A 55,473-nucleotide genomic window follows, 5' to 3' on the forward strand; every position below is an offset into this window, starting at 1 on the left:
GGGGCGGCCGGCCCCGCCCCCCCCCCCCCCCCCCCCCCCCCACCCCAAGGCCGGGCCGGTGCGAGGCCGCCGCCGCCATGGAGGCGGCCGTCCGGTAACGAGTCGGCATCCTCCGTGCGAAGGGCCATTGACACTCCGCTGACGGGGCCCGTACGGTCCTGTCCCAAGCGACTGGAAAGTTTCCTAACAGTTCGCCGCTGGCCCGACCGGAATCACGGTCGCCCCGAGGAGGAGGATCGTCGCGTGACCAGAAGCCACACCAAGATCCCCCTCGCCGGCACCCCCAGTCTGCTGCGGGCCATCAACGACCGCGCCGCACTCGAACTGCTGCTGGCGAACGGACCGCTCTCCCGCACCCAGATCGGCACTCTCACCGGGCTCTCCAAGCCGACCGCCTCCCAGCTGCTGGCCCGGCTGGAAGCGGCCGGGCTGGTGCTGCCGGTGGGCACCACGGCCGGCGGCCCGGGCCCCAACGCGCAGTTGTACCAGGTGAATCCCGCCGCCGGATACGTCGCCGGACTGGACGTCACCAACAGCCACGTCCGGGTCGCGGTCGCCGACATCAGCGGCACCACCCTCTCCGAGCACGTCGTCCCCACCAAGGGCTGGCAGGCCGCCGCGACCGTGCCCCGGGTGGCCGCCGCGGTCGCCGAGGCGGTCCGCGCCGCCGGGCTCGCCGAGGGCGCGCTGCACACCGTGGTGATCGGCGTCGGCGGCGCGCCCGACCCGGTCACCGGCAAGCTGCGCTACGCCTCGCACCTGCCCGGCTGGCACGCGCCCCGGCTGGTCGAGGGGCTGGCCGAGGCGATCGGCGCGCCGGTGACGATCGAGAACGACGTGAACCTCGCCGCCGTCGCCGAGCAGTCCTCCGGCGCGGCCGGGGGCTTCGAGGACTTCGTGCTGCTGTGGGCGGGCGAGGGCACCGGTGCCGCGATCGTGATCGCCGGCCGGCTGCACCGCGGCTTCACCGGCGGCGCCGGGGAGGTCGGCTACATGCCGGTGCCCGGCTCGCCGGTCCGGGACGTCCGCCGGCGCAACTCCGGCGGGTTCCAGGAACTCGTCGGCGCCCCCGCCGTCCGGGCCCTGGCCAAGGAGCACGGGATCGCCGCGCCGACCGCCGAGGAGGCGGTCGCCCGGGCCCTCGCCACCCCGGGCGCGGGAGACGCCTTCCTCACCGAACTGGCCGCCCGGCTGGCCGTCGGCCTGGCCGTGATCGTCGCCGTCGTCGACCCCCGGCTGGTGGTGGTCTCCGGCGGGGTCCCGACCGCCGGCGGCGAGCGGCTGCGGGCCCTGGTCGAGGAGGAGCTGGCCAGGATCTCGCCCGCCCGGCCCGAGGTCCGGAGCAGCACGCTGACCGGCTCGCCCGTCCTGATCGGCGCGCTGGCCCGCGCGCTGGCCGCCGCCCGTGAGGCGGTCTTCTCCACCCACTGACGTCCTACGCCCTACGCCCGACGCCCAGTCTGCACCGCTCGCCCCTGCACCCACCTCTCCCCATCCCCAACGCGGGACCCGAGGCAATGACGCCTGCCCGCGGCACCCCCAGGAGGACCTCGAAGTGCAATCCACCACCTCCCCCGCCCGCAGAAGCCGCCGGACGCTCGCCGCCGTCACCGGCAGCGCCGTCCTCGCCCTGCTCGCCACCGCCTGCACCGGCAGCAGCGACGGCGACGGCAGCGACGACTCGGCCAGTGGCAAGGACGTCACGATCACCTTCTGGCACGGCTGGAGCCAGGACTCCGAGGTGAAGGCGATCAACGACAACATCGCCGCCTTCGAGAAGGCCCACCCCAACATCCACGTCAAGGCCGTCGGCAACATCGCCGACGACAAGGTCAACCAGGCCCTGCGGGCCGGCGGCGACGACGCCCCCGACGTGGTCTCCTCCTTCACCACCAACAACGTCGGCATGTTCTGTTCGACCAAGGCCTTCGTCGACCTCAAGCCGCTGCTGGCCAAGGACAACATCGACGCCGCCAAGACCTTCCCGGCCGCGATGCTCAACTACACGCAGTTCCAGGGCAACCAGTGCTCCCTGCCGCTGCTCGGCGACGCCTTCGGCCTGTACTACAACAAGAAGGCCTTCGCCGACGCGGGCATCACCAACCCGCCGAAGACCTTCACCGAGTTCGCCGAGGTCGCCAACAAGCTCACCGTCCCCGAGGGCGACGGCTACAAGCAGCTCGGCTTCATGCCGCTCTACCACGGCTACGAGTCGACCACCGAGCACTTCCTCGGCCAGTACGGCCCCACCTACTTCGACCCCGCCGGCAAGTCCACCGTCGCCACCGACCCGAAGGTCGCCGCGATGATGAAGTGGCAGAAGAGCATGGTCGACAAGCTCGGCGGCTACGACAAGCTGGACAAGTTCCGGGCCACCTTCGGCGAGGAGTTCAGCGCCAAGAACCCGTTCCACACCGGCCAGGTCGCGATGGCCATCGACGGCGAGTGGCGCACCGCCTCGCTCGCCACCGACAAGCCGGACTTCGAGTGGGCCACCGCCCCGTTCCCGGTGCCGGACGACCAGCAGGACACCTACGGCCGCGGCTACCAGACCGGCACCATCGTCGGCATCGCCAGCACCAGCAAGAAGCAGGCCGCGGCCTGGGAGTTCGTGAAGTTCCTGACCACCGACACCGACGCGGTCGTCTCCTTCGCCAACGCGATCCACAACGTGCCGAGCACCTTCGCCGCCCTGGAGTCGCCGAAGCTGGTCGCCGACGAGAACTTCAAGACCTTCGTGAACATCGCCAAGCACGCCAGCTCCGGCACCACGCCGGCCGTGGTCAACGGCGGCGGCTACCTGGTCTCCGTGCAGAACCTCGGCTACGACTACGAGTCCGGCAAGCAGACCGACCTCACGGCCGGCCTCACCGCCACCGCCAAGGAGATCGACGCCGCCATCGCCCAGGCCAAGTAGCGCGCACCCCGCACGCCCGGCCCGTCCTCGGAGCTCCCATGTCACTCGCGTCCGCCACCCGCAAGGGGGCCGGAGCGACCGCCCCGGCGGCGCCTCCCGTGCAGCAGCAGCTGCGCCGGAAGCGCCGCCGGGCGGCGGCCCGCACCCTCGCCTTCCTCTCCCCCTGGCTGATCGGCTTCAGCGTCTTCTTCCTGTACCCGCTGATCTCGACGATCTACTTCTCGTTCACCAAGTACAACGGCTTCGGCTCGCCCACCTTCACCGGCCTGAAGAACTGGGACTACGTCTTCAACGACCTCCCGGCGTTCTGGCAGGGCCTGCGCAACACCCTGTGGCTGGTCGTCGTCATGGTGAGCCTGCGGGTGGCGTTCGGTCTCGGCATCGGGCTGCTGATCACCAAGATCAAGTCCGGGGCCGGCTTCTTCCGGACCGCCTTCTACCTGCCGTACCTGGCCCCGCCGGTGGCCGCCACCGTCGCCTTCGCCTTCCTGCTCAACCCCGGCACCGGCCCGGTGAACCACTTCCTCGGCGAGATCGGGCTGCCGCAGCCCGGCTGGTTCGCCGACCCGGACTGGTCGAAGCCCGCGCTCACCCTGCTCGCCATGTGGGGCGTCGGCGACCTGATGGTCATCTTCATGGCGTCCCTGCTGGACGTCCCGAGGGAGCAGTACGAGGCCGCCGAGCTCGACGGGGCCGGCCCGTTCCAGCGGTTCCGCTACGTCACCCTGCCGAACATCTCGCCGATCATCATGTTCGCGGTGGTCACCGGCGTCATCCAGACCATGCAGTACTACACGCAGGCCTTCGTCGCCGGGAAGGTCGCCGCCGGCAACGCGGGCAACTCCGGCCAGCAGTTCGAGCCCGGCTACCCGAACGGCTCCACCTGGACCCTGCCGCAGATGGTCTACAACCTCGGCTTCCAGCGCTTCAACTACGGCGCGGCGTGCGTCGTCGCCCTGGTGCTGTTCGTCATCTCGATGGCCGTGACCTCGGTGCTGATGCGCCGCAAGTCCGGCTTCATGGCCAGCGACGACTAGCGGCCCAGTGAGGACACGATCATGACTCTCAGCTCGACCCTCCCCTCCGAGGCACCCGGGAAGCGGACCGGCCGGGGCGTCGCCCGCGGCCCCGTCACCGCCGCCGAGCGGATCGCCCGCCGGCGCGCGCTGCTCAACTGGGTGGCCGTCCACTCGCTGGCGATCGCCGCCGGCCTCTTCTTCCTGCTGCCGTTCGTCTTCGTCTTCCTCACCTCGGTGATGACCGACAGCCAGGCACTCACCACCGACTACTGGCCCACCTCGTGGAACTGGGGCAACTACGGCAAGGTCTGGAACACCCCCGGCTTCCTCACCTGGTGGCGCAACACCCTGCTCTACGCGCTCGCCGGCACCCTGCTGACCGTCGTCTCCAGCCTGCCGGTCGCCTACGCCCTCGCGAAGTTCCGCTTCCGCGGCCGCAACCTGGCGATGATGGCGGTCATCTCGATGATGATGCTGCCGCCGCAGGTCACCATCATCCCGATGTACCTGTTCTGGGCCAAGCAGTTGGGCCTCGGCGGCTCGCTCTGGCCGCTGATCATCCCGATGGCCTTCGGCGACGCCTTCTCGATCTTCCTGCTGCGGCAGTTCCTGCTGACCATCCCCAAGGAGTACATCGAGGCGGCCCGGATCGACGGCTGCGGCGAACTGCGCACCCTGCTGCGGGTGGTGCTGCCGATGGCCAAGCCGGCCATCGCCGCCGTCGCGCTGTTCCAGTTCTTCTACTGCTGGAACGACTACTTCGGCCCGCAGATCTACGCCAGCAGCAACCACGACGCCTGGACCCTCTCCTACGGCCTGGAGTCCTTCAAGGGCGCCCACCACACCAACTGGAACCTCACCATGGCCGCCACCCTGCTGGTGATGGCTCCGGTGATCATCCTCTTCTTCTTCGCACAGAAGGCCTTCATCGAAGGCGTGACACTGACAGGGGTCAAGGGCTGATGTCCGCACTCAAACTGGCCATCGTCGGCGGCGGTTCGACGTACACCCCGGAGCTGATCGACGGCTTCGCCCGGCTCCGCGACACCCTGCCGATCGGCGAACTCGTCCTCGTCGACCCCGCCGCCGACCGGCTGGAGCTGATCGGCGGGCTGGCCCGGCGGATCTTCGCCAAGCAGGGCCACGGCGCGGTCGTCACCACGACCACCGACATCGAGGCCGGCGTCGCGGACGCCGACGCGGTGCTGCTGCAGCTGCGGGTCGGCGGACAGGCCGCCCGCAACCAGGACGAGACCTGGCCGCTGGAGTGCGGCTGCGTCGGCCAGGAGACCACCGGCGCGGGCGGCCTCGCCAAGGCGCTGCGCACCGTCCCGGTGGTGCTCGACATCGCCGAGAAGGTCCGGCGCGCCAACCCGGACGCCTGGATCGTCGACTTCACCAACCCGGTCGGCATCGTCACCCGCGCGCTGCGCGAGGCCGGCCACAAGGCCGTCGGCCTGTGCAACGTCGCGATCGGCTTCCAGCGCCGCTTCGCCAAGCACCTCGGTGTCGACCCGGAGCTGGTCCGGCTCGACCACGTCGGCCTCAACCACCTCAGCTGGGAGCGCGGCGTCACCCTGCTGGACGCGCCCGGCGCGGCCGGCGGCCGGGAGGTGCTGCCGGAGCTGCTGGCCGGTTTCGGCAAGGAGATCGCCGACGACATCCGGCTGCCCCGGCGGGTGGTCGAGCGGCTCGGCGTCGTGCCCTCCTACTACCTGCGCTACTTCTACCAGCACGACCTGGTGGTGGAGGAGCTGAAGGTCAAGGGCTCCCGGGCCGCCGAGGTCGCCGAGATCGAGCGGCAGCTGCTGGAGCTGTACGCCGACCCGGCCCTCGACACCAAGCCGGAGCTGCTCGACCGGCGCGGCGGCGCGTTCTACTCCGAGGCGGCGGTGCAGCTCATCGCCGCGCTGCTCGGCACCGGCGGCGGCACCTCGGTGCAGGTGGTGAACACCCGCAACGACGGAGTGCTGCCGTTCCTGCCCGACGACGCCGTGATCGAGGTGCCGGCCGAGGTCGACGCGGCGGGCGTGCGCCCGCTCCCGCAGCGCCCGCTCGAGCCGCTGTACGCCGGCCTGGTCGCCGCCGTCACCTCGTACGAGCACCTGGCCCTGGACGCCGCCCTGCGCGGCGGTCGCGACCGGGTCTTCGACGCACTGCTCGCCCACCCGCTGGTCGGCCAGATCGAACTCGCCGACCGGCTCACGGACCGGCTGCTCGCCCACAACCGCGAGCACCTCGCCTGGGCCTGACCCGCCCGGCCTCCGCGCCGGTCCCGTCCGGCGCCGGACCGGGCCGCCGGTCCCCCGGCCCGCACCCCGTGGGGGGAGTGCGGGCCGGGCCACCGGCGGCCCGGCGGACGGCGCCCGGCGGACGCCGGCAGGAGAAGCCATCCCCGGCCGGGAAAGACCCCCGGCCGGGCCACGTACGACGAGCCGCGGGGACCCGATGACCCACCAGCCCGAACCACACCTGACCGGCGTCCTCGCCATCGACGCCGGCAACTCCAAGACCGACGTCGCCCTCGTCGGCGCCGACGGCCGTGTCCTCGGCTCCGCCCGGGGCGGCGGCTTCACACCGCAGAAGACCGGTAGCGCCGCCGCCGTGGCCGGCCTCGCCCCGCTGGTCGAGGAGGCCGCCGCGGCCGCCGGGCTGACCGGCTGGACCGGCCCGCTGACCAGCCACGTCAGCGCCTGCCTGGCCAACGCCGACCTCCCGGTCGAGGAGGAGGGCCTGCGCGTGGCCCTGGAGTCCCACCCCTGGGGCGTCAGCAACACCGTGGTCAACGACACCTTCGGCCTGCTGCGGGCCGGCACCGACGGCCCGCGCGGGGTCGCCGTCGTCTGCGGCGCCGGCATCAACTGCGTCGGACTGTTGCCGGACGGCCGCACCGCCCGCTTCCCCGCCCTGGGCGAACTCACCGGTGACTGGGGCGGCGGCTCCGGCCTGGCCGTCAGCAGCATGTGGCACGCCGTCCGCGCCGAGGACGGGCGCGGCGCGCCGACCGCGCTCGCGTCCGCGATCGCCGAGCACTTCGGCCTGCCCAGCGCCGTCGCCGTCGCCGAGGCCGTCCACCTCGGGCACCTGCCGTTCGCCCGGCTGCACGAGATCGTGCGGGTGCTGTTCGCGGTCGCCAGGGAGGGCGACCGGGCCGCGCTGGAGCTGATCGACCGGCAGGCCGACGAGATCACCCGGCTCGCGCTGGTCGCCCTCCGCCGCCTCGACCTGCTGGACACACCGACCCCGGTGGTGCTCGGCGGCGGAGTGCTGGCCGCCCGGCAGTCGCTGCTGCTGGACAACGTGACGGCCCGGCTGGCGCGGGAGGCGCCGCTCGCCGAGCCCCGGGTCGTCGTCGCGCCGCCGGTGCTGGGCGCGGTCCTGCTCGGCCTGGACCACCTGCGGGCCGGACCGCAGGCGCAGGAGCAGGCGCGGCGGGCCTACGACCCGGCGCACTCGGTGGCCGCGTAGCCGCCGGGCGGCACCTCCGCCCCGCGCTCCCGCCCTGCGCTCCCGCCCTGCACTCCCGCTCGCCCTCGGCTCGCCTCCGGCGCGCTGTGTCCTCGGCGTCCTCGGTCCTCCGCGTCCTGTGTCCTCGACGCCCTGAGCCTCGGCACCCTCTGTCCTCCGCCCCCGCCGGGCCCGCACGCCCGGCGGGGGCGGTCGTGCGTCCGGGACGGGAACGGCGGGTGGCGGAACCGGTGGAGCGGAACCGGTGGGACGGATTCCACGTGTACGCGGGTGTCTCGTCCGGTCCCGTTCCTGGAAGACTCATCCCCATGACCGCGCCCCGTCGCCTCCTCCTCGCCGTGCTGCTCTGCTGCGCCGTCACCACCGGCCTCTCCGCCTGCACCCCGATCGACGAGGACCCGACGCTGGCGATGTCCTCGGACGAGGTCGGCGACGCCGAGGACGCCGGGGACGCCGACGACCTCGAGGACGCCGGGGAGGACGGGTACCCGGACCTCGAGGAGTACTGGGCGGCCCCCGAGGCCGGGGCCGACCTCGACCTCGCCGCCTCCCCCACCGCCCCCTCCCCCACGGCTTGCGCGACCGGGGCCGGGCACCGGGTGGTCCAGGTCCTCGACGTCCGGGACGGCCGGCTGAGCGTCCGCCCGGTGCCGCCCGGCTGCCACCCGGACGCCGAACCGGCCGACCTCGCCCTGGCGGCGCACGCCACCGCCACCCTGATCGACCTCCCGCACGACGACCCGGCCAAGGAGGTCCAGTTGCCCGTCCTCCTCGACCACCTCGACACCTGTCTGTCCGAGGGCGAGCCCGAGCCCCCGTACGCCTGTTACGGCGACACCTACGACCTGGTCGTGGACGCCCGCGGCCGGATCACCCGGATCCGGGAGCTGCGGGCGGCCTCCTGAGCCGTCTCGCACGGGCGGCGGGACCGGCCGCTCCGACGGCGGGGCTTGACCTCAGGTGCGGTTGAGGTTGTCGGATGGGGGGCGTGACCCGGACGCCCGGTCCGCCCGAGCGGCGGGTGACGGATCGCGACCGGTCGGAGCCGCGCGGTCGATGCCCATTCAGCGGCGTGGTCCGGGACCGGTCCCCGGGGGCCGCCTCCGATCCTGCGATCGTGCCAGGAGGCGGCCCCCGCTAGGGTTCCCCGGCCCGAGCGGTGCGCCGCATCCGGTCCGCCACATCCGGTCTGCCGAATCCGGTCGACAGGAGCGGCGCGGGTGGCCCAGAGTCAGGACACATGACCGACCTCGCCGGACTCCCGCCGCTCCCCGCCCGCTACCGGTCCGGACCGGCGGCCGTCACCGACGCCCCCGCCGTCGCCCGGCTGGTCGCCGCCTGCGAGCGCGACCTGCTCGGCCGTACCGAGAGCACGCCGGGCGAGGTCGCCGCCGACCTCGCGCACCCCGGCCTCGACCCCGCCCGGGACGCCCTGCTGGTGCGGGACGGCCGCGGCGAGGTGGCCGGCTGGGCGTGGGTGCGCGGCGGACGGCGGAGCCGGGTGGACGTCCACCCCGGGCACCGGGGCGCCGGGTTGGGCGGGTGGCTGCTCGACTGGACCGAGGACCGGGCCCGGCGGGCGGGCGGGGAACGGCTCGCGCAGGCCGTGGAGGACGGCGACCGGGCCGCCGTGGGGCTGCTGCGCTCGCGCGGCTACCTGCCGTTCGTCTCCCAGTGGCAGCTGGGGATCGCCCTGCCCGCCGCTCCGTTGACGGCCGCGCCGCCGTCGGGAGTCTCCGTGCGGCCGTTCCGCCCGGGCGACGAGCGGGCGGCGCACCGGGTGACCGAGGACGCGTTCGACGAGTGGCAGGTGCGGCGCAGTCCCTACGAGGAGTGGTCACTGCGGACGGTCGGGCACGACTCGTTCGCGCCCGCGCTCTCCCGGGTGGCCTTCGCCGGCGGGGAGATGGTGGGCGCGGCGCTGGCCCTGGACGTGCCGGAGTCCGGCGAGGGCCTCGTCGAGCGGCTGGCCGTCCGCCGGGACCACCGGCACCGGGGGATCGCCCGGCTGCTGCTCGGCGAGGTGTTCGGCGCGGTCCACCGGCACGGCCGGGAGCGGTGCACCCTGTGGACGCACTCGGAGACCGGCGCGCTGCCGCTGTACGAGCGGTTGGGGATGACGGTCCGGCGCACCTCGTCGATGTACGGCAAGGCCCTCGGAGCCTAGGCCGCCGCCCCGGCCCCGCCCGAACGGCGGGGCCGGGGCGGCGGCGCGGTGCTCAGGCCGTGCCGCGGCGGCGGCGCCGGAGCCGGCCGAGGGCGGCGGCGCCGCCCGCGAGCGCGAGGGCCACGATCGAACCGCCCGCGAGCAGGGGCGTGCGGGAGGGCGGCTCGGCCGCAGGGCCGTCCGGCCCGTAGCCGCTGGACATGCCCCGGGTGTCGTACTCGGAACCGGCCAGCTTGTCGGCGTAGCGGGCCTTGACCAGCTTCTGGTAGTCGGCCAGCGGCACCGCCGACCGGCCGTCGAGCCCGGCCCTGGCCTGGTCGTTGAGCGGCTCCACGGTGGTGAGCGTCAGCCGGTACCAGCCGCGGATCTGCGGCTCGGTGAAGACCAGGGAGCCCGGGGTCGCGCTGCCCGCGTACCCGGCGTCGGTGTCGCCGTCCCGTACGCCCGCCAGGTGCCAGCCGCCGCCCTCGGTCGGGGCGAGCAGCACGGTGGCGGTGCGGTCGTTGACGGCGGCGCCGAGCGAGGAGACCAGGTGGCTCAGCCTGACCGCCTCGGTGGGGACCGGCAGCGCCGTGCCCGCGACGAAGTCCGGGGTGATCTCGTGCACCGCGAGCGGGTCCTTGAGCGTGAACGCGGGCAGGCCCGCGCACGGTTCGGCCGTGTCGGGGACCGTGACCACGGCGTCCGACCCGGTGTCGGGGCCGGCCCCGGGCAGCGGGGTGGCGAGGAAGCGGCAGACGGCGTCGTGGACGCCGGCCGACCGCACCGCGTCCAGGGCGGCCTGGTAGTCGGGGATGTCGACGGCCCGGGCCGGGCCGGCGGCGGACAGCAGCACGGTAGCCCCCAGCGCCAGGACGAGGGGCAGCCGGGCGAACCGGGTGGCCTTCCGGCCGACGGGCTCGGTTCGGTCACTCATGGGTCGTCCTCCTTCTCTGTCTTCTCGGTCTAGCGGGAGATGCCGGTACGGGAGTGGGTCCACTGGAACGAGCTGTTGTTGACGTAGTCGGCGTAGTTCCACCACGTGTAGGTGGTGGTGTCCGGCCACGGGTCGCCGACGGCGATGGTGTTGTTCGAGGTGTCGAAGCCGTAGACGACGTTCATGTGGCCGCCGCCGGACTTCCAGCCGATCCGGGCGCCGATCGGCCGGGCGGCCTTGACGTCGGTGGTGACCTCGGCGAACGACGCCGCGCGAACGAGACCGGTACCGGGCTTGGCCAGGCCCAGGCTGGACCAGGCGTTGGCCATGTCCTCGAGCCTGGCGGGCTGGTTGTCGCAGCTCGGCCCGCCGCTGTACTGGGAGGCCCGGGCACAGAAGTCCGCCTGGGTGGTGCCGTATCCCTGGAACTTGGCGATGGTGAGCCCGGAGGCCGACCAGCACCACTGGGTCTTCTCCTGCTTCAGCATGGTGATCTGGTCGTAGGCGGACTCCGCCCGGGCCGTACCGCCTGCGGCCAGGAGGACCGCCGAGACCGCGAGTGCCAATGCCGGCCCGGTGGCCGTGTATCCGAATCTGCTCATTGCCTGCCTTCCCATGGGGCGTGGGGTGCCCAGCCACATGAGAGCGCGGACCGCCGCCGTTCTCCGGAGGACTCGTGGAAAGCAGGGCCGAACGGGTTGTTAGCCATATGAGAGGGGGATGGCTTGAAATATTCGTGGCCGGAGGACCCTTGGCGCGCCCGGTTCCACTGCACCGCCCCGTGGCGGGCGGCGACTCCCCGTTCGGATGAACGTGCCTTGCAGTGCTGGCCGTTCACGGACGGCCACTGCTACCAATTGCCAGGTACTCGAACCATGGCGAGAGTGCACCGCCCAGCCGTGCGCGAGCCGTACGGCCTCCAGTGAGAACGGAACCCGCCTAATGGCAACCGCCCTCCGCAAGACGCTCGCCCTCGCCACCCTGGCGCTGACGGCCTCCCTCCTGCCCACCGGTACGGCGGGAGCCGCCGACGTGGCACGCCCGGCCACGCGCACGCCCGGCGTCTACTGTCTCGCCAACATCTGGAACAAGCCGGACGCCTCCACCAAGGCGTGCGACGCCAACGACCAGGGCCAGCACTGGGCCGTCACGGGTCAGCAGATCGCCCTCGCCAACGCCCGGGCCTACTGCCTCGCCAACACCTGGAACAAGCCGGACGTCTCCGTGAAGCCGTGCGCCTCCGGCGACCAGGGCCAGTACTGGACCGTGAACAGTGACCAGATCGCGCTGACCTTGGCGCCCGCCTACTGCCTCGCCAACACCTGGGGCACCCCGACCGTCTCCGTGAAGCCGTGCGACAAGTCCGACCGGGGCCAGCACTGGGTGGTCTTCGGCGACCAGATCAGCCTCTCGCAGGTCTGACCCGCCCAAGCCTCCCGCTCCGCGGCCCGGCCGCGGAGCGGGAGGTCGGCACGGCCGACTTTCCGTGCGGCACCGGACCGCCCGACTCGACGGCTGTTCAGGCCGATCCTGCCGCCTCAGCGGTCCATGCCCAACCGGGCCGCGATCGAGCCCGGCAGCGGGTACGGGCGCTCGGGCGGAAGGAGGCGCTGGGCCTGGGCCGCCCGGCCGCCCTGGACGAGGGCGGCGATCTTCCGGGCCTGCGGGGTGAGGTCGGTGATGCCGGTGATCCACTCCTCGGCGAAGGTCCGGATCAGGGTGCGGCCCACGCCCACCTGGATGCTGTAGTGGTTGAGCGCGGCGCCCCGCAGCGAGCGCTCCGGATCCCACTGGACGTGCACCTCGGCGCGGGCGAGCTCCGCCGGGTCTGCGGTGGTCAGGACCGCGCGGCGCAGGGCCTCCTCCCAGCCGGCGCGGGTGATCCGGACGGCGAGGACGCGTTCCTGGCCGGGCTTGCGCGCCCAGTTGCTGCGGTGCATCAACCAGGCGAAGGAGGGCTTGATCCAGGTCATCCGGCCGAAGGAGAAGGGCGGCACGAACCGCTGGGCGGCGAGCGCGGGTTCGGCGACGGCGGGGGCGTACGCCTGGTAGAGGGTGATGGTGGCGGCGTCGAAGTCGGCCCGGATCCCGCGCTGCTGGTGCATGGCGTCCGACTCTGCCAGCGGCACGGCGGCCTGAGCGAGCGGTTTTCGTCCGTGCCGGGGCCGATGTCCGACGTGGCGGCACCGCCGGACGGGAGGCCGTCCGGCGGTGTCGGGCCGCGCCGGGCCGGGGCGCGCCCGGTCAGCCCGCGGTGGCGCGCGGGGCGGTCGGGTGGCCGAAGCGGAACAGCGGGTCGGCGGTGTCGAAGGGGACGTCCTCCCGGGCGGCGTCGACGGCCGCGTCGGAGCGCGGGAGGTCGAAGGGGAGGGTGCCGGTCATCGGGGTGCGGCCGAGGACGGCGTCCAGGACGAGGTCGTCGGCGGCGCCGAACTCGCCTACCAGCAGGGCCGCGTGGGGTGCCAGCGGGGTGAGGACGGCGGGGCGCTCCAGCTGGGTGACGAGGGCCGTGGGCAGTGTCCGGGCCAGCTCCGCCAGCCGGGCCGCCTCGGCCGGCTCGAACTCCAGCGAACCGGAGTGGAAGGCCCGCTCCAGCAGCCCTTCGCGCTTCTCGTAGGGCGTGGCGAGGCGGAGCACCGCGAGGTCGGCGTCCTCGGGCCGGTCGACGACGGTGCCGTAGCGGGCGGCCACGGCCGGGTCGATGCCCTCGACGTAGAGGCGGGTGCCGGTGAGCGGGCGGCCGGTGAGCGGTTGGCCGGACAGGTGGACCAGGGAGCGGGCCTGGAGTTCGCGGCCCAGCGCGCGGCCCTCGGGCGCGCCGACCAGTGCGACGGCGGCCTCGACGTCCACGTACGGGTCGTCGAACAGTCCGAGGCGGAACTTGTCGCGCAGGATGCGGCGGACGGACTCGTCGAGGCGCGCCTCGGTGACGGCGCCGGAGCGGAGCACGCCGAGGATCAGTTCCGGGTCGGTCTCGCCGCCGAGCTGGTCGGCCCCGGCGTGCAGGGTCAGCGCCACCTGCTCCGGCACGGACAGCTCCTCGACGCCCCAGTGGCGCGGCGGCAGGCTGACGACGCCGGGGACGTCCATGCCGGTGATGGCGTTGAAGTCGGTGCAGACCACACCGTCGAAGCCGTACTTCCCGCGCAGCAGACCGGTGATGACGTCGTGGTTGAAGTTGGCGCCGACCTCGGCCAGCCCGCTGCCGGAGGGGATCGCGTAGGCGGGCATGATCTGCGCGGTGCCGGCCTCGAACGCGGCCTCGAAGGGGCGCAGGTGCCGGTCGAGCGCGCCGCCCGGGTAGACCAGCCGCCGGCCGGCCGCGAAGTGCGCGTCCTCGCCCTTGGACTGCGGGCCGCCGCCGGGGAAGTGCTTGGTCATGCAGGCGACGCTGTCCGGGCCGACCGGTCCGCCCTGGAGGCCGCGGATGTAGGCGGCGATGATCCGGGAGGCCCGGTCCGGGTCCTCGCCGAAGGTGCCGCTGATCCGGGCCCAGCGCGGTTCGGTGGCGAGGTCGGCCATCGGGTGGATGGCGACCCGGATGCCGACGGCCCGCAGTTCGCGGCCGATCAGCGCGGCGTACTCCTCGACGAGTCCCGGGTCGTCGGTGGCGGCCAGCCCGATCGGCTCCGGGCCGGTGGAGAAGCCGCCGCCGGTGAAGGCGGTGGCCGGGTTGGCGGTGAAGCCGTGCCGGGGGTCGGAGGCGAGGGTGACGGGGATGCCGAGGCGGGCGGCGGCGGCGAGGTCCTGGACGTGGTTGTTCCATTCGGCCATGGCGCGGGCGTCGGGGACGGCCATCATGGCGAAGGCGGTGAGGCCGCGCTCGGCGATGAGGTGCTCGCCGGAGGGGAAGGGGCCCTGGTTGCCGGGGAACATCCGGCCGTGGAGCATCAGGGCGGCCTTCTCCGGCGGCGTCATCCGGGCCAGGAGGTCCTCGACGCGCTCCTCGACGGGCAGCCGAGGGTCCTCGTAGGGCTCCATGGTGCCGTTGTGGTTGAGGTCGCGGAACGGTGTGCCGTCGGTGTGGTGCAGCAGGGTCCTCATGCCGTCACCCCGGCGGGCGCCTGAGCAGCGGCGGACGCCGCCAGCCCGGCGGCGGACGCGGTCGGCCCGGCGGCGGCCTTGGCGCGGAAGGCCGCGACGGTCCCGGCGTCCACGCCGCAGTGGGCGAGCAGGCCCTCGGTGCCGCCGTAGCGGCTGCCGACCAGCTCCAGGAAGGCCGCCATCGCTCCGGCCGGGGCCTCCAGCAGCGGGCGGGGGACGACCAGGGTGCCGTTCTCGTAGTCGTTCAGCACGGCCCGGTTCCGCTCGGCCAGGCCCTCGAAGATCTGGGTCAGCGCCGCGCCGGTGCGGGCGTAGTCGGCGACGACCTCCTCGGCGGGCACGCCGAGCAGGTCCAGCAGCAAGGCGGTCAGGAAGCCGGTGCGGTCCTTGCCTGCGGCGCAGTGCAGCAGCACGCCGCCGGGGCGGGCGGCGGCCTCGACCGCGAGCTTGACGGCCCCGGGGGCGGACTCGGCCATCAGCAGGTAGAAGGCGCCGAGGTCGGCGTCGGTGGTCATCTCCCGCATGGCCGCGGCCAGTTCCCCGCCGGCGGGCTGGATGCGGGCGGCGACCACCTCGACGCCGTCGGCCGCCGAGACCGCCCAGTCGTCGTCCCGGGCCTCGGCCTCGCCGCGCAGGTCGACGATGGTGCGGATGCCGGCGGTGCGCAGCTGGGCGGAGATGCCCGCGTTGTCGCGGGGGAACGGCTGGGCGGAGCGGTGGAGGACGCCGGGGCGGATCCACCGGCCGGCGGGGTCGGCGAGGGTGGCGGGGTCGCGGAAGTTGACCAGGGTCATGGTGGGGGGCCTCTCGGTGGGGGGTCGGTCAAGGAAGGGGGTCGGTCAAGGAAGGGGGTCGGTCAGAGGGAGCGGGGCGGTCAGGGGGAGGGGAAGTCACGATGGGCTGGACATCTAGACGTCTAGATGTCTACCTGGCGGATCGGGACCAGGGCAAGCGGCGCCGGGGTGAACTTCCGGACAACCCCGGACGGAAGCCGCCCGCCGGCTCCGTAGGATCGGGCGCGTGGCAACGCACCGAAGCGACACCCCGCTGTACCGCCGGCTGGCCCGGCAGCTCCAGGAGCGCATCGCCGCCGGGACGTACCCGGCGGGCTCCCGGCTGCCCAGCGAGTCGGAGCTGAGCGCCGACTTCGGCGTCAACCGGCTGACCGTCCGGCAGGCGGTGGCGGAGCTGGAGCGGGCCGCGGTGCTGGAGATCCGCCGGGGCGTGGGGACCTTCGTCCGCCCGCCGGCGGTGCGGGTCTCGATCACCGTCGACCCGCGCAGCCAGCGGTTCGACCTCGGCAGCGTCCACCGCGCCCTGCCCCTGGGGACCGGACTGCCGGACGACGCCGACCTGCCGGCCGGGACCGGGAGCACCGTCGAGGGCGACGGCGAGGCCGTGGTGGCGGCGCCGGCCGTCGGCGGCTCCGCCGAGGACGACGAGGCCGCCCGGCAACTGGGCCGCGCCATCGGGGAGTTGTCCCGGGTGGACACGGTGATCCGGATCGGCGGCCGTCCTCGGGTGGCGAACAGCTACTGGGTGCCGACCCGGCCGCTGCCGGCCGAACTGCTGCGGCCGGGACGGCCGGGGAACATGGTGCCCGCCCTGGCCGGGGCGGCCGGCGTGGAGCTGGAGTACGACTGGCGGGCGTTCGGCGCGATCGGCGCGGACCTCGCGGACGCGGAGCTGCTCGGAGTGCCGCCGGGCACCCCGCTGCTGGTCCGCGAGGGCGTCAGCTGCACGCCGGACGGCACGCCCGCGCTGTACGTGCGGCGGCGGATCGACGGCAGCAGCGCGCGGTTCGTGCTGCACTACCGCGAGCCCGGCGGGGCGGACGACGCGGGCGGGTCCGGGCCCGCCCGGTAGCCGGGCGCGCTCACCCGGCAGACCCGGACACCGACCCGGCTTCCGACCCCGACCCCGACCCCGGCCCCGCGAGCGGACCGAGCAGTTGCCGGAACGCCACCGCCCAGTCCGCCAGCGGCCGCCCCTCCTCGCCGTCGACGACATGCCGCCGGGTCATCCCCGCCAGCAGCGCCGCCAGGGCCTGCGGCCGCAGGTCGGCGACCACGTCCACGCCCAGCCGGGCGGCCGCGATCGCCGCCGCCCGCTGCGAGAACGTGTCGATCATGATCAGCGCGAAGTCGTGCACGCTGCGGATCCCGATGAACCGGCGCCGCAGCGCCCGGCGCCGCACGGTGTGCTCGGCCGGTTCCTCCAACTGCCCGTCGGTGGTGGCCCCGGCGTGCTCGAAGGCCTCCCAGATCCCGAGCCCGGGCGGCGCGGCGGCGAAGGCGTCCAGGACCGCGAGCCCGAAGTCCATGCCGAAGAGCAGGGCCTCCTTGCACTCGTAGTACCGGAAGAAGGTGCGGTGGGCGACGTCCGCGCGCCGGCAGATCTGGTCCACCGTGGTGCTCTCGAAGCCCTGCTCCTCGAAGAGGTCGAGCCCCGCCGTACGGATCGCCTGCCGGGTCCGCGCGCGCTTGCGGTCGCGCAGTCCGGGCTCCGCCGCGGTGTCCGTCCCCTGCCCCTGCATCCTGCTCGCTCCTCGTCAACTGGCTTGCCGCAAGCGGCCTTGGTCGTACGGAATCACGCCGGGAGCGGCCGCTCAAGCCCAGCGCGAAGTCGTCGTCAGCTCGTCATGTGAAGTTTGCAGAACTGCCAATTGGCAGTTGTGCCACTTCCAAAAGCTGGGCACATACGGCGACCGGTCCGGCCCGGACCGCCCGTTCTCCCCCGCTTTTCCCTCGCCCTCCCCTCGCCTCCCCGCCTTCCCCACTCCCCCCGCCCCCACCGAACCCCACGAGGAACCATGAAGCGGCACACGCACGTCCTGGCATCCGCGGTCTGCACGGCGGCCCTCGCCCTCACCGCCGTCGCCTGCTCCACCTCCGACGACACCCTCTCCGGCGGCGCCGCGACCGGCTCCACGCCCAAGGACGACGGACCCGCCGTCGACGGCGGCACCCTGCGCATCGGCCTCGACCGGCCGTTCACCAAGCTCGACCCGGCCGACAGCGGGCTCACCTCGATGCCGATGATGATCCTGGCCAACGCGCTCTACGACCCGCTGATGGCCAACGCCGACAACGGCGCCGTCCAGCCCCACCTGGCCAAGTCCTTCACCCCGAACGCCGACGCCACCGCCTGGACGCTGGAGCTGCCCGAAGGCGTCACCTTCAGCGACGGCAGGCCGCTGGACGCGCAGTCCGTCGTCGACCACGTCGACCGGCTCGCCAAGCCCGAGGCCAAGTGCGCCTGCGCCGTCGACGCCGCCACCATCGGCGCCATGACGGTGAACTCCCCGACCTCCGTCGGCTTCGCCCTCAAGGCCCCGAACGCCGCCTTCCCCAACCTGTTCACCCGCTCCCTCGGCTACATCTCCGAGGCGCCCGCCGGCCCCGACACCCCCGCCGTCGGTTCCGGCCCGTACACGGTGGAGAGCGTGCAGCCCGGCGTCTCCGCCACCCTGGTGCGCAACCCCGCCTACCGGGGCCCCAAGGGCCACGCCGACAAGCTCGTCTACAAGGTGCTGCCGGACACCGACAGCCGCTACCAGTCGCTGCGCTCCGGCGACGCCGACCTCGTCTGGACCGAGACCCCCGCGCAGTACAAGCAGGCCGCCGGCGACGGGCTGCGCGCCGCGACCGGCCCCGGCTCGACCTCCACCGTGCTGTTCAACACCAAGGCCGCCCCCTTCGACGACCCGAAGGTCCGCAAGGCGCTCCAGTACGCCGTGGACCGGGCCGCCGTCGAGCGGGTCGTCCACCTCGACCAGGGCAAGGTCGCGGACGGCCCGATCAGCTCCACCTCCCCCTACCGGGGCACCGCCGACACCGGCTACCCCGCGCACGACGCCGCCCGGGCCAAGGCGCTGCTGGCCGAGGCCGGCCACGCCGACCTCGCCTTCGACTACCTGGTCGACAGCCGGCCCGAGGGCCAGCAGCGGGCCACCGTGCTCCAGCAGATGTTCGCCGAGGCGGGCGTCCGGATGACCATCAAGCCGCTGGACCCGGCGGGCCTCGGCACCGCGATGTACCAGCGCCAGTTCCAGGTGATGGACTTCGTCACCAGCATGTTCGGCGACACCGACACCGCCCTGACCAGCCTCTTCCTGTCCAACTCCCCCTACAACTTCACCGGCTGGAACAACCCGGCGGCGGCGCGGGCGATCACCGCCGGGCACGGCACCGTCGACCCGGCCCAGCGGGCCCGCGCCTACCAGGAGGCCGCGCGGGAGATCGTCGCGGACGCCCCGATGCTCTTCCTGACCGAGAACCCGGTCGGCTTCCTGGCCACCGCCAAGCTCGGCGGACTGCCCGACGTCTCGAAGCGGACCGTGGTCAGCGTCTCCCCCGCGGTGCTGTGGGTGAAGAAGTGACGCCCGCCCTGGCGCCCGCACCCACCACTCCGGCACCCGCACCCGCACCCGCACCGGCACCGGCAGCCGCCCTGGCCCCCGCCCTACGGACCGCGGGGCGCGCCGCCGGACGGGCCGGACGGGCCGCCTCGGTCCTGCTGCTGGTCACCGTCGCGGCGCTCGCCCTGCCCCACCTGATGCCCGGCTCCCCCGCCCTCGCCGCGCTCGGCCCCACCGCCACGCCCGAACAGGTCGCCGCGTACGAGGCCCGGCTCGGCCTGGACGACAACGTGCTCGCCGCCGCCTGGCGCTGGCTCGGCGACGCCCTGCACGGCGACCTCGGACACTCGCTGTCCACCGGCGCCGCCGTCACCGCCGAACTCTCCGACCGGATCCCGGTCACCCTCGAACTCTTCGTCGCCGCCCAGCTGGTGGCGCTCGGCCTGGCCCTGCCGGTCGCCCTGTACTCGGCCTGGCGGCCGGGCGGGGCGGTCGACCGGATCGCCACCGCCGGCGCGTTCGTCTGGCTCGCCGTACCCGGCTTCGTACTCGGCCTGGTGCTGATCTGGCTCACCGCCGTCCAGCTGCGGATCCTGCCCGCCACCGGCTGGACGCCGTTCACCGAGGACCCGTTCGACAACCTGCGCCATCTGGTGCTGCCCGCGCTCACCCTCGGCCTCACCGAGGCGGCCGTGTTCACCCGCACCCTGCGCGGCCAGCTGATCGACACCCTCGACCAGACCTACGTCGCCGCCGCCCGCAGCCGCGGCATGGGCACGGTGCGGCTGCTGCTGCGGCGCGCCCTGCGGCCCTCCTCGCTGCCGCTGGTCACCCTGGTCGGGATCGGCATCGGGATGTCGCTCGGCGGCTCGGTGCTGGTCGAGTCGCTGTTCGCGGTGCCGGGCGTCGGCACCCTGGCGGCCACGGCGATCGCCGGCCGCGACTTCCCGGTGGTGCAGGCCGTGGTGGTGGTCAGCGCCGTCGGCGTGGTGGCGGCCACCCTCGCCGTGGACCTGCTGTACCGCACGATCGACCCGAGGATCGCCGATGAGCGTCACTGACACCGCCCTTCCCGAAACAGCCGAAGCAGCCGAAGCGGTCCAAGGAGCCGAAGCGGCCCAAGCAACCGGAGCAGCCCAAGCAGCCGAAGCCACCGGCGCGGTCCGCCGGTCGCCCTTCCGCCGCCCGGCCCCCGGGGTCCTGGCCGCCGGGGCCTGGCTGGCGCTGGTCGCGCTCGCCGCCCTGCTGGTCCCGCTGCTGCCCGGCTTCGACCCGCTGCACGGCGACTTCGCCCACCCCTCCGCCGCCCCCGGCCCCGGCCACTGGCTGGGCACCGACGCCGCCGGGCGGGACGTCCTGCAACGGACCGTGGCCGGCGCCCGCGCCTCCTTCGCCGTCGCCGGGCTCACCATCGCGGTCGGCCTGCTCGGCGGCGGGACGCTCGGCCTGGCGGCGGGCTGGTTCCGGGGCCCGGTGGACAAGGTGATCGGCTTCGCCACCGACCTGCTGATGTCGGTGCCCTCGCTGATCCTGGTGATGATCACGGTCGCGCTGCGCGGCCCGGGCCTGACCGTGATCGGCACCCTGATCGGCCTGTTCACCGTGCCGCACTTCACCCGGATGGTGCGCGCCGTCGTCCTGTCGCTCAGCGAACGCGGCTTCGTCCAGGCCGCCCGGATGATCGGCACCGCGCCGCTGCGCATCCTGCGCCGCGAGGTGGTCCCGCACGTCGCTCCGGCCGCGCTCACCTTCGCGTTCACCGCTACCACGGTCGCGATCGTCGCCGAGGGCTCGCTCAGCTTCCTCGGCTTCGGCCTCCGCCCGCCGGAGCCGTCCTGGGGCGGCATCATCGCCGAGGGCCGGACCACCCTCGGCAGCGCGCCGTGGATCTCGCTCGCCCCCGCGGCGGTGCTCTGCCTGACCGTCCTCGCCCTCAACTACCTGGGCGAGCAGCTGCGTTCGAAGGGAGGCCGGGGATGACCGGCCCGGTCCTGGAAGTCCGCTCGCTGGACACCACCCTGCACACCCCCGACGGCCGGACCCTGCACATCCTGCACGGCATCGACCTCAGCATCGACGCCGGGGAGTGCCTCGGCGTGGTCGGCGAGTCCGGCTCCGGCAAGTCCGTACTGGCCCGCACCGTGCTCGGCGTCCACCCCCGCACCACCCGGACCACCGCCACCGGGCGGATCCTGCTCCACGGCGAGGACCTTCTCACCGCCGCCCCGCGCCGGCGCGCCGAACTCCTCGGCACCGGCGTGGCCATGGTCCACCAGGACCCGATGACCTCGCTCAACCCGGTGGTCCGGATCGCCGACCAGGTCACCGAGTCGCTGACCAACCGCCGCCGGATGCGCCGCCGGGAACGGCTGCGCACCGCCGCCGAACTGCTCGCCGCCGTCGACGTGCCCGATCCGGCCCGGCGCGCCCGCGCCTACCCGCACGAACTGTCCGGCGGTCTCCGGCAGCGGGTCGGCATCGCCGCCGCGCTGGCCGGCTCCCCCGCCCTGCTGCTCGCCGACGAGCCCACCACCGCGCTCGACGTCACCGTCCAGCGCACCGTCCTCGACCTGCTCGACCGGCACCGCGGGACCCGCGGCCTCGCCACCCTGCTCATCACCCACGACATCGGCCTGCTGTACGGCCGGGCCCGGCGGATCGCCGTCATGTACGGCGGACGGATCGTCGAGACCGGCCCCACCGAGGCCGTCACCGAGGCACCCGCCCACCCGTACACCGCCGCGCTGCTGCGCTCGGTGCCGAGGGTCACCGGGCCGCTGCGCCGCGTCCTGCCCGCCGTGGCCGGCTCGCCGCCGGACCTCTCCCGACCGGCCGTCGGCTGCCCGTTCGCGCCGCGCTGCGAGCGCGCCGAGGCGGTCTGCTCGACGGACGCGCCCCCGCTCCACCGGGTCGGCGACGGTCACACGGCCGCCTGCCACTTCCCGCTCACCGCGCTGCCCGGGCCGGCGTCCACGTCTGTGCCCAAGGCCCAGGAGACCGTATGACCCCCGTCATGACCCCCGTCGCCCCCGCCCCCGAACCGTCCCCCGTCGTGCTGCGGGCCACCGGGCTGTCGGTGGTCCACCGCACCCGCTCGGGCCCGCTGCACGCCGTCAGCGAGGTCGACCTGACCCTGCGCGAACGCCGCACCCTCGCGCTGGTCGGCGAGTCCGGCTCCGGCAAGAGCAGCATCGCCAAGGCCCTGCTCCGGCTGCCCCCGCCCACCGCCGGCACCGTCACCGTCGACGGCACCGACCTGGCCGCCCTCGCCCCCCGCGCGCTGCGGGCCCTGCGGCCCCGGCTGCAGATGGTGTTCCAGGACCCGGTCTCCTCGCTCAACCCGCGCCGCACCGTCCGCGACCTCGTCGCCGAACCGCTCGACGCCCACCCGGACCCGAAGGTGGACCGCGCCACCGCGGTCGAGCGCCAGCTGGAGGCGGTCGGACTGCCGCTCGCCCTGTTCGGCGACCGCCGGCCCGGCCAGCTCTCCGGCGGCCAGGCCCAGCGGGTCGCGATCGCCCGGGCGCTGGCGGCCGAACCCCGGGTCCTGATCGCCGACGAGGCGGTGTCCGCGCTCGACGTCTCGGCCCAGGCCACCGTGCTCAACCTGCTGCGCCGGCTCACCGGGGAACGGGGGCTGGCGAGCCTGTTCATCTCGCACGACCTCGGTGTGGTCCGCGCGGTCAGCGACGACGTCGCGGTGCTCCAGCTCGGCCGGCTCTGCGAGCAGGGCCCCACCGAGGAGGTGCTCGCCGCCCCCGCCCACCCCTACACGGCGGCGCTGCTCGCCGCCGTCCCCGAACCCGGCCGGCCGCTCGGCGACACCGGGCTGGTCCCCGCCGACCCGCCCTCGCCGCTGGACCCGCCGTCCGGCTGCCGGTTCCGCACCCGCTGCCCGTTCGCCGACGAGCGGTGCGCGCGCGAGGTGCCGGAGCTGCGCGAGGTGGCGCCGGGGCGGACCGTCGCCTGCCACCGGCCGCTGCTGCCGGTCCCGGTGGCGCACGACGGAGCGGTCGCCGCCCGGCCGACCCGATAACATGCCCGGGCTGGGTGGCCGGCCGGCCGGCCCACGGCCCGCCGGTCCGGCCGACCGGCGGCAGGCCGATCGGCCGACCGGTCGGCCCGCCGGACGGCCGCACCACACCCACGGGCCGGGGCGGACACGACACCATGACGGCGGCCAACGGAACCGGCACCCCCGACCCCCCCGACATCCCCGGCAAGCTCGCCGGCCACTGCCTCGCCCTGTTCACCGAGGTCTCCCGCACCGGCCGCCTGCTCCGCCGCACCGAGCTGGAACGGCTGCGCGACCTCGGCGAACGCGCCGCCGAAGCCGGCCACGGACTGCGCGACCTCGTCGGCGTCTGCCTCGGCGCCACCCGCGCGTCCTGGCAGACCTTCCCCGGCCTCACCGCCGCCACCACCGCCGAAGTCCGGCGCACCGGCGACGCCGTGCTCGCCGCCACCCAGGCCGCGCTGGGCGCCGTCGCCGAAGGCCACGAACGCGCCCAGCGGATGGCCGTGCGCCAGGAGGAGGCCAACCGGCGGGAACTCGTCAACGACCTGCTGCACGGCCGCACCGACCTCGGCCGGCTCGCCGAACGCGCCGAACGCTTCGGCCTGCGGCTCGCCGCCGGGTACACCGTCGCGGTCGCCGTCGGCGCGGAGCCCTACCTGGAGGGCGCGCCCACACCGCACCGGGTCCTGCGCGAACTGACCGGCCGCTACGACGACCGCACCCTGCTGCTGGCCGTCCGCGACGGGCGGCTGGTCTGCATCGCCTCCGACGGCGAACAGGCCGTCCTCACCGCCTTCACCGACCTCGCCCTGCGGCCCGGCCCCGGCTACCCGCCGGCCCTGCGGGTGGCCACCGGCCGCCGGTACGGCGGCACCGGCGGCATCGTCCGCAGCTACGAGGAGGCGCTCGCCACGCTGGAGTACGCGGAGCGGCTCGGCCTGCCCGCGGCCCGGCTGCGGGCCGAGGAGCTGCTGGTCTTCCCGGTGCTGATGCGGGACCGGGAGGCCATGGCCGACCTGGTGCGGACCGTGCTCGGTCCGCTCACCGCCGCGCGCGGCGGCGCCCGTCCGCTGCTGGAGACCATCACCGTGCAGGCGGAGGCCGGGTACGTGAACGCGGAGACCGCCCGGCGGCTCGGGCTGAGCGTGCGGGCTCTCGGCTACCGGCTGGAACGCATCCGCGACCTCACCGGCTACGACCCGGCGGAGGCCCTGCACCGCTACACCCTGGAGACCGCCGTGATGGGCGCGCGACTGCTCGACTGGCCCGACCAGCCGTTGTGATTCCCTCCGTTCGGACGTTTCGGACGGCCCCGCGTTGCCTGCGGTTTCCGGATATTTTCGGGGTGTCAAAGCATCGTCAAGATTGCCGGATCCTGGCAGTGTGCGGACACCTGCCCGCCTGACAGGATCGCTGCGGCGCACGGGGAACCGGCGCTGTAGGAAGAGTCTGGGGGGCGGGGCGGTTGCGGGGGAATTTCAGAGCCGCGCCGGGCTTCCAGACTCTGGTGGTGACTGCTGAGCACTGGATGCTGGCCCTGCTCAGCGGCCTTGGCGCCGACGTCGTGTCCGGGGGACACGACGTCGGCCACGCCACCAGGACCCGGAACGGGGGGTGCGGCGCCGATCCCCACGTCGACGCCGTGCCCGGGGTTCTCCCCGACAACCTTCCGGGCGACCTGCTCGCTTCCGAACCCTTCCCCCTGGTCGGCCGCTCCTGCTTCGTCCTCCCGGGCGACGCCACCGCCACCGGCGGCTGGGCCGAGGTCGCCACGGACGACGGCTCGCCGCTCCTCATCGCGGTCCGCACCCCGCCCGGCGACCCCACCGTCCCGGCCGGCCGCACCGCCCTCCTCCACGCCCACGACCCGGCGACCGACACCTACCTGATCACCCTGCTGGACCTGGGCAGCCTCTTCAGCTGACGGGCGTTCCGCCGATGATCGGACTTGTTCGCTGCTCGTCGGCCCCTGAGCGGCGTCCCGTGACCGTCGCCGCCCTCCGGTCAGCGGCGGGCCGCCGCCAGGAGGGCGGGGACGGTGGGGAGTTTGACGCGGGGGCGGCCGGTGGCCTCGCCGCGGGCGCGTTCGGCGCGGTCGATGGCGCGGAGGTGGCGCAGGCCGAGGGCGTCGGGGCGGCGGGTGCGGACCAGGCGGTCGAAGGTCCTGCGGTCGCCGGCCGGGTGGGGCAGGGTGCCCGCGACGGCGTCGTCCAGGAGGGCGTGCACGGTCTCCTCGGCGCAGGCGCGGTTGGCGCCGATGCCGCCGGTGGGGCCGCGCTTGGCCCAGCCGACGAGGTAGGTGCCGGGCAGCGGTCGGCCGGTCGCCGGGTCCAGGACCCGGCCGCCCCGGTGCGGGACGCTCGCGGTGGCCTCGTCGAAGGGCAGTCCGGGGAGCGGAACGCCGCGGTGGCCGATGGAGCGGACCACCAGGGCGGCGCGCAGCGGTTCGTCGTCGCCGGTCAGGCGGACGGCCTCGACCCGTTCGCCGCCGAGGAGTTCGACGGGCGCGGCCTCGAAGCGCAGGACGATCCGGCGGCCCGGTCGGGGTGCGGCGGCGCCGTCCAGGCGTTCCAGCGGGAGGCCGGCCAGCAGGGCCGCGCCGGAGCCCTCGGGCGCGGCGGCGAGGGCCGCGCGGACCTCCGGCCGGTCGTCCACGGCGACCTCGACGCCCGGGAGCCGGGTGAGGGCGAGGAACTCGGGGGCGGTCCAGGCGGCGTGCTCGGGCCCGCGCCGGGCGGTCAGGACGACCTCACGGAGCGGGCTGCGGCGCAACGCGGCGAGGGCGTGGTCGGCGATGTCGGTGGCGGCGAGCCGGTCGGGGTCGGTGAGCAGGATCCGGGCGATGTCGAGAGCGACGTTGCCGTTGCCGATCACCACGGCCCGTTCGGCGCCGGGGCCGGTCCCGGCGCCGAGGGCGACCGCGTCGGCGGGCACGGTCGGTTCGGCGTTGTACCAGCGGACGAAGGTGGTGGCGGGCAGGCTGCCGGGGAGGTCCTCGCCGGCCACGCCGAGCCGGCGGTCGGCGGCGGCCCCGACCGCGTACACCACCGCGTGGTGGTGGGCGGCGAGTTCGGCGTGGTCAAGGTCGGTGCCGACCTCGACGTTGAGGTGGACCCGCAGCCGGGGGTCGTGGAAGACGGAGGCGAAGCTCTCGGCGATCCGCTTGGTCGACTGGTGGTCGGGGGCGACGCCGTGCCGCAGCAGTCCGCCGGTCACGGGCAGCCGGTCGAGCATGGTGACCTCGGCGCCGGTGGTGCGCAGCAGGGCCTGCGCGGTGTAGCTCGCGGACGGCCCGGTGCCGACGACGGCGACCCGCAACGGGCCGGTGCCGAGGTCGAGGCCGGTGGGCAGGCTGCGCGGGAAGACGGGCGCGCCCCAGGCGTGGTCGGTGGGGTGGTCGCGGTACCAGTCGCGGTTGAGGTCGCCGTAGACGGCGTCGGGGCCCGTGAGCCGGTCGACCGGGAAGATCGCGTCGACCGGGCAGGCGTCGGCGCAGGCGCCGCAGTCGATGCAGGCGGCCGGGTCGATGTAGAGCAGGTCGGTGCGGCCGAAGTCGGGCTCGTCGGGGGTGGGGTGGATGCAGTTGACCGGGCAGACGGACACGCAGGAGGCGTCGTTGCAGCAGGTCCGGGTGATCGCGTAGGCCATGGCGGGGCGGGGTTCCTCGCTGGGTGGGGTCGGCGTGCGGGGCGCTCGGAGCGTGTTCGGCGTGCGGGGTACGGGGCGCGGGGTACGGCGCGCGGCGCTCAGAGCATGTGGATGCGGCGGTAGAGCTTGGTCGACGGGCCGGTGAGCAGGCCGTTCTCGGCGAGGAAGGCCATCAGGTGGCGACTGCTGGTGCGCATCATGGCGCGGCGGTGCTCGCTGGCGCGGACCTCGGCGAGGGCGCGGGCGACGTCCAGGCCGGCCGCCTTGTACACGGACGGGTGAACCATGCTGGTGACGATGACGTAGGCGCCGGCGGCGATGCCGAAGGCGGCGTTGCGGCGGCGCAGGGCGCCGGCCCCGCGCAGCCGCTCGCGGATCTCCTGACGGGCGAACTTCATGTGCCGGGACTCCTCGACCACATGGATCCGGGACGTCCCGCGGACGATGTCGAGGACGTTCTCGCCGCGCATCCAGTCGCGCTGCATGACGTCCAGCACCTCTTCGGCCACCAGGATGCCGCCGTAGGCGAGTTCGCCCCGGGCGAGGGCCTTGTAGGCGCGCCCGGCCTGGGCGACCAGCTGGTTCGGCTTGTACTGGGGGACGCCCATCTTCTCGCAGGCCCGGGCGAACATGATCGAGTGGCGGCACTCGTCGGCGATCTCGGTGAGCGCGAAGCGGAACTCGGCGCTGGCCGGGTCCTTGAGGTACTGGTCGCGCAGCACCATCTGCTGGAGGATCATCTCGAACCAGATGCCGGTGGTCATGATCGAGCCGACTTCGTGGCGGGTCAGGACGACCCGCTGCTCCTCGGTCATCCCGGCCCAGAGCGCGGTGCCGTAGAGGGTGCTCCACTCCGGGTTGAGCCCGTAGTGACCGGGCTCCAGCGGGGCGTCCCAGTCGATCTCGGTGGCCGGGTCGTAGGAGAGGGTCGCGGCCGACTCGAGCAGCCGCTCGGACACGTTGTCGTTGGCGGCGGAGTGGGTCCGTCCGTGGCCGCCGGGGGTGAGGGTGGGGATGCGTTGCGCCGAGTGAGCCATGGCTGCCTCCGTCAGGTGCGTGGCCTGCGCGGGGACTCGCCACCGCGGCGGGGCCCGCGCTTATTGACGGAGATTACAATAAGAGCGGACGCCCGAGAACCCCCCGTGCGCCGCCTCCCGTTCGCTGCCTCCCGCGCCGGGGCCGTCGGCGGGAACTGGCGGCGGGAACTGGCGGGCTCGGCGGGCCGGAGGATGATGGAGAGGTCGCGGCAGTGACCCCGCGCCGGAGAGGAGCGGACCGGATGAGCACGCCGGACGCCCTGCACCGCGGCCGATCCCCCTTCGTCGACAACGCCGTCGGAGCCCTGCTCGACGCGGACGGCCGCATCGTCCGCTGGACCCCGGAGGCGGCCCGGCTCCTGGGCATCGACGCCCGGCAGGTCCACGGCCGGCCGGCGCGCGAGCTGCTCGACGACCCCGCGGCGTGGCCGGCGATGTCCGAGCTCACCGAGCGGCAGCGGGCCGAGGGCTGGTCCGGCGAGGCGGTGTTCCGCTCCGGCCGGGGCGAACGGCTCGCGCTCTCCTTCCAGATCCTGCCCCTGGACGCCCCGGCGGCTTCCGAGGCCCCCGAGTCCCCCGAGTCCCCGGACGGCTCCGGCGCGGCCCGCTACCTGGTGCTCGCCGCCCCCACCCCGCAGATCGCCCGCTGGCGCCAGGACCAGGCGTTCACCAGCGAGCTGTTCCTCCAGGACCGGGTCGGCCTGGCCGTCTTCGACGAGCGGCTGCGCCTCGTCCGCACCAACACCCACCTGCTCCCCTACAGCGGCCTCCCCCCGGACCTGCGCGGCCGGCGCCTCGGCGACTTCCTCCAGCCGCGGGACGCGGCGGCCGTCGAACGCGGACTGCGCGACGTGCTGCGCACCGGCCGGCCGCTGATCGCCGCGGAGGAGGTCGTCCGCACCATCGAGGACCCGGCCGGCGGCGCGGTGATGGCCATCTCGGCGTTCCGGCTGCAGGCCACGGACGGGCAGGTGATCGGGGTCACCGCACTGTTCACCGACGTCACCGAACTGCACCGTTCGGGTGAACGGCTCGCCCTGCTGCACCGGGCCACGGCCGCCGTCGGCGGCTCGCTGTCGGTCGGCGGGACGGCGGAGGAGCTGGCCGCCGTCCTCGCGCCGCCCGCCGGCGACCGGACCGAGCCGGGCAGCCCCGACCAGGGCAGCGCGGGCCCGGGCACCGCAGGCCCGAGCACCGCAGGCCCGGGCGCCGCGCCCGTGCCGGGCCTCGCCGACCTCGCGGTGGTGGACGTCGCCGAGGCCGTGTTCACCGGCGGGGAGCCCGTCCCCGGGCGGGACGGGCGGGTGCTGCTGCGCCGCGCCGCCGTCGCGGTGTCGGCCCCGCCCGGCGAGCCCGCGCCGGGGCCGGGCGGCCCGGTCGCCCCGCCACCGCCACCGCCGGTCGGGGCCGCCGTGCACGCCCACCCCGACGAGCAGAGCGTGCACACCGACTTCCCCGCCTCGATGGCCGTCCCGCTCCGGGCCGGCGGCCGGCTGCTCGGCCGGGTGTCCGTCCACCGCGCCCCCAACCGGCCGCCGTACCTGCCGGCCGATCTGGAGCTGCTGCGCGAGATCGCCGACCGGGCGGCGCTCGCCCTGGACAACGCCCGCCGCTACGCGCGCGAGCACCGGGCCGCCGTCGGCCTCCAGCGCAGCCTGCTGCCGCCCTCGCAGGCCGAGACCACCGCCGCCTCCACCACCAGCGTCTACCTGCCCACCGACACGGCGAGCGGGATCGGGGGCGACTGGTTCGACGTGATCCCGCTGTCCTCCGCCCGGGTGGCGCTGGTCGCGGGCGACGTGGTCGGGCACGGCCTCGCCGCCAGCGCCACCATGGGGCGGCTGCGGACGGCGGTGCGGACGCTGGCCGACCTCGACCTGGAGCCGGACGAACTGCTCGCCCACCTGGACGACCTGGTGGCCCAGCTGATGGTGGAGGCGGAACGGCCGGACGAGGACGAGGACGAGGACCGGGCGGCGGACGGGGCGGCGTACGGGGAGGCGTACGGGGAGGCGGACGGCCCCGGCGCGGCCTCCCGGCCCCCGGTGGACCACTGGTGGTGGCCGGACGGGACCGGGGACGGCACGGACGAGCAGACCGTGCCGTTCGGCGCCACCTGCGTCTACGCGGTGTACGACCCGGTGTCGCGGCGCTGCGCGATGGCCTCCGCCGGGCATCCGCCGCCCGCCGTCGCGGCGCCGGACGGCCGGGTGACGTACGTGCCGCTCCGGCCCGGACCGCCGCTCGGCGTGACCGGCCTGCCGTTCGAGGTGACCGAGGTCGAGCTGGAGCCCGGCAGCCTGCTCGCGCTCTACACCGACGGACTGCTGCTGGGCTACGCCGACGACCTGGAGGCGGGCATGGACGCGCTGTCGCACCGGCTGGCCGCCGCGGCCTCCCCGCCGGACGGCGCCGTCACCCCGGCCGGGGCCTCGCTGCGGCAGCTCGGCCGGGACCTGGTCGCCGGCCTGCCGGCCCACCGCCTCACCGACGACGTCACCCTGCTGCTGGCCCGCACCCGCGCGGTCCCGGCGGCGGACACCGCCGGCTGGACCCTGGAGGCGGACCCGGCGGGGGTCGCCCGGGTCCGCGAGGCCGCCACCGAGCAACTGCGGCGATGGGGGCTGGAGGAACTGGAGTTCACCACCGAGCTGGTGCTCAGCGAGCTGGTCACCAACGCCATCCGGTACGCGGGCGGTCCGGTCGGCGTCCGGCTGATCCGGGCCGAGCGCCTCACCTGCGAGGTCTCCGACCCCAGCGCCACCCAGCCCCGGATGCGCCGCGCCCACCTCACCGACGAGGGCGGACGGGGCCTCTACCTGGTCGCCCAGCTCACCACCCGCTGGGGCAGCCGCTCCACCCGCCAGGGCAAGACCATCTGGGCGGAGCAGGAACTCCCGCCGGGCTGAGGCCGGGACACGCCCGCGTTCCGACCAATCCGGGGGGATCGCGCCCCTCCACCGGTGTGATTGGTGCTCTGATCTGCTGACTCATCCACCAAGGAGAGACATGCGTACTCGCACCGCCCTCGCCGCCGGCGTCCTGGCCGTGGCCGCCCTGCTGGCCGGCGCCGGCACCGCTTCCGCCGACTCCGTCGCCGAGGGTCTGGCCTTCGGTTCCCCGGGCGTGCTTTCCGGCAACCAGATCCAGATCCCGGTCCACATCCCGGTCAACATCTGCGGCAACTCGATCGGCGTCATCAGCGCGCTGAGCCCGGCGTTCGGCAACACCTGCGTCAACGCCTGATCCGCGGGCCGCACGCACCACGACGCGGGTCCGTCCCTCCGGGGGACGGACCCGCGTCCGCGTGCTGCCGGGGGCGCGGCTACCGGCGGCTCAGGCCCTTGTCGATCGCGGTGATCAGCTCGCCGTTCGGGGTGTCCCCGTCCAGCGACCAGATCATGGCCCCGCCGAGGCCCTCGCGGCGCACGTACTCGGCCTTGGTGCGCAGCACCGCGGCGTCGTCGTACGTCCAGAGCGTGGTGCCGTCGAACAGCCAGGCGTGGCCGTTGCGCTGACCCCGGTACAGCTTGTAGGTGCCGGAGTCGGCGAGCTTCCTCAGCGCCTTGTAGTCCTCGGTGCCGGCCGTCCAGGTCGCCGGGGCGGGCCCGGCGGCCGGCTGTCCGAGACCGTTGCCGCCGCCCGTGACGCCCGTCCAGCCCTGGCCGTAGAAGGGCAGGCCGGTGACCAACTTGCGGGCCGGGGCGCCGCGCCGCAGCCAGGCGTCGACGGTCCCGTCCAGGCTGAAGTCGTCACGCGCGTACAGCGCCGACTGCTGGGCGGTGGTCTTCTCGCCGGAGACGTGGAAGTCGTAGCCCTGGAGGTTGACGAAGTCGAAGTCCCGGATGATCTTCGAGACCTCGAAGCCCGCGTCGATCTTGGCGGGCGCGGTGGGCGCGTAGGCGCTCAGCTCGAAGTGCTTGCGGCCCTTCAGCGTCCGGGCGTAGGCGTCCGCCTGGGTGCGGAACTCGTGGACCAGCTTGGTGAAGTTCTGCTTGTCCTCCGGGCGGATCCCGTTGCCGGGGGCGCCCTCGGAGCCCGGCCACTCCCAGTCGAGGTCGATGCCGTCGAAGATCCCGGCCGCCGCGCCCGCGCCGCCCCGGGCACCGTCCGCGGGCAGGTTGCCCTTGAGGTAGAGGTCGATGCAGGAGGACACCAGCGCCTTGCGGCCCGCCTCGGTACTGGCGGCGTCCGAGAAGTGCGCCGAGCCGCTCCAACCACCCAGCGAGATCATGACCTTGAGGCCGGGGTGCTTCGCCTTGAGCTCGCGCAGCTGGTTGAAGTTGCCGGCCAGGGCCTGAGTGTCGGTGTCGGCGGCGCCGTCCACCGACTCCTCCGCGCCGACCGGCCGGACGTAGTCGGCCCACGCGTCGGAGCCCGGGCCGCCGATCTGGCAGGTGCCGGCCGGACCGACGTTGCCGAAGGCGTAGTTGATGTGGCTCAGCTTGCCGGCCGTGCCGCTGGTCTCCAGGTCCTTGACGTGGAAGTTGCGGGCGTAGATGCCCCACTGGATGAAGTACCCGACCCGCTTGTAGGCGGTCCCGCCGTGGCGCGCGGAGTCGGCCGCCCCGTCGAGGTCGGCGGCAGCGGCCGCCGGGGCGAGCGGGGCCAGCAGCGCCAGAGCGGCGGCGGTGGCGGCGCCGAAGGTGAGGCGGGTGGAGAGTCGGTGACGCATGGTCGAGATCACCCCTAGTGCGGTGGGCCGCACGATCGTGGGAACGGTGGACGGCGCAGGGAGTCCGCAGGGTGTGCCCGTACCGGGCGGCGACGACTCTCCACGCCAAGGTCTATACCTGTCAACGGACTTCGCAAAGGTTTTGCAAAACGGGCGGGAGCGGGGCGGGCTCCGAGCGAGTGGCGGGCGAGTGGCGGGCGTCACACCGGAGCGTGTCACAGGGCGCCGGGCTGTCCCGTCTCCAGGGGTGAAGCACCGACCACCGCGAAGGAGCACCCACCATGGACACGCGACTGAACTTCCTCGGCAACCCGGCCACCGCCAAGGCCGTCAAGGGCCTGATGGCCCTGGGCAAGGAGATCAAGGCCATGCCGCTGCCGGCCGCCACCCAGGAGCTGGTGGCGCTCCGGGTGAGCCAGATCAACGGCTGCGCCTTCTGCATCGACATGCACACCAAGGACGCGGCGGCGGCCGGCGAGACCGCGGTGCGGCTGAACCTGGTCGCGGCCTGGCGGGAGGCCACGGTCTACACCGAGGCCGAGCGGGCGGCGCTGGCCCTCGCCGAGGAGGGCACCCGGGTCGCGGACGGCGCCGGCGGGGTCCGCGACGAGATCTGGGCGAAGGCCGCCGAGCACTACGACGAGGAGCAGTTGGCGGCGCTGGTGATGGTGATCTCGTTCATGAACCTCGCCAACCGGGCGAACATCATCACCCAGCAGCCGGCCGGCGACTACGTGGCCGGGCAGTTCCACTGACCGTCCCGGGTCCGCCGGGCCGGGGCGACTGCCCTGGCCCGGCGGACCACCGGCATGATCGTTCGACAACCGTTCGTCCGAGGGGGAGGAAACCGGCGTGAGCAAGGTCGAGGAGTTCGAGGAGCTGCGGCCGCTGCTGTTCTCGATCGCCTACCGGATCCTCGGCAGCGTGGGCGAGGCCGAGGACGCCGTCCAGGAGGCGTGGCTGCGCTTCGACGCCTCACCGACCAGGCCGGACAGCACGAAGGCGTTCCTGTCCACCACGGTCACCCGGATCTCGATCGACGTGCTGCGCCTGGCCCGGGTCCGGCGCGAGGCGTACGTGGGCCCGTGGTTCCCCGAGCCGCTGCTCACCGACCCGTACGAGGACCCGGCCCGGGCCGCCGAACTGGCCGACTCGGTGTCGATGGCGGCGCTCCTGCTGCTGGAGCGGCTCAGCCCGCTGGAGCGCGCGGTGTTCGTCCTGCGCGAGGTGTTCGGCTTCGGCTTCGACGAGGTCGCCGAGTCGGTGGGCCGCTCCGAGGCGGCCTGCCGGCAGCTGGTGGTGCGGGCCCGGCAGCACATGCGGGAGGGGCGGCCGCGCTTCGAGGCGGAGCGCAAGGAGCGGGACGAACTCGCGGCGCGCTTCTTCGACGCCATGCGCGAGGGCGACATGGCCGGGCTCCAGGAACTGCTCGCGGCCGACGTGACGATGGTCGGCGACGGCGGCGGCAAGACCCCGCAGCTCGCCCGGGCCGTGGCCGGCGCCGTGAACGTCGCGAGGCTGCTGGCCGCGATCATCCCGCTGATGGCGCGGATCGACGTGACCTTCGAACCGCACGAGGTCAACGGCCAGCCCGGCGCCGTGTTCCGCGACCGCGAGGGGCGGGTGCTGAACACCCTCGTCCTCGACGTGCTGGACGGCCGGATCGGAACCGTCCGCTCCATCAGCAACCCCGACAAGCTCGCCCACCTCGGCCCGGTCGCCGACGCCTGGGCCCTCCACCAGGAACTCAAGCAGGCCCGCCGCGCCGATTGAGCCGGCGCCGGGGCGGCCGGTCGCAGTTCCGGCCGACCGGCGCGCGCCTGCCCTGTTCGCACACGTCACGCCGATAGCGTTCGGGAGCACGAATCCCTGGCCGAACGGATGGTGACGGAATGTCGGACGCAGCGAAGCGGCACATCTTCTCGATGCTGGACGCTGACGGAGACGGCGTGATCTCACGGGACGAGTACCTCGCCCGGGTCGACCGCGCGGCGGAGGCTACCGGGCGCGACCCCCTGGACCCCCTGGTCGAGGCCGCCCTCGCGGCGCACCGGGAGGTGTTCGGGGCGATGGACGCCGACGGCGACGGCCGGGTCGGCCTCGACGAGTACCGCGGCTGGGCCGGCCACGACGCGTTCGAGCAGTCCTGCCGACCAGCCCTCGGCTCGCTGTTCGACCTCGCCGACGCGGACGGCGACGGACACCTCACCCGCGAGGAGTTCACCCGGCTGCGCGCGGCCACCGGCAACACCGCCGACGGGGCCTCCGCCGCGTTCGAGGTCCTGGACGCCGACGGCGACGGTCTGGTGGGCCGGGACGCCTACTTGGCCGCGATCCACGACTACCTCACCACCGGCACGTCCCCCATGGCCGACGCCTACCGCCCCAGCGGCCCCGTTCCGCAGGAGGCCACCGCCTTTTGATCCCGCCCGTTCTCCGTGCGGAACGATCCCGTACACACCGCATGCCCTCCGGAACCATGGCCCGGCCCGGCTTCGTCCCACACCCTGGAGGAAGCGTGCGACACCCCGCGACCAAGCCACACCCGCGAGTGCCGCTGGTGGGACTGTCCGCGCTGGCGGTCACCGTGCTGCTGCCCTCGGTCGCGGCCGAGGGCAGCAGCCACCACTACGAGTGGGCCGCGCTGGGCGACTCCTACACCGCCGGCCTCTTCATCGGGGACCCGCGGCCCCCGCTGGGCAGCGCCGCACGGGACGGTTGCGACCGGAGCGCCGGGTCCTACCCCGACCTCGTCGGGCGGGCGCTCGCCGTCCGCCCGACGAGGTCGGCCCGTGCACCTGACCGACGCCAGCTGCGACAACGCCGCCATCGCCGACATCACTCGCGAGCGGCAGCGGCCGACCAGCCAGGTGCAGCCGCCCGGCGGGGACCCCGCTGGGTGGCCCGCGGTCGATCCGCAGATCCGGCGGGCCCGGCTCGGCGACCGCACCGACGTCGTCACCGTCGGCATCGGCGCGATCGGCCTGCCCTTCGGCGAATGCCTGAACCTCGCCCTCGCCCACGTCTCCTGCGCGGCGTACTACGCGAATCCACCCGAGGCCGTGGAGTGCCTCGACGCGAAACTCGCCAGGATCCGCGACGAGTACGGCCGGATGCTCGGCGCGATCCACCGCGCCGCACCGCACGCCAGGGTCATCACGGTCGGCTAGCTCGGCCCGATCACCCCCGCCGACATCGACTGGCTGCGCGAGGACGCACTCAAGGCGATGAACACGATCATTCGAACGGAGGCGGCGAAAGGCGGCGACCGGTACGTCGACCGCTACGCCTCCAGCGTGGGCCATGACGTGTGCGCACCCGAGGACACCCAGTGGATCGAGGGCATCTGCGGCGACGCCGAGCCCTTCTGGCCCGCCATGGTGCCCGGCGGCCTGCCGTTCGACTGCGCGGCCATCGGCAAACGCGCCACACTCCTGCACCCCAACGCGAGGGAGCACGCCAACGCCGCTCCCCTGGTGGAGCGCGCCGTACGCGAGGCCCTCCTCGAACGCTGACCGCAGCGCCCGGGAGGACGGGCAGGAGTCACTTCACTCCCCGGAATGTGGGGGCCGCCGAGGTGCTCTCGGCGGCCCGAGCACTCGGAATCGCGCCATTGAGGGGCCGATTCCGGTACTCCTGCCGGGAGTTCGGCCCGGTCCGCGGCGGAGGCCCGGGCCCGTGGAAGCATGTGCCATGTGCAGCGTGACATGACACAGGCGGGCTGCGGCTCCTCCTGTCCTCGAAGGGGATAACTCTGATGAAGCGTTTCGTCGCCGTCCTCGCGGCCGGTGCCGCACTGTCCGGGCTCGGCGTGGCGGGGGCCGGCCAGGCCGCCGCCACGCCCACGACCACCTGCGGCTACGGCGTCGGGGCCCAGGTCTGCCTGACGATCGACGGCCGCCTCGCGTCCGCCACCGGCTGGGCGTCGTCGACCGGAGGGGCCGCGCAGTTCGCCTCGTTCACGCTGGAACTCCGCACCACCGGTGGCGCGAGCCTGGAGCGCGAGGACCTCGGCGCCGTGGTGCCGGCCGGCGGGATCACGGTCGGCCCGGTGGCGAGCACCGTCCCGTGCGGCACCGGCCTCACCGCCACCTTGACCACCACCAGGACGGGCCGCCCGACGGTCACCGCCACCGTCTCGGTGCCCGCCGTCTGCTGAACCCCTCCGGTCGGTCCTCGCGCCCGCCGTGGGGCACGGCGGGCGACGCCGCACGGGTGCGCGGCAGGTCCTTCTCGCAGTCCGGGACGGTTCGCCGTCCCGGACGCATCCGGTTCCGCCCGCACCGCCGGCGCCCGGGCCGCCCGGGTGGCCGTCGGGGAAGGTACGCCGGGCAGTTCGCCCAGGGCCGGTGCCGGGCGGGGATCGTGGGGCGGCAGGGTTTCCTTCCGGACCCGCCCTGCCGGGCCGCGGGCCCGGTCGCCGCGACGCTGCCGAAGTCGCCGCCCATGCAGGTGCCCGCGTCCGCCGAGCAGTGCAGGTTCACGTCGTTCATGACACCCGCCCCGCCCGTGGCCGGCCCTGCCGACGACTTCCACCGACTCGCCGATGCCGCAGGCAGCTCGTCGGCGTCGCCGTAGGCCCGGTCGGCGAGGACGGGCGTGGTTGTGTGCGGCGGGTCCGCCGCACGGGGAGTGAGCGGCCACGGGGCGGGATCACGAAGGGGTGGCGGGCTGTTCCAGCACTCGGGGTAGTTGGCGTCGGGAGGTGATCGCGAGCTTCTGGAACACCTTGCGCAGGTGGTACTCGACGGTGCTGGCGCTGATGAACAGCTGGGTGGCGATGTCCTGGTTGGTGGCGCCCTGCGCGGCGAGCCCCGCGATGTGTCCTTCGCGCGGTGTCAGTCCGCCGACGCCGGCCGGGGTGCGGCGGGCTGTCTTGTCGCCGATGGCGCGCAGCTCGTGGCGGGCCCGTTCGGCGAAGGCGTGGGCGCCCATCTGACCGAACAGCTGGAAGGCGGTGCGCAGCTGCTCGCGGGCCTCGCCGCGGTGACGTCGGCGTCTGAGCCATTCCCCGTAGAGCAGGTGGGTGCGTGCGAGCTCGGTCCGTATGTCGGTGGCCCGGAGATGGCCGAGGGCCTGCCGGTAGAGGGCGTCGGCTTCGTCGCCGTCGGCCAGGAGTGCTTGTGAGCGGGCGAGCAGGCCCAGGGCCCACGGTGTGCCGGCGGCGCTCGCGCGAGGGGTCAGGCGCAGCAGGGCAGCGCGTGCGGCTTCGTGGTCGCCGCTTCGCGTGCCGGCCTCCACCATCTCGACCAGCGCCGGGTTCCCGAAGTACACGGGGTCCTCGGCGTACCCAAGCCGGGCCACGGCGAGGGCGTGCGCGTAGTGGGACGACCCGTTCTCCAGGACGGCCAGTGCGGTCCGGGTGGTCTGCAGGCGCACACCGCCGGACGCCTGCCCGGAACGTTCCACGTCCATGGCGGTCATGGCCGCCCGGGTGGCCTCCGCGATTCCGCGCCAGGCCAGCAGGATGACGTCGCTCCCTTCCGCGAGCCGGCCGGATCCGTCGATCGCGCCGACCAGCTCGCGGAACGCGGCGAAGTTGCTCTCCGCCTCGGCGAACCGCCCGAACCAGGTGTCCGCGCTGGCCACGGCGTGCAGGGAGACCCGGAGCAGATCGAGGGCGCCCAGGTCCCGGGAGGACTCGACCGTGCGCGCGGCCAGCGCGCGGAACGCCTCGCCGTCCCAGAGCTCGTGTGCGGCGATCAGTCCCAGCAGGAGCAGCCCGACGTCGGACGGTCCCGTGCCCGGCTCGGCCAGCGCGTGCACCGCCGCGCGGAGGAGCGGGGCCGCGGCCTCCGGCCCCTGCAGGACCTGGGTGGCGTGCGCCGTCAGCAGGAGGTCGGCAGGGTCGGGCGGCCCGGGGGCGGTCGGCAGGTCCAGCGCGGCCCGGGCCACTGTGGGTGCCGTGACGTCCCCGCCGAGCCAGGAGGCGCCGAGGACCGCCTGGAAGGCTTCGAGCAGGGTGTCGCGTGCGGCTCGGCGGTCGCCCGGCGAGTAGGCCCGGGCGGCGGCGAGCAGGTCGGTGGCCGCCTGCGTCTCGCGGCCGTTCTGGATGTGGATCGCGCCCTGCAGCCGCAGGCGGCGTGCCAGGTGCGTCGTTCCGGCGTCGGAGACGGCGTGTTGGAGGAGCGACTGCGCGCGGTCCGGCCGGCCGGCGGCGAGGGCTGCCTCGCAGGCGGCGAGCAGCCGTGCGGCGCGGGGCACGGCGAGGGGGGTGAGGTCCGCCGCGCGGGTCAGGAAGGCGCACGCCGCGCTGTGGCCGCCGCGGGCCCGGGCGCGCGTGGCCGCCCGTTCGAGTTCGGCGGCCGTCGTCTCGTCGCGGCCCTCGCAGGCCGCAGCGAGGTGCCAGGCGCGGCGGTCGGCGTCGGTACGGGTGTCCGTGGCGGCGGCCAGGGCAGCGTGCGCCCGGCGGCGGTCGGCGGGCGCCGATCCGTCGTAGACGGCCGATCGGATCAGCGGGTGGCGAAAGGCCGGTGCGGGCTGGAGGACGAGCAGGCCCGCCGCGGTGGCGGGGGCGGCGAGATCGGCGAGGTCGGTGGCTCCGCCGGTGCTGTCCAGCCGTGCGGCGGCGCGCCACACCAGTGCGCGGTCACCGGTCGGGTCCGCCGCTATGACCAGCAGCAGTGTTCGGGTGGGACCCGGCAGGGCTCGGGACTGACGGAGGTAGCGGGCCTGGAGCTGCCGGCCGAGCGGCAGGCGCTCCGACAGCGGAACCGGGTCGGCGCCCGCCGGTGATTCGAGGTCACCGGCGAGCTCGCGTATCGCCAGCGGGTTTCCTGCGGCCTCGGTGACGATCCGTTCGGCGACGCCCTGCTCGATCTGCGCGGAGAGCGTCCGGGCGAGCAGGGCGTGGGAGTCGGACCGGGTCAGTTCCGGCAGGACGGCCTGCGGCAGGTCGTCGAGGAGGCGGTCACCGGCGTCGCCGTCGCGGATCGCGAAGAGCAGGGTGATGCCGTCGGCCTGGAGGCGGCGCGCGACGATCGCGAGGACGGCCAGGGACTCCTCGTCGAGCCACTGCGCGTCGTCGCACACGCACAGCAGCGGTCGGTCGGCGGCGCTGTTCGCGAGCAGGGTCAGGGTCGCGAGCCCGACCAGCAGGCGGTCCGGACGGTTGCCCGCGACCAGTCCGAACGCCGAGCTCAGCGCCTCCTTCTGCGGCGCGGGGAGCCGGTCGAGGTCGTGCAGGAAGGGCAGCAGGAGGCGGTGCAGACCGGCGAGGCCGAGATCCTGCTCCGCCTCCTTGCCGTCGACCTGGGCGATCCGCATGCCGGTGGCCCGTTCCACCGCGTACGCCAGCAGTGACGTCTTTCCGATGCCGGGCGGCCCCTTCAGGACCAGAATGCCGCTCAATCCCTGGCGCGCGGCGTCGAGTTGCGCGTCCAGAGTGCGTGCCAACCGGGCGCGACCGAAAAGGATCATGAACGCGAGTGTAGTGGCGTGCCCCTGCCGATCCCGGGCCGCACTAAGGGGTTTCAAGGATCCAACCGCGTCGGCCGACGAGGAGGCTCGAGGAGGCCGCCCGCGGGGCCCTCGAAGGGGCTCACCCCGTCTCCGGCGCACCTCCGTTCGCCCACGTGCACCAGTCAGGAGAAACCGGATGGACAGCTCGTCCCCACCGAACGAGACCCAGTACCTCGTGGTCCGCAACGACGAGGAGCAGTACTCGATCTGGCCGACGGGCCGGCCGCTGCCCGACGGCTGGCGGAGCACCGGGCCGCAGGGTTCGAAGGCGGAGTGCCTGCGCCACATCGACCAGGTCTGGACCGACCTGCGTCCGCTCAGCGCCCGCGGCTGAACGCCGGGGGAAGCGCGTCGGGGCGGCCTCGCAGGTCGTGATCCCGCCGGCCGTCCGGGCCGGAAGACATCGGTGTCGTCTGCAAGGGAGTGTCATGAACGGACCTGATCTGCCGACCGGAGCCGAGTACGAACGGCTGCTGTCCGCACTGCGGTTGGAGACGACCTGGGCCGTGGCCGGACTCGGTCCGGCGGAGGCCGGGGAGGAACGGCCCACCGCATCACCGCGGGTGACGGCCCCGGCGCGCGCGGACGTCTGGGAACCGGTCGGCGAGGTGATCGACCGGGTGTCACGGTCGCACGGCGACCGGATCGCGCTCGGCGACGGGACACGGACCGTGACTTATCGTCAACTACTCGCACGGAGCGAGCGCTTGGTCGGAATTCTTCGCAACGCCGGAGTGCGCCGGGGTGACGTGGTGGCGGTGACCCTGGAGCGGGGGGTCGCCTTCGCCGAGGTGGTCCTGGCGGTGTGGCGGGCCGGTGGTGCGTTTCTTCCGCTCAAGCCGGGTGATCCGCCCGCCTGGCGCGAGCAGGCGGCCCGGGCGGCGGGTGCCAGGGTCGCCGTCGCGGCCTCGGCAGAGCCGGCACTGCCGGGAGTGACGCACCTCGTCCGGCCGGATCCGGAGCCGACCCGGGCGGACGCGGAGGGCTTGGGGCACACGGGGCCGGGCACGGCCGCTCCGGCCGACCCGTGGCGGACCGCGCCGGGCGACCTCGCCTATCTGATCGCCACCTCGGGCACGACCGGGGAGCCGAAACTGGTGATGCTGGAACACAGGGGCGTGGCCAACCTGGTCCGCGCCCAGGCCGAGACGCTGCCCGCCCTGGGGCCGGGCTCCCGGGTCCTCCAGTTCTCCCACCCCACCTTCGACGGTGCGGTCTTCGACCTGCTGCTGGCCCTGGCGCACGGCGGTCGGCTGGAGGCGATCACCGATGCGGAGACGTCGGGCGAGCCGCTCGCCGCCGCCCTGCGCCGACGGCGCGTCACCCACGCGGTGCTTCCGGCCGCGGTCCTGCGGACCCTGGGCACCGCACAGTTCGACGACCTGGACGTCGTGCTCAGCGTCGGCGACGTCTGCCTCCCCGAGACCGCCCGGCTCCGGAGCGCCCGCCACCGGTTCTTCAACGGGTACGGCCCGTCCGAGACCACCGTCTGCGCCACCCTGCACCGGGTCGGCGCCGACTCCCGCGCCCAGCGCGTGCCGGTGGGACGGCCGGTCACGGGCGTGCGGGTGGTCGTCCTGGACGACGACCTGCGGCCGGTGCCCGCCGGAGAGGTGGGGGAGCTCTGCATCGGCGGCGAAGGCGTGGGCCGCGGCTACCTCGGACGGCCGGGCCTGACCGCCGAGTCCTTCGTTCCGGACCCGTTCGGCGAGTTCCCCGGAGCCCGCCTCTACCGCACCGGCGACCTCGGCCGGCTGCTGCCCGACGGCGGGACCGAGTTCCTGGGCCGACGCGACAACCAGCTGAAGATCCGCGGAGTCCGGATCCGACTGGACGACGTCCAGAACGTGTTGGCGGCGCTCCCGGGTGTGCGCGAGGCCGCCGCGGTGGCTGCCGGGGCGGCCGGCCAGGGTGACCGCAACCTCGTCGGGTACGTGGTCGCGCAGCCGGGCCACCGGCTGACCGGAGCCGGGCTGCGTGCCGAGCTCGCCCGCCGCCTCCCGGCCCACCTGCTGCCCGGTGCCGTCCTGGTGCTCGACGCCTGGCCGCTGACCGCCGGCGGCAAGGTGGACCGGTCACTGCTCCCGGACCCCCGTCGGGTCGCCGACTACCAGGCCGCGCGGACACCGGCCGAGGAGGTCCTCACCTCGCTCGCCGCCGACCTGTTCGGACTCGGCCGGGTCGGCCGGGACGACAGCTTCCTGGCGCTCGGCGGCAACTCGTTGCTGGCCACCCGCTTCGCGGCGCGCGCCGAGGCCCGGCTCGGCCGGCGGCTGCCGCTCGCGGCCCTGCTGTCCGGCGCCACCCTGGCCGAGCTCGCAGCGGCCGAAGGCACCGGCCCCCTGCGGCCGACCGTACCGGGACCCGTGCGCGGGCAGCCGGACGGCCCCCACCGGGTGGTGTCGTTCGCCCAGGAACGGATCTGGCTCATGCAGGAGCTGCGCCCCGACTCGCTCGCCTACCACGCCCAGGCCGCACTGCGGATCGGCGGCCCGCTGGACCCGGACGCGCTGTCCGCCGCACTCACCGACCTGGTGCGCCGTCACGAGGTCCTGCGCAGCCGGTTCCACAACGACGGCGGCCGGTTGCGCTGCACGGTCGAGCCGCCCGGTCCGGTGGCGCTGCCACGGCTCGACCTGGGCCAACACCCGGCGGCCCGGCAGGAGCAGTTGCTCGGCGAGGCCGTCGAGCGATTCGTCGTGCGCCCCTTCGTTCCGGCCGCCGAGCCGCTGGTCCGATGGCTGCTGATCCGCCTCGGCGAACACGAGCACGTGCTCGTCCACGCGGAACACCATCTGGTGCACGACGGCTGGTCGTTCAACGTCTTCCTCCGCGACCTGGTGGAGGGCTACCTCGCCCACCAGCGGCACGGCGAGGTCCGCCGACCCGAACCGGAGATCCAGTACTACGACCACGCCCGGTGGCAGCGTGAATGGTCCGGCACCGCGGAGGCCGAGCGTCAACGCGCCTTCTGGCGCGGGGAACTCGCCGGGGCGTCGACGGTCCTGCCGCTGCCCCGCCGCGCCGCCGCCGACCGGCGGTTCGTGGGAGCGGCGCCGCGGGTGGAGATCGACGCCGAACTGGCCCGCGCTCTCGAGGCGCTCGGGCGGCGTCACGGTCACTCGCTCTACGCCGTACTGCTGGCGGCGTTCTTCGCCCTGCTGGCCCGCACCACGGGCGCCGACGACCTCCTGGTCGGCTCCGGGGTGGCGAACCGCCGCTGGCAGAACACCGAGGACCTGATGGGCATGTTCGTGAACACCGTCGTCCTGCGCGCCAGGACGGCGGACGACCCCACCTTCGCCGCGCTGCTGGAGCGGGTCGGGCACACCGTCCACGCCGCGCTGGACCACCAGGACCTGCCCTTCGAGGACGTGCTCGCGCAGAGCCGGGCAGAACACGTCCCCGGGGTGAATCCGCTGGTCCAGGCCTCCTTCAGCTTCCACGACGCCATGCCGGGCCGGCTCACCGCGGCACCGTTCTCGCTCGACGTCATCGAGGGCCTGGGCACCGGTTCCGCCAAGTTCGACCTCAACCTCATCGCCTTCCCCCGCCACAGCGCCGCCGGCTGCATCGGCCGCGGCCCGGGCAACGTGCTGCGGATCCCCGCTTCGGACGGGCCGGTGCCGCCGAGCCCGGCCGCCGCACTGGACGGCATCACCGTCTCCTGGGAGTTCGACTCCGACCAGTTGGAGGCGGGGTTCGTCGCCGGTCTCATGCGCGGCTACCAGGAGATCCTGCGGGCGGTGGTGCGCGCCCCGCGGACCGCGCTCTCCGAGCTCGCACTCGTCTCGGACGAACAGCGCGGGCTGCTGCTGCGGCAAGGTCTGGGGCGCCAGGACGAGCCGTCGGCGGACCGGGTGCCCGACCTGATCGCCCGGTGGTGCGCCCGGACCCCGGACGCCCCGGCGGTTGCCGCGGACGACGACCAGCTGACCTATCGCCAACTCTGGTCCAAGGCAGCCGGACTGGCGTCCACGCTCGGCGGGTCCGGGGTCGGCGGCGGCGACCTGGTGGCGCTCCACCTGCCCCGGTCCGCCGGGCTGGTGGTGGCGATGCTCGCCACCTTGATGACCGGAGCCGCCTCCCTCACCCTGGACCCCTCGCAGCCGCCCGCCCGGCTGGCCGCACTGCTGGAGGACAGCGGCGCCCGCACCGTGCTGACCGGCCCGGACGGAGCCGCCCGGCTGCCGGCCGGCCGGTGGCAGGTCCTGACGCCGCGTCCGGACCCGTCGTTCACCGCGCCGCCGCCGGCAGCGGCACCCGGCGATCCCCGCGACCTCGCCCATGTCGTCTACACCTCGGGATCCACCGGACGCCCCAAGGGAGTCCTGATCGAGCACCGTTCGCTGGTCGCCCGCCTCCGCGCGTCCGACATGGCCGCCCCGGGCCCGGGCCAGAACGTGCTGGCCACCAACGCGACGGTCTTCGACGTCTTCACCATGGAGGTCTGGTCCGCCCTGCTGAACGGTGCCACGCTCCACCTGCTCCCGGCCGCGGCGGACCCGCAGGAGATCGCCCGACGGGTCGTCCGTCACCGCATCAGCCACCTCACGCTGGTCACTCCGCTCCTGCAGGTCATGGCGGAGACCGCGCCCGACGCCCTCGCCCAGCTCCGGACGCTCGTCGTCGGAGGTGACACCGCGCCCCCGGACGCCGTCCGGACCGTGCTCGAACTCGGCACGCGCCGCCTGGTCAACGCGTACGGACCCACCGAGGTGACCGTCTACGCCACCGCGTTCCAGGCCCGCGGTGCCGACCGGATCGGTACCGAGGTGCCGATCGGGCGACCGGTCTCCAACTCGCACACCGTCCTGCTGGACGACCGGCTGAACCTGGTCCCCGACGGTTGCGTCGGTGAGATCTGTGTCGGCGGTCCCGGGGTCGCCCGGGGCTACCTCGGCCGGCCCGCCGAAACCGCCGACCGCTTCGTGCCCGACCCGTACTCCACCGAGCCCGGCGCCCGCCTCTACCGGACAGGGGACCGCGGCCAGTGGCTCCCGGACGGAAACCTGCGGTTCCTCGGCCGACTCGACCACCAGGTGAAGATCCGCGGGTTCCGGGTCGAGCCGGAGGAGGTGCGGACCGCGCTGGCAGCCCTGGCGGGCGTCCGCGAAGCAGTGGTGGTCGCGCACCGGACCGGCGGAGCGGAGGCCCGGCTCGTCGGCTACGTCCAACCCGAACCGGGCAGCCACCCGGAGCCGGACGCCCTGCGGACGGCCCTGGCGGAGCTGCTGCCGGGGCACCTGGTGCCCGAGACCGTCCTGATCGTGGAGAGCTGGCCGCGGGGCGCCACCGGCAAGGTGGACCGCTCCCGGCTCCCCGTACCGCCGCCGCCCAGGGTCACCGCCTCGGGTCGGCCGGCGGACCACGGACCCGCCGCCGAGACGCTGGCCCGCGTGCTGGCCGAACTCCTGGAGCTGCCCGAGGTCGGTGCCGACGACGACTTCTTCCAGCTCGGCGGCCACTCGCTGCTGGCCATGCGGTACGCCGCCCAGGCCGCCCGGGCCCTCGGCCAGGACATCGACCTGGCGACGGTGCTCGCCCACCCGACCGTCGCCCGGCTGTCCGCCGCCCTGCACGCCGACCTGCACGCCGACCTGCACGCCGCCGCGGCGCCACCCACCGGGCCCCCGCGCAGGCTGCCGCGCAACGTCCCCGGCCCCACCGCACGGGCGCGGCGATGACCACCGCCGCCACACCCGCCCGCGAGGACGGCACCCGCTTCCCCCTCTCACACCTGCAGCGCAGGCTCTGGCTCCTGCACACCCTCGACCCCACCGGGGCCCTGCAGAGCACCGCCCGGTGCTTCCAGGTGACCGGCCGCCTGGACACCGGCGCCCTCCAGCAGGCCCTGGACCACCTGGTCCGGCGGCACGAGCCGCTGCGCACCGTCTTCCCGCTCTCCGCGACCGGTGAACCCGTCCAACTCGTCCTGCCCGGAGCGGCGCTCCCGCTCGCCCGCCTGAACTGCCGCGAACCTGGTCAACCGCTGCTCCGCGGCAAGGAGTTCGCCGAACGACCGTTCTCCGGCGGAGACGGACCGCTGGCCCGGGCCGGGATCCTGCGCACCGGGCCCGACCAGCACCTGCTGGTCCTCGCCGTCCACCTGCTCGTGGCGGACGGCTGGTCCTGGAACGTCCTGCTGCGCGACCTCGCCGCCTGCTACGCGGCCGCGCTCACCGGAACCGCCCCGCAGTTGCCCGACCTCCCGCTGCAGTACGCCGACTGGGCGCACTGGCAGCACGGGCGGCTGACCGGGGAACGCCGCCGCGAACTGCGGCACTGGTGGCACCGGGAACTCGACGGCGCCGCCCCGGGCCTCGACCTGCCGGCCACCGACACCACGGCGGGCAGGTCCGGTCGAACCGTCACCCGGTCGCTGGACGCCGGCACCGAGACGGCCCTGCGCGCCCTCGCCCGGCGGGAGGGAGTCTCCCTGTTCGCCGTCCTCGCCGCGGCCTTCGGCGCGATGACCGGCCGGCGGATCGGCCGGGAGGAACTGCTGATCGGAACGCCGGTGGCCCACCGCGACCTCCCCGAGACCGAGCACCTGCTCGGCTTCCTGGTCGGCACCCTCCCCCTGCGCGTCGACCTCACCGGCGACCCGCCCTTCACCGAACTGGCCCACCGGCTGGCCGCCGCCGCGCGCAGGTCCTTCGCCCACAAGGACCTGCCCTGGGAGGAACTCCCCTGGTGGCAGCCGCCGGTGGACGGGCAGACGCTGCCGACCCTCGCCCACCACCCGGCCGGCAGCACCGGCTCGCTCACCCTGCAGGGGTGCCGGGTGAGCGAACTCGACCTGCCCTCCGACGCCTCCAGGTTCGACCTGACCCTGCGGATCTCCGAACACCCCCGGCAGAGCCGGGTCCGGGTCGAGCACGACACCCGCGTGGTGACTCCCGTCGAAGCCGACGACCTCGTCACCGGATATCTCGCGCTGCTGGACAGCGTCGCCCTGCACCCCGCCACCGTGCTGTCGGAGCTTCTGCCGCAGCGCCCACCGACCCCTCGATCCCCGACGGAGACACCATGACCGACCCGTCCGCCACCCCCGCCGACTACTCCCTCCAGCGTGACCCCCGCTGCCCGATGGACCCGCCCCCGGCCTACCGGCCGCTGCGGGAAGCCGGCGGCCTGGTCCGGGTCCGGGCCTGGGACGGGAGCGAGCCCTGGCTCGTCACCCGCCACGACGACGCCCGGGCCGCGCTCTCGGACAGCAGGCTCACCTGCGACCCGCGCACGCCGGGATTCCCGCACACCCAGCCGACCTCGGCCGCACGCCAGGAGATCGACCTGCCGTTCGCCTTCGTCGAGGGCCCCGAGCACCTGATCGAACGACGCCTGCTGGTGAAGGAGTTCACCGCCCGCAAGGCCCGCGAGGCCCGCCCGGCCATCCAGCGGATCGTGGACGAGGCGATCGACGGCATGCTCGCCGGCACCAGGCCGTGCGACCTGTACGAATCGCTGTCCCTCCCGGTCGCCACCCACACCATCGGCGAACTGCTCGGCGTGCCGCCGGCCGACCGGCCCCTGCTCCAGGCCGGCAGTCGCCGGATCGGTTCGCGCCGGGTGTCGAAGGAGACCGGCGGCGAGGCGTTCCAGGACCTGAACGACTACTTCGAGCACCTGGTGGACCTGCGGATGCGCGAGCCGGCCGACGACATGGTGAGCAGGCTGCTCGCCACGTACACCACGACCGACGGGCTGACCCGCGCCAAGGCGGTCTCCACCATCCAGGTGCTCTTCTTCGCGGGCTGGGGACCCAGCTCGTACATGATCGAGTTCGGGGTGCTCGCACTTCTCCTCCACCCGGAGCAACTCGCGCTGCTGAAGGCCGACCCGGGCCCCGAGCTGCTCGCCTCCACGGTCGAGGAGACGCTGCGGTACGCGACGGTCTCGGTCAACGGCCGCCAGCGCTCGGCACTGGCGGACCTCACCCTCGGCGGCCAGGAGATCCGGGCGGGCGAGGGGGTCCTGGTCCAGCTCGACTCGGCGAACCGCGACGCCGACGTCTTCTCCGACCCCGACACCTTCGACATCACCCGCCGGGCCGGACGGCACCTCGGCTTCGGACACGGCCCGCACAAGTGCATCGGGGCAGAACTCTCCCGCGCCGAGATGGGCATCGCCTACGAGACCCTGTTCCGCCGCATCCCGGACCTGAAGCTGGTCCTGCCCCTGGACCAGCTGCCGTTCAGCACCGAACTCACCCTCTACAGCCTCGACGAGCTGCTCGTCACCTGGTAACCGGGCCGTCGCCCCGGCGCACCCGCGGCCGTCGAGCCGATCGGGCTTCGCTGCTGGGCCCTTCGAGGCCGAGACTGTCGTCGGCTTCCTCGCGCACAACCCGGCACACTCAGCGTGGTTTCTCAGTAGCACCGAACGACCCGCCGAAGCACGCGGGCAAGCCCGCGCCGGAGCGTCCCACCCCCGACGCGAAGTAGTCGGCCGACACAGTGGTGGGCCCCCGCCGCGCCTGGCGGCGGGGGTCCACCCTCTCGAAGGAGCGACCCATGGACCCCGATCGGCTCCACATCTCCTACGCCATGCGGCAGTTCGCGGACGAGACGTGGACCGGGCGCGCGGAGCGGTGGACAGCGAAGTTCTACGTTCCCGACGAGAAGATCGGCACCGCCGAGATCACCCGTGTCATCCCCGGCGTCACGCCGAACCCCCGTGCCGCCCTGGAGGACGATCCCGGCCTCCTCGACCGCATCCCCCGGGTGATCTTCGGCGAGGACGGCAGCCTCGCTCCGGCGGTGTCCGCGCTGAGCCCCGTGCTGTTACTCCTGCTGGAGTCCGTCCGTGTCACGGAAACCTGGCGCGGCACGGGAGTCGGGATGCGCCTGACCGTCACCGCGCTGCGCCGCCTGGCCGTCCCCGGCACGGTGGCCGTGTGCTATCCGGCACCGATCCACGATCACGGGCCGGACGAACCGTGCTCGTACGCGTCGGACGATCCGGAGGTGCGGCGGCCGGACGAGGAGGCGATGGAGAAGCTTCGGCGCGCGTGGGAGCGGCACGGCTTCCGGCCCATCGGCGAGGGCGTGTACGCCCGGAGGATCGAGCCATGAGCGGCGGCTCGATCATCAGTCGAGTACCGAGGTCCCCGGCAGAGTCGACCTGAGTACGGGTACTCAGGTATGGGAACGACCGGGTTGTAGGAGACTCGGTGCCGTAGCCGCCAGCAGGTGAGCACTCTCGCCGCGGCACGATCCCACAGGCGCATCTGCTGCGCGGGGACCAGGCACACGGCTTGGACCATCGCCCGCGGCAGCTGGTGGAGTCCGGCCAGCGACACCATCTGGACCGGCTGACCTCAGGTCGGCGTGCCTGGCCGCTCAGCCGGCCATGGCCAGCTCCGTGCGTGCCCGCTGCAGCAGGCTCCGAACCGTCGGCTCCTTCGGCCAGCGCTGCAACTCCGTCGTGTAGTCCCGCACGTAGTCCCGCGCCCGCGTCGACTGCACCCGCGCGAGGATGTCGACCGCCCGGTGCCCCATCGCGACGCCTTCCTCAAGGCTGCCGCCCTGCAGGTGCACCGTCCCGAGCACCGTGAGGCGCAGCCCGACCGAGCGGGCGAACGAGCCCTCGGGCATCGCGTCGGCGTGCCGGTTCCACGTGAACGCCGCCTTGGGGTTGCCGAGATCCCGCCACACCTCGACCGCATCCGATGCGAGCCGGGTACGGCTCATGTAGCTGATCCACTCCGGATCGTCGCCGGGCCGTGCGCGGCCGAGGAGCGTCTCCGCCTCCGACAGGGCGCGCGACGCCGCCCGCGGGTCCCGTGACCGGCCGTGTGCCCGGGCCTCGACCATCTTCGCGAACGCCAGCACCCGTGGGCTCGCCGACCCCTTCGCGCGCTCGTAGCCGCCCTGGACCATGTCGATGGCCTCGCCCGGGTAGCCGCGCAGCATGGCCTGCAGCGCCATCGTGGACATCACGTGGCTGCCGACCTCGGTGTCGCCGGCCGCGCGGGCGAGCGCGAGGGCCTGGATGAAGTGCCGCTGCGCGGCGTCGTGCTGGCCCATGTCCAGCGCCGCCCAGCCGACGACCCGGGCGAGCTCGGCGGTCACGCAGTACAGCTCGGCGCCGATCTTCTCCGGGTAGGTGCCGACCAGCAACGGGCTCGCGCGGTTCCGGAGGCAGTCCGCGACGCTGCTGGAGCGCCAGCTGCCGCCGCCGTACTTCGAGTCCCAGGAGCGGGCCTCGCTCGCGGCCTGCCACAGCTCCTCCAGGTCCGCGCGGCCGACCTGGAGGCTGCCGCGGTGCCCAGGGAGCGGCGCGGAGGGCTGGACCAGCCAGCGGGTGACCGGGGTGGTGTAGGCAGCGACGGCGAACGCGCCGCCGATGAAGTCGCGTCGGTGCACGGTGCTCCAGAAGTTCGCGGCGTTGCGCACGGCCTCGCCGGGGTCTCTGGGGAAATCCAACCCCACCGCGGCCGGGTCAGCGGGGAGGCCAGCCATGCCCATCTCCCTGAGGGTGACAGGCCGTCCGAGGCGTTCTCCCAGCGCAACGGCGATGAGCTCGGGCGCCGGGGCGTCGGGGATCATGCCCTTGTCCACCCAGTTGCCGACACTCGTATGGGTGTATGCGCGCGGCTGACCGCGCTGCGCGGAGAGCTCGTTCACCCGCTGCGCGAGGCCCTTGCGGCTGCGGCCGCTCGCGGCCAGGAGCGCGCCGAGGCGGTGGTTCGGTTCGCGGGTCCTGCGTGGTGCCGGCGCCATGAGGGGTCTCCTGCCTGCCGGTGGCCGGGCTTCGAGGGTAGAGCCGCAGGCAGCAACTTCGTTACCGCTTCTGTGATTTGTGGGCCCCCTCTGTGTGCCTGCCGGGCACCCCCCTTCCAGGAGTGTTCTGGAAGCCGGTCGGACCGCTCCTCGCGACAGGGCAGGGCGGCCGTCCCCCGGAATGGAGACGCGCATGCGCCAGCTGTTCGTCACCGGCGGCGCCGGTTTCATCGGATCCCACTTCGTCAAGCGGATGCTCGCCGCCGACGATGTTGAGCGGATCACCGTCCTCGACGCCCTCACGTACGCGGGTAACCCAGACAATCTGGGCGCGGCGCTCGACTCGCCGAAGCTCACGTTCGTCCACGGGAACATCCTCGACACCACGCTCGTCACCGACCTGATGGCCCGACACACCGCGGTCGTTCACTTCGCCGCCGAGTCCCACGTCGACAACAGTTTCGCCGACGCCGGGGCGTTCGCGGCGACGAACGTGCTGGGCACCCAGCGGCTCCTGGAGGCCGCGGCCAAGGCCGAGGTGTCCAAGTTCGTCCACGTGTCCACCGACGAGGTCTACGGGCCGCTCCAGGACGGTGCCGCGGCCGAGGACGCGCCGCTGCGCCCGACGGTCCCCTACGCCGCGAGCAAGGCCGCGTCGGACCTGGTCGCCCTGTCGTACGCGGTCACGTTCGGGCTGCCGGTGTGCGTCACCCGCTCCTCGAACAACTACGGGCCCGGCCAGCACCCGGAGAAGGTCATCCCCCGGTTCATCTCCGCCCTGATGCGGGGCGACAAGGTCACCGTTCACGGGCAGGGACAGCACGTGCGGAACTGGCTGCACGTCGAGGACAACTGCGCCGGCGTCGAGCTCGTGCTGCGCGACGGCATGCCCGGCGAGGCCTACAACCTGGGCCTCGGCACGGATCTGACGAACCGAGAGCTCACGGCGCTACTGCTGCGCGCCTGCGACGCGGACTGGAGCCGCGTGGTCTACGTCCCGGATCGGACCGCGAACGACCTGCGGTACTCGATGGACTGCACCAAGGCCGAGAAGCTCGGCTACCGGCCGTGCCGCTCTCTCGATGACGGTCTCGCCGAGACCGTCGCCTGGTACCAGCACCACCCGGACCGCTGGGCCCCGCAGGCCCGCAACCCGCAACCCCCGGTACCCACCGTCCACATCACGGCCCCGAGCCCGGAGCGTGACCGTGTCCGGTGACCAGCTGCCACAGAACGCGCTGCTCGTGCTCGGCGCGTCGGAGGAGCACATCCCTCTCTACCAGGAGGCGGGACGCCGAGGAATCCCGACCATCGCTGTCGATATGCGGCCGGACGCCCCCGCGTTCCCCTTCGCCGATGCGGCCATGAAGGTCTCCACCCGGAACGCGGATGCCATCGCCGAAGCACTGGGCGACACTCGGCCCGTCGGGATCGTGGCCGGTGCGAGCGACGCCGCGCTGCTCACCTGGCGTGTCCTGGGCCTGCGCTACGGCATGACCTACGTATACCCGGAGGCGGCCTTGGCGGGTCTCGACAAGGCCGCCTTTCACAGGGTCGTCGCGTCCTGCGGTGTCGCCGGGTACGGATGGGCCGCGTCAGACGACCCGGGCGAGGTCGCCGCGATGGCGGCAGAGTTGCGTTTCCCGCTCATGCTCAAGCCGGTGGACGGATCGGGCAGCAAGGGTGTCACCCGCGTCACTCACTCAGACAGTCTCCCCGCCGCCATCGCCCGTGCGCGCGCCTACTCCGCCTCCGGCACCGTCCTCGTCGAGGAGTACGTCCACGGCCGCCAGCTGACCATCGACCTCTTCCTCCGCGACGGCACGCCGGTAATGACCTGCATCAAGGACCAGCACCTTGTGGCCGGCAGGAGCGTCGTCCGGCGCATCGGCACGGCGCAACTCTCCCCGCAGGAGCACCGCCACCTTGAGGACATCGCCGTCCGGCTGTGCGCCGCGCTGGGCATCGTCGACGGGCCCGCGAACTTCGACCTTGTCCTTGGCGAGGACGGCCAGGGCCGCATCGTCGAAGCCAACCCGCGCCTGAGCGGGGACAGCATCCCGCGCCTGCACGAGGCCGCCTACGGCGTCAACGTCGTGGGCGCGCTCATCGCACTCGCGCTCGGTGAACCGTTCGACGCCTATCTGAGGCCGACACGCAACGCGCACGCCGGGGTGGAACTGCTCGGCTCCCCCCTCGACGTGGAAGGCGAACTCGCCACCTGGGAGGGGGTCGACGAAGCCCGCAACGTCCCCGGTGTCACAGGCATCGAGCTGTACGCCCAGCCCGGAGACCCTGTGCACCCGCACGACCAGTCCGGCCACAAGATCGGCATGATCACCGCCGCCGGACCGTCGCCCGCAGATGTGTCCGAGGCCCTGGACAAGGCCACCTCACTGCTCCGACCGATCATCCGACCGACCCGGGAGGCATCGTGACCACCCCGCCGCGGCCCGACGCCGCACACAACGCCGGCCCGTACCTGTACGGGACGGAACTGGAGGCCGTGGGGCGCGTCCTGGCTGACGGCCAGTACGGGCACACCGCCGTCACCGAACAGTTCGAGCAGGAGGTCGCCCGCTTCCTCGGTGCCCCGGACGCCGTCGCCACCGCCTCCGGCACGGCCGCCCTGCACTGCGCCCTGCTGGCCGCCGGCGTCGGCGCGGGCGACGAGGTGATCGTTCCGTCCATGACGTTCTGCGCCACCATCCAGGCCATCCGCGCCGTGGACGCGGTCCCCCGCTTCGTCGAGGTCAACCCCGACACCCTGTGCGTGGAGGCCGCCACGGTCATGGCCGCCGTGACCGACCGCACTCAAGCAGTGCTGCCGGTGCTGTACGGCGGCCGGGCCGTGGATCTGGGCGCGGCCTACGACACCCTCCAAGAGCGCGGCATCGCCGTCATCGAGGACGCGGCGCACGCCTTCGGCTCGCACCTGAACCACCGGCGCGTCGGCGCGACCGGAGCCCTGACGTGCTTCTCGTTCGGGCCTATCAAGAACCTCACCTGCGGTCAGGGCGGCATGGTCATCCCGCGCAACCCCGGCGAGGCCGACTTCCTGCGCGGCGTGCGGATGCTCGGTGTAGTGCAGTCCCAGGCCGAACGCCAGGCCACCACCAGCTACAGCGTGGAGGGTTTCGGCCTGCGCTACCAGATGTCCTCCATCAACGCCGCCATCGGCCTCGCGCAGCTGCGCCGCTTCGCCGAGACGGAGACGACCCGGCGGGAGCTGTGGGTCGCCTACCGTGACGCGCTGCGCGACATCCCGGCGGTGGAGCTGGTGGACGTGGACGTGACCCGCACGGTGCCGCACCTGTGCGTGGTCCGGGTGCCGCACCGCGAGGACGTGTTCCGGCTGATGAAGACCCTGGGCATCGCGGTGGGCGTGCACTACCCGCCCAACCACCTGCAGGCAGCCTTCAAGCCCTGGCACCGGCCGCTGCCGGTCACCGAGAAGGTCAGCACGGAGATCCTGAGCCTGCCGTTCCACCAGCACCTCACCGAAACCGACATCGACCGCGTGGTGAACTCGCTCGAACAGGCCCTCACCTCGGCAGGAGGACCGTGATGCGCATGACCCTGACCGTATGCCTTGGCAACAGCCCTGCACATCGGAGGCCGACGCCCCGGGCCTGCTGATCAGGCGGAGGCGGCGGAAAGCAGCACGTCGACCAGTCGCTCGGCAGCGTCGGGGCGGCCCATCTGCCGAGCCTGGTAGGCGATCTGTCCCCGCAGCCCGGGGTCGGTGAGGAGCGGCTCGATCGCGCCTTGCAGCATGGTGGCGTCGACCTCTCCGGTCAGCGCCACCGCTGCGCGTCGCCGCTGCAGGTGCATCGCGTTCTGGGCCTGTTCGTTGCCGGCCGATGTCGCGAGCGGCACAAGCACGGCGGCCTTGCCCAGGGCGGTGAGTTCGGCGATCGTTCCGGCGCCGCTGCGGGACAGGACGACATCGGCCAGCGCCAGCACGTCGGGGAGCTCGGGGCCGACGTATCCGGTCAGGTGGTAGCGGGCGGCCAGGTCCGGCCGCAGGGCGTTCACCGTCGCGCTGAGGGCGTCGAGGTTCGCGGGCCCGCACTGATGGATCACGTTCGCCCGCGAGAGGAGCCACGGAAGGGTGTCCCGCACCAGTTCGTTGATCTGCTGCGAGCCCTGGGCGCCGCCGGTCACGTACACGGTCGGCAGTCCGGAGGCGAAGGAGTGCAGGCCGAGTGCGTCGACTGCCTTCCGGGCGTGGCCGGCCAGCACCTCGGGCCGGACCGGGTTGCCCGTCACCACCGTGGTGCCGCGCACCGACTCCGGCAGAAGTTCGAGGGTGGCCTCTGAGGAGACCGCGAACCTGGTGGCCGCGCGCGCGAGCGACCGGTTCGCCAGCCCGAGTCGCACAGTCTGCTCGTGAACGACCAGCGGCCTGCGGCACATCTTCGCCGCCAGACCGACCGGCACCGCCACGTACCCGCCGGTGGCGAGGACGACGTCCGGCCGGAAGCCGGCGACGATCGCGCGGGCCTGGGCCACGCCGAGCGGGACGCGGCTCATGTCGCGCACGTTCGCGGGCGACACGAGCTTGAGGGGGTTGGACGAGCGCCGGACCTTGCCCGTGGCGACCGCGCGAAATGGGATGCCCTCGCCGGCGGCGACGCGGTTCTCCAGGCCACCGTCGACGCCGACCCACAGCACCTCCAGCGCTCGGCCCGCCGCGGCGAGCCGAGCCTGGAGGGTCCGGACCGCGGTCAGGGCCGGGTACGTGTGACCGCCGGTCCCGCCGCCGGTCACGATCAGGCGGAACGGCTCGCTGCTGTGCTGCGTCACGGGGTGCTCTTCCTCTGTTCGCGGACGTCGTCCGGTTCACGCTAGCGCCTGCCTGGAGAGCCCATTTGGACCGTCACACCTGAGGGGAGACGTCCTGGGTCTTCACGGCGGGGCATCCCGGAGGCGGGAGTCGGGGCGACAGAAGCAGCCTGCGGAAACTGGAACGGCCCGGGGGGTTCGCGGGTTCGCACCGGCCGTGTGAGTGGT

The 55,473-nt window shown here is 74.0% G+C and carries 45 protein-coding genes; 33 read left to right on the forward strand and 12 right to left on the reverse strand.

The genetic code is table 11. From position 1 onward, the window contains the following. Positions 1–243: 243 nt before the first annotated feature. From SM793_RS26960 to SM793_RS26995, 8 genes are all read left to right on the forward strand, one after another. Positions 244–1,431 carry an ROK family transcriptional regulator gene (locus SM793_RS26960; protein ID WP_320440879.1) on the forward strand — a complete coding sequence of 396 codons (1,188 nt, stop codon included), beginning with the start codon at positions 244–246 and terminating at the stop codon, positions 1,429–1,431. Positions 1,432–1,555: 124 nt separating this feature from the next. Then, on the forward strand, positions 1,556–2,917 hold the full coding sequence (locus tag SM793_RS26965; protein WP_320440880.1) for an ABC transporter substrate-binding protein: 1,362 nt from the start codon (positions 1,556–1,558) through the stop codon (positions 2,915–2,917). Between the two features lie 38 nt (positions 2,918–2,955). Beyond that, positions 2,956–3,954 (forward strand): sugar ABC transporter permease, encoded by a 999-nt coding sequence (locus SM793_RS26970; protein ID WP_320440881.1) that lies wholly within the window; start codon positions 2,956–2,958, stop codon positions 3,952–3,954. 21 nt (positions 3,955–3,975) lie between these two features. Continuing rightward, positions 3,976–4,899 (forward strand): carbohydrate ABC transporter permease, encoded by a 924-nt coding sequence (locus SM793_RS26975; protein ID WP_320440882.1) that lies wholly within the window; start codon positions 3,976–3,978, stop codon positions 4,897–4,899. Beyond that, a complete protein-coding gene (locus SM793_RS26980; RefSeq protein WP_320440883.1) occupies positions 4,899–6,188 on the forward strand; it encodes a 6-phospho-beta-glucosidase in 1,290 nt (429 codons plus the stop codon). Before SM793_RS26975 ends, SM793_RS26980 begins: the two co-directional genes overlap by 1 nt. Before the next feature lie 196 nt (positions 6,189–6,384). Then, the gene (locus tag SM793_RS26985) at positions 6,385–7,404 is read left to right on the forward strand and encodes an N-acetylglucosamine kinase (protein ID WP_320440884.1); all 1,020 of its coding nucleotides are present in this window, start codon (positions 6,385–6,387) and stop codon (positions 7,402–7,404) included. 308 nt (positions 7,405–7,712) lie between these two features. Beyond that, the gene (locus SM793_RS26990; protein WP_320440885.1) at positions 7,713–8,309 is read left to right on the forward strand and encodes a hypothetical protein; all 597 of its coding nucleotides are present in this window, start codon (positions 7,713–7,715) and stop codon (positions 8,307–8,309) included. Positions 8,310–8,644: 335 nt separating this feature from the next. Then, a complete protein-coding gene (locus tag SM793_RS26995) occupies positions 8,645–9,571 on the forward strand; it encodes a GNAT family N-acetyltransferase (protein WP_320440886.1) in 927 nt (308 codons plus the stop codon). Between the two features lie 52 nt (positions 9,572–9,623). Here the strand turns inward: SM793_RS26995 and SM793_RS27000 are convergent, their stop codons facing one another. After that, positions 9,624–10,487 carry a hypothetical protein gene (locus tag SM793_RS27000; protein ID WP_320440887.1) on the reverse strand — a complete coding sequence of 288 codons (864 nt, stop codon included), beginning with the start codon at positions 10,485–10,487 and terminating at the stop codon, positions 9,624–9,626. Positions 10,488–10,516: 29 nt separating this feature from the next. Next, positions 10,517–11,089, reverse strand: coding sequence for a papain-like cysteine protease family protein (locus SM793_RS27005; protein WP_320440888.1), 573 nt, complete (start codon positions 11,087–11,089; stop codon positions 10,517–10,519). A 340-nt stretch (positions 11,090–11,429) separates the two neighbouring features. Between SM793_RS27005 and SM793_RS27010 the strand changes: the two genes are divergently transcribed. Continuing rightward, positions 11,430–11,909 carry a ricin-type beta-trefoil lectin domain protein gene (locus SM793_RS27010; protein ID WP_320440889.1) on the forward strand — a complete coding sequence of 160 codons (480 nt, stop codon included), beginning with the start codon at positions 11,430–11,432 and terminating at the stop codon, positions 11,907–11,909. A gap of 116 nt (positions 11,910–12,025) precedes the next feature. On the opposite strand, the gene SM793_RS27015 is transcribed toward SM793_RS27010, so the two are convergent. From SM793_RS27015 to SM793_RS27025, 3 genes are all read right to left on the reverse strand, one after another. Further along, a complete protein-coding gene (locus SM793_RS27015) occupies positions 12,026–12,592 on the reverse strand; it encodes a DUF4291 domain-containing protein (RefSeq protein ID WP_320440890.1) in 567 nt (188 codons plus the stop codon). 139 nt (positions 12,593–12,731) lie between these two features. Further along, entirely contained in the window at positions 12,732–14,531 is a 1,800-nt protein-coding gene (locus tag SM793_RS27020) for a glycoside hydrolase family 3 protein (RefSeq protein WP_320440891.1), read from the reverse strand. Beyond that, positions 14,528–15,325 carry a tyrosine-protein phosphatase gene (locus tag SM793_RS27025; protein ID WP_320440892.1) on the reverse strand — a complete coding sequence of 266 codons (798 nt, stop codon included), beginning with the start codon at positions 15,323–15,325 and terminating at the stop codon, positions 14,528–14,530. The genes SM793_RS27020 and SM793_RS27025 overlap by 4 nt, the downstream gene beginning before the upstream one ends. A 226-nt stretch (positions 15,326–15,551) precedes the next feature. On the opposite strand from SM793_RS27025, the gene SM793_RS27030 reads away from it, so the two are divergent. After that, positions 15,552–16,397: a GntR family transcriptional regulator gene (locus SM793_RS27030; RefSeq protein ID WP_320440893.1), complete on the forward strand. Its 846-nt coding sequence runs from the start codon at positions 15,552–15,554 to the stop codon at positions 16,395–16,397. Between the two features lie 10 nt (positions 16,398–16,407). Here the strand turns inward: SM793_RS27030 and SM793_RS27035 are convergent, their stop codons facing one another. Then, positions 16,408–17,067: a TetR family transcriptional regulator gene (locus SM793_RS27035; protein ID WP_320440894.1), complete on the reverse strand. Its 660-nt coding sequence runs from the start codon at positions 17,065–17,067 to the stop codon at positions 16,408–16,410. A gap of 276 nt (positions 17,068–17,343) precedes the next feature. Between SM793_RS27035 and SM793_RS27040 the strand changes: the two genes are divergently transcribed. From SM793_RS27040 to SM793_RS27070, 7 genes are all read left to right on the forward strand, one after another. Then, the gene (locus SM793_RS27040) at positions 17,344–18,912 is read left to right on the forward strand and encodes an ABC transporter substrate-binding protein (RefSeq protein ID WP_320440895.1); all 1,569 of its coding nucleotides are present in this window, start codon (positions 17,344–17,346) and stop codon (positions 18,910–18,912) included. Further along, a complete protein-coding gene (locus SM793_RS27045; protein WP_320440896.1) occupies positions 18,909–19,952 on the forward strand; it encodes an ABC transporter permease in 1,044 nt (347 codons plus the stop codon). Before SM793_RS27040 ends, SM793_RS27045 begins: the two co-directional genes overlap by 4 nt. Then, the gene (locus SM793_RS27050) at positions 19,939–20,871 is read left to right on the forward strand and encodes an ABC transporter permease (RefSeq protein WP_320440897.1); all 933 of its coding nucleotides are present in this window, start codon (positions 19,939–19,941) and stop codon (positions 20,869–20,871) included. Before SM793_RS27045 ends, SM793_RS27050 begins: the two co-directional genes overlap by 14 nt. Further along, positions 20,868–21,896: an ABC transporter ATP-binding protein gene (locus SM793_RS27055; RefSeq protein WP_320440898.1), complete on the forward strand. Its 1,029-nt coding sequence runs from the start codon at positions 20,868–20,870 to the stop codon at positions 21,894–21,896. The genes SM793_RS27050 and SM793_RS27055 overlap by 4 nt, the downstream gene beginning before the upstream one ends. After that, on the forward strand, positions 21,893–22,927 hold the full coding sequence (locus tag SM793_RS27060) for an ABC transporter ATP-binding protein (protein WP_320440899.1): 1,035 nt from the start codon (positions 21,893–21,895) through the stop codon (positions 22,925–22,927). The genes SM793_RS27055 and SM793_RS27060 overlap by 4 nt, the downstream gene beginning before the upstream one ends. A gap of 134 nt (positions 22,928–23,061) precedes the next feature. Next, on the forward strand, positions 23,062–24,192 hold the full coding sequence (locus SM793_RS27065) for a PucR family transcriptional regulator (protein ID WP_320440900.1): 1,131 nt from the start codon (positions 23,062–23,064) through the stop codon (positions 24,190–24,192). Positions 24,193–24,419: 227 nt separating this feature from the next. Further along, complete coding sequence (locus SM793_RS27070) at positions 24,420–24,833, forward strand: hypothetical protein (RefSeq protein ID WP_320440901.1); 414 nt, start codon at positions 24,420–24,422, stop codon at positions 24,831–24,833. An 80-nt stretch (positions 24,834–24,913) separates the two neighbouring features. On the opposite strand, the gene SM793_RS27075 is transcribed toward SM793_RS27070, so the two are convergent. Next, on the reverse strand, positions 24,914–26,557 hold the full coding sequence (locus tag SM793_RS27075) for a 4Fe-4S binding protein (RefSeq protein ID WP_320440902.1): 1,644 nt from the start codon (positions 26,555–26,557) through the stop codon (positions 24,914–24,916). Between the two features lie 98 nt (positions 26,558–26,655). Continuing rightward, complete coding sequence (locus SM793_RS27080; RefSeq protein ID WP_320440903.1) at positions 26,656–27,594, reverse strand: diiron oxygenase; 939 nt, start codon at positions 27,592–27,594, stop codon at positions 26,656–26,658. Between the two features lie 242 nt (positions 27,595–27,836). On the opposite strand from SM793_RS27080, the gene SM793_RS27085 reads away from it, so the two are divergent. Together SM793_RS27085 and SM793_RS27090 are read left to right on the forward strand one after the other, a co-directional pair. Beyond that, on the forward strand, positions 27,837–30,503 hold the full coding sequence (locus SM793_RS27085; RefSeq protein ID WP_320440904.1) for a SpoIIE family protein phosphatase: 2,667 nt from the start codon (positions 27,837–27,839) through the stop codon (positions 30,501–30,503). A gap of 100 nt (positions 30,504–30,603) precedes the next feature. Continuing rightward, positions 30,604–30,840, forward strand: a complete 237-nt coding sequence (locus SM793_RS27090) for a chaplin (RefSeq protein ID WP_320440905.1) — start codon at positions 30,604–30,606, stop codon at positions 30,838–30,840. 79 nt (positions 30,841–30,919) lie between these two features. On the opposite strand, the gene SM793_RS27095 is transcribed toward SM793_RS27090, so the two are convergent. After that, positions 30,920–32,269, reverse strand: coding sequence for a glycoside hydrolase family 18 protein (locus SM793_RS27095; protein WP_320440906.1), 1,350 nt, complete (start codon positions 32,267–32,269; stop codon positions 30,920–30,922). A gap of 281 nt (positions 32,270–32,550) precedes the next feature. On the opposite strand from SM793_RS27095, the gene SM793_RS27100 reads away from it, so the two are divergent. The 6 genes from SM793_RS27100 to SM793_RS27125 all read left to right on the forward strand — a co-directional run bounded on the left by SM793_RS27100 (position 32,551) and on the right by SM793_RS27125 (position 36,428). Continuing rightward, the gene (locus SM793_RS27100; protein WP_320440907.1) at positions 32,551–33,024 is read left to right on the forward strand and encodes a carboxymuconolactone decarboxylase family protein; all 474 of its coding nucleotides are present in this window, start codon (positions 32,551–32,553) and stop codon (positions 33,022–33,024) included. 97 nt (positions 33,025–33,121) lie between these two features. After that, a complete protein-coding gene (locus SM793_RS27105; protein WP_320440908.1) occupies positions 33,122–34,042 on the forward strand; it encodes an RNA polymerase sigma-70 factor in 921 nt (306 codons plus the stop codon). Between the two features lie 119 nt (positions 34,043–34,161). Beyond that, positions 34,162–34,692, forward strand: coding sequence for an EF-hand domain-containing protein (locus SM793_RS27110; RefSeq protein WP_320440909.1), 531 nt, complete (start codon positions 34,162–34,164; stop codon positions 34,690–34,692). A gap of 369 nt (positions 34,693–35,061) precedes the next feature. Then, a complete protein-coding gene (locus tag SM793_RS27115; RefSeq protein WP_320440910.1) occupies positions 35,062–35,439 on the forward strand; it encodes a hypothetical protein in 378 nt (125 codons plus the stop codon). A gap of 57 nt (positions 35,440–35,496) precedes the next feature. Next, entirely contained in the window at positions 35,497–35,784 is a 288-nt protein-coding gene (locus SM793_RS27120; RefSeq protein WP_320440911.1) for a hypothetical protein, read from the forward strand. A gap of 242 nt (positions 35,785–36,026) precedes the next feature. Further along, positions 36,027–36,428, forward strand: a complete 402-nt coding sequence (locus tag SM793_RS27125) for a hypothetical protein (protein ID WP_320440912.1) — start codon at positions 36,027–36,029, stop codon at positions 36,426–36,428. A 494-nt stretch (positions 36,429–36,922) separates the two neighbouring features. On the opposite strand, the gene SM793_RS27130 is transcribed toward SM793_RS27125, so the two are convergent. Then, on the reverse strand, positions 36,923–39,688 hold the full coding sequence (locus tag SM793_RS27130; protein WP_320440913.1) for an AAA family ATPase: 2,766 nt from the start codon (positions 39,686–39,688) through the stop codon (positions 36,923–36,925). Positions 39,689–39,866: 178 nt separating this feature from the next. Between SM793_RS27130 and SM793_RS27135 the strand changes: the two genes are divergently transcribed. The 5 genes from SM793_RS27135 (at position 39,867) to SM793_RS27155 (ending at position 48,807) form a co-directional block, all read left to right on the forward strand. Beyond that, positions 39,867–40,064, forward strand: coding sequence for an MbtH family protein (locus SM793_RS27135; protein WP_320440914.1), 198 nt, complete (start codon positions 39,867–39,869; stop codon positions 40,062–40,064). 94 nt (positions 40,065–40,158) lie between these two features. Then, positions 40,159–45,417 carry a non-ribosomal peptide synthetase gene (locus SM793_RS27140; RefSeq protein WP_320440915.1) on the forward strand — a complete coding sequence of 1,753 codons (5,259 nt, stop codon included), beginning with the start codon at positions 40,159–40,161 and terminating at the stop codon, positions 45,415–45,417. Continuing rightward, positions 45,414–46,766: a condensation domain-containing protein gene (locus SM793_RS27145; RefSeq protein ID WP_320440916.1), complete on the forward strand. Its 1,353-nt coding sequence runs from the start codon at positions 45,414–45,416 to the stop codon at positions 46,764–46,766. Before SM793_RS27140 ends, SM793_RS27145 begins: the two co-directional genes overlap by 4 nt. Next, complete coding sequence (locus SM793_RS27150) at positions 46,763–47,980, forward strand: cytochrome P450 (RefSeq protein ID WP_320440917.1); 1,218 nt, start codon at positions 46,763–46,765, stop codon at positions 47,978–47,980. Before SM793_RS27145 ends, SM793_RS27150 begins: the two co-directional genes overlap by 4 nt. A gap of 266 nt (positions 47,981–48,246) precedes the next feature. Continuing rightward, positions 48,247–48,807, forward strand: a complete 561-nt coding sequence (locus SM793_RS27155; protein WP_320440918.1) for a hypothetical protein — start codon at positions 48,247–48,249, stop codon at positions 48,805–48,807. A gap of 267 nt (positions 48,808–49,074) precedes the next feature. Here SM793_RS27155 and SM793_RS27160 read toward each other — a convergent pair whose 3' ends face one another. Further along, positions 49,075–50,457: a sporulation protein gene (locus SM793_RS27160; RefSeq protein ID WP_320440919.1), complete on the reverse strand. Its 1,383-nt coding sequence runs from the start codon at positions 50,455–50,457 to the stop codon at positions 49,075–49,077. Between the two features lie 193 nt (positions 50,458–50,650). Here SM793_RS27160 and SM793_RS27165 point away from each other — a divergent pair, with 193 nt between their 5' ends. Genes SM793_RS27165 through SM793_RS27175 form a run of 3 tightly spaced genes read left to right on the forward strand, consistent with a single transcriptional unit; the run spans position 50,651 to position 54,025 of the window. Further along, on the forward strand, positions 50,651–51,676 hold the full coding sequence (locus tag SM793_RS27165) for a dTDP-glucose 4,6-dehydratase (protein ID WP_320440920.1): 1,026 nt from the start codon (positions 50,651–50,653) through the stop codon (positions 51,674–51,676). Further along, positions 51,666–52,895, forward strand: a complete 1,230-nt coding sequence (locus SM793_RS27170; protein ID WP_320440921.1) for an ATP-grasp domain-containing protein — start codon at positions 51,666–51,668, stop codon at positions 52,893–52,895. Before SM793_RS27165 ends, SM793_RS27170 begins: the two co-directional genes overlap by 11 nt. Continuing rightward, entirely contained in the window at positions 52,892–54,025 is a 1,134-nt protein-coding gene (locus SM793_RS27175; protein WP_320440922.1) for a DegT/DnrJ/EryC1/StrS family aminotransferase, read from the forward strand. Before SM793_RS27170 ends, SM793_RS27175 begins: the two co-directional genes overlap by 4 nt. A gap of 71 nt (positions 54,026–54,096) precedes the next feature. On the opposite strand, the gene SM793_RS27180 is transcribed toward SM793_RS27175, so the two are convergent. Continuing rightward, positions 54,097–55,266 (reverse strand): UDP-N-acetylglucosamine--N-acetylmuramyl-(pentapeptide) pyrophosphoryl-undecaprenol N-acetylglucosamine transferase, encoded by a 1,170-nt coding sequence (locus SM793_RS27180; RefSeq protein WP_320440923.1) that lies wholly within the window; start codon positions 55,264–55,266, stop codon positions 54,097–54,099. Positions 55,267–55,473 lie beyond the last annotated feature (207 nt).

Origin of the sequence: Kitasatospora purpeofusca, assembly GCF_034043715.1 — a bacterium.
GTDB classification, from domain to species: Bacteria; Actinomycetota; Actinomycetes; order Streptomycetales; family Streptomycetaceae; genus Kitasatospora; species Kitasatospora purpeofusca_A.

Excerpts from the sequence above, each read along its gene's own strand:
- SM793_RS27165 (WP_320440920.1), top strand. The coding sequence starts at position 50,651 with ATGCGCCAGCTGTTCGTCACCGGCGGCGCCGGTTTCATCGGATCCCAC.
- SM793_RS27100 (WP_320440907.1), top strand. The coding sequence starts at position 32,551 with ATGGACACGCGACTGAACTTCCTCGGCAACCCGGCCACCGCCAAGGCC.
- SM793_RS27085 (WP_320440904.1), top strand. The coding sequence starts at position 27,837 with ATGAGCACGCCGGACGCCCTGCACCGCGGCCGATCCCCCTTCGTCGAC.
- SM793_RS27130 (WP_320440913.1), bottom strand. The coding sequence starts at position 39,688 with ATGATCCTTTTCGGTCGCGCCCGGTTGGCACGCACTCTGGACGCGCAA.
- SM793_RS26995 (WP_320440886.1), top strand. The coding sequence starts at position 8,645 with ATGACCGACCTCGCCGGACTCCCGCCGCTCCCCGCCCGCTACCGGTCC.
- SM793_RS27110 (WP_320440909.1), top strand. The coding sequence starts at position 34,162 with ATGTCGGACGCAGCGAAGCGGCACATCTTCTCGATGCTGGACGCTGAC.
- SM793_RS26985 (WP_320440884.1), top strand. The coding sequence starts at position 6,385 with ATGACCCACCAGCCCGAACCACACCTGACCGGCGTCCTCGCCATCGAC.
- SM793_RS27015 (WP_320440890.1), bottom strand. The coding sequence starts at position 12,592 with ATGCACCAGCAGCGCGGGATCCGGGCCGACTTCGACGCCGCCACCATC.
- SM793_RS27020 (WP_320440891.1), bottom strand. The coding sequence starts at position 14,531 with ATGAGGACCCTGCTGCACCACACCGACGGCACACCGTTCCGCGACCTC.
- SM793_RS26990 (WP_320440885.1), top strand. The coding sequence starts at position 7,713 with ATGACCGCGCCCCGTCGCCTCCTCCTCGCCGTGCTGCTCTGCTGCGCC.
- SM793_RS27060 (WP_320440899.1), top strand. The coding sequence starts at position 21,893 with ATGACCCCCGTCATGACCCCCGTCGCCCCCGCCCCCGAACCGTCCCCC.
- SM793_RS27095 (WP_320440906.1), bottom strand. The coding sequence starts at position 32,269 with ATGCGTCACCGACTCTCCACCCGCCTCACCTTCGGCGCCGCCACCGCC.
- SM793_RS27160 (WP_320440919.1), bottom strand. The coding sequence starts at position 50,457 with ATGGCGCCGGCACCACGCAGGACCCGCGAACCGAACCACCGCCTCGGC.
- SM793_RS27065 (WP_320440900.1), top strand. The coding sequence starts at position 23,062 with ATGACGGCGGCCAACGGAACCGGCACCCCCGACCCCCCCGACATCCCC.
- SM793_RS27075 (WP_320440902.1), bottom strand. The coding sequence starts at position 26,557 with ATGGCCTACGCGATCACCCGGACCTGCTGCAACGACGCCTCCTGCGTG.
- SM793_RS27120 (WP_320440911.1), top strand. The coding sequence starts at position 35,497 with ATGAACACGATCATTCGAACGGAGGCGGCGAAAGGCGGCGACCGGTAC.
- SM793_RS27035 (WP_320440894.1), bottom strand. The coding sequence starts at position 17,067 with ATGCAGGGGCAGGGGACGGACACCGCGGCGGAGCCCGGACTGCGCGAC.
- SM793_RS26975 (WP_320440882.1), top strand. The coding sequence starts at position 3,976 with ATGACTCTCAGCTCGACCCTCCCCTCCGAGGCACCCGGGAAGCGGACC.
- SM793_RS26970 (WP_320440881.1), top strand. The coding sequence starts at position 2,956 with ATGTCACTCGCGTCCGCCACCCGCAAGGGGGCCGGAGCGACCGCCCCG.
- SM793_RS27040 (WP_320440895.1), top strand. The coding sequence starts at position 17,344 with ATGAAGCGGCACACGCACGTCCTGGCATCCGCGGTCTGCACGGCGGCC.
- SM793_RS27125 (WP_320440912.1), top strand. The coding sequence starts at position 36,027 with ATGAAGCGTTTCGTCGCCGTCCTCGCGGCCGGTGCCGCACTGTCCGGG.
- SM793_RS27090 (WP_320440905.1), top strand. The coding sequence starts at position 30,604 with ATGCGTACTCGCACCGCCCTCGCCGCCGGCGTCCTGGCCGTGGCCGCC.
- SM793_RS27140 (WP_320440915.1), top strand. The coding sequence starts at position 40,159 with ATGAACGGACCTGATCTGCCGACCGGAGCCGAGTACGAACGGCTGCTG.
- SM793_RS27050 (WP_320440897.1), top strand. The coding sequence starts at position 19,939 with ATGAGCGTCACTGACACCGCCCTTCCCGAAACAGCCGAAGCAGCCGAA.
- SM793_RS27005 (WP_320440888.1), bottom strand. The coding sequence starts at position 11,089 with ATGAGCAGATTCGGATACACGGCCACCGGGCCGGCATTGGCACTCGCG.
- SM793_RS27025 (WP_320440892.1), bottom strand. The coding sequence starts at position 15,325 with ATGACCCTGGTCAACTTCCGCGACCCCGCCACCCTCGCCGACCCCGCC.
- SM793_RS27150 (WP_320440917.1), top strand. The coding sequence starts at position 46,763 with ATGACCGACCCGTCCGCCACCCCCGCCGACTACTCCCTCCAGCGTGAC.
- SM793_RS26980 (WP_320440883.1), top strand. The coding sequence starts at position 4,899 with ATGTCCGCACTCAAACTGGCCATCGTCGGCGGCGGTTCGACGTACACC.
- SM793_RS27155 (WP_320440918.1), top strand. The coding sequence starts at position 48,247 with ATGGACCCCGATCGGCTCCACATCTCCTACGCCATGCGGCAGTTCGCG.
- SM793_RS27010 (WP_320440889.1), top strand. The coding sequence starts at position 11,430 with ATGGCAACCGCCCTCCGCAAGACGCTCGCCCTCGCCACCCTGGCGCTG.
- SM793_RS27080 (WP_320440903.1), bottom strand. The coding sequence starts at position 27,594 with ATGGCTCACTCGGCGCAACGCATCCCCACCCTCACCCCCGGCGGCCAC.
- SM793_RS27145 (WP_320440916.1), top strand. The coding sequence starts at position 45,414 with ATGACCACCGCCGCCACACCCGCCCGCGAGGACGGCACCCGCTTCCCC.
- SM793_RS27135 (WP_320440914.1), top strand. The coding sequence starts at position 39,867 with ATGGACAGCTCGTCCCCACCGAACGAGACCCAGTACCTCGTGGTCCGC.
- SM793_RS27000 (WP_320440887.1), bottom strand. The coding sequence starts at position 10,487 with ATGAGTGACCGAACCGAGCCCGTCGGCCGGAAGGCCACCCGGTTCGCC.
- SM793_RS27055 (WP_320440898.1), top strand. The coding sequence starts at position 20,868 with ATGACCGGCCCGGTCCTGGAAGTCCGCTCGCTGGACACCACCCTGCAC.